A 57,671-nucleotide genomic window follows, 5' to 3' on the forward strand; every position below is an offset into this window, starting at 1 on the left:
AGGCGCGGATATTGGCGGCGCTGGGCGTATCCTTGGCCATGGTGGCCAAGTAGGCGAAGCCACCGGCATTTTCCAGCTCCCCGCGCTGTTTCAGCCAGTCCTGAACCGTCACCAGATCCAGCGGCTTGTCGTCTTCAGCCAGATCGGCGAGGGCGCGGAAAATCAGGCGATGATCTTGCCGGTAGAAATCATTTTCCACCACCTTGTCGGCAATGGTATCCCATGCCGTGCTATCGTTTGCCAGGCCACTCAGCAACAGGCCACCCAGCACAGACTGCTCGGCCTCGATGGAATGCGGGGGAATTTTGAGTGATTCGTATGATTCTGCCATGCCGCAAGTTTAACGAAAGTCGGGGTGAAAAGTCAGGGGACAGATCAGCGGGCAAGCTGTGAAAAAGGTGTGAATATCTTGGGTATAAAATACAAATGTCCCATAATGCCTTGCAGCACTATGGGACATCAGCCAGGCAGGTTGTCAGCAGTAATTATTCTGCTTCAACGATAACCTTGATAGTAGCATCGACTTCGGTATGCAGATGCAGGCCAACCTCGAATTCGCCCAAGTGGCGGATCGGGCCTTCCGGCATACGGATTTCGCGGCGTTCCACTTCCACGCCAGCAGCATTGATGGCTTCCGCGATTTCAATGTTGGAAACGGAACCGAACAGCTTGCCTTCATTACCGGCAACAGCCTTGATGGTCAGTACCATTTCAGCCAATTGGTCACGGCGCGCCTGGGCGGCGGCCAACGCGGCTTCAGCTTCGGCTTCCAGTTCGGCGCGGCGTGCTTCAAACGCTTCCAGATTAGCCTTGGTGGCCATTTTGGCTTTACCCTGAGGGATCAGGTAGTTGCGGGCATAACCAGGGCGCACGGAAACAACATGACCGAGAGCACCCAGGTTTTCAACTTTTTTCAGAAGAATAACTTCCATCGTAATCACCTTGTCTGCGCACAAAAAGAATGCATTTGTGCGTGAGTTAAGCTTTTACAGCACCTTACTTGTGCTGATCCGAGTATGGCAACAACGCCAGGAAACGCGCGCGCTTGATCGCGGTTGCCAGTTGGCGCTGATAGTTGGCCTTGGTGCCGGTAATGCGGCTGGGCACAATCTTGCCGGTTTCGGTAATGAAGCTCTTGAGGATGTCGAGATCCTTGTAATCAATCTCGGTAATGCCTTCAGCCGTGAAACGGCAGTATTTTTTGCGGCGGAATTGACGTGACATATTGTTTCTCCAGGTCAGCCGTAATTATTCGTCGTCGGATGAATCATCGTCATCAGACACTTCTTCACGCACCCGACGGGCAGGCTTGCCTTCGCTTTCCTTCTTCAGCGGGGAAGGGTCAGTGACTGGCTTATCCATCTTGAGGGTAACGTTACGGATGACGGCATCATTGAAGCGGAAAATACTTTCCAGCTCAGCCACGGTTTCCGCGCCGCATTCGATATTCATCAGTACATAGTGCGCTTTGTGCAGCTTGTTGATGGGGTATGCCAGCTGGCGGCGACCCCAGTCTTCCAGGCGATGGACAGCACCACCACTTTCCTGCACCATGCTACGGTAGCGTTCTACCATGGCAGGCACCTGCTCGCTCTGGTCCGGGTGAACCAGAAAGACAATTTCATAATGTCTCATTGACGGTCTTCCTTTCGGTTTAACAGCCTCCCGCTAACGGTGAGGCAAGGATTACGGGGCAGCAGCCCCATGGAAAAGCGCGAAATTATCTGCGACCTTAAGGGTGCTTGTCAATTCATTCATGCCAAGGCAATTTCCGGAACAATTCAATGGAATCACACGCCTTTGCTTATCCTGTCCTACACTCCCCCTATTCGTGATGCCAAATAGAAAGGGCAAGTTATGAAAAAAACAGGAGCATCCCGGTGTTGCAACAGGCGCTAGCACGATACCCCTTTGACCTTCCTGGCTATTACCTCCTGAAGGTATTGCACGAGAGTGATAACGCTATCATTTTTCTTGCCAACAACCCGGCTGGCTTACCAGTCGCCATCAAACGCTTCAAATTTGACACCAGCAAACTGGGCAAAAGTCTGGTGGAGGAATTCCTGATGGAAACCCGGGCACTGGAATTACTCAACCATCGGGGGCTGGTAAAGCCACTTGCAGCCGGCATCGCCTCACACGCACTGTATATGGCCATGGAATACGTACCCGGCACTACTCTCAGGCGCGCCCTGACTACCACCCCCATACCACCACTGGAGCAAGCATTACGCTGGTTAGAGGAAATCGCGCTGGCATTGGCTGCCATCCACGGCATTGGCTTGCTGCATCAGGATTTGAAAACCTCCAATATCCTGGTCAGGCAGGACAACTCCCTGGCGTTGCTGGACTTTGGGCTGGAAACCCGCTTGCTGGTGGCCTCGGGTTTCATGCGCATGGATGAAATATATTGCACACCCTATTACGTCAGCCCTGAGCGGATTATGGGGGATGCGCCGGACGAACGTGCCGACCTGTACGCCCTAGGGATAATCCTGTATGAATTACTGGCTGGCCACAAGCCCTACGAATCCACTTCACTGGGAGAACTCTTGAAAAAACATGCAATTGCCCCCATCCCGCGCTTGCCTGACACGCTGTCAGGCTATCAGCCACTGGTTAGCGGGTTACTGGCAAAATTCCCGGAAAATAGGGTACAGTCGGCAACCGAAGTGGTACGATTGTTGCACGAGATACGGGCGCAGCAGGCAGTATAGTTGCAGCTTGTGAGATCGGGAGGATAGAGTCATGAAAAATCAAACCAAATGTATCGGTTCACAAACCATACATTGTGAACAATCGCTGGTATTCCAGTTCATGCGGGTCGCAAAATGGGTAGCCCTGTTCCTGCTGACCGGCATCGGGGCAGGCAGCAGCTATCTCCAGCTCCAGCGTAATCAGGAAGTCAATTGGGTGTTCTTTGGTATTTGCCTTGCCTGCGGCGTCATCCTGTTCTGGATTGGCCATACCATCATGAAAAGTGAGTGCGCCACCAAGCGGCGCTGTGGAACCTGTAACAAGGAACCCAATGTGGGGGGTATACCTGTGCGGCAACTTTAAAGGCATTCAACGTTTTACGGCTGGCAAGACTATCTTTTTGTCGATACATCAAATAAAATAATTATCTCATAAAAATAAAAGAATAGGGGTTATGTTACGTTTCCTGCTTGTTTTTCTGCTGGTTCAAGGCGTCTTGTTTGGGACTGAGATGCTACAGCCAGTGCAATCCGCCCTGATTTTACCCTGGACAAGCCTGTTGGCTGATACCAGCGGTTGGTTGATGTCTGCCTTTGACCCCAATGTTGCCGCCAGCGGTAAGGTTGTCCGCAGTACCCTGAACGGTTTCGCCGTTTCCATTGAGCCGGGCTGCAATGGCGTGGAGGCGATGATTGTCCTGCTCTCCGCCATTATTGCGTTCCCTGCCCCATTAGCCTACAAAGCCAAGGGGTTGTGGTGGGGGTTCCTGGCTATCCAGGCCATGAACCTGTTGCGGATCATCAGCCTGTTCTATCTTGGGCAATGGAGCCGGGAATTGTTCGACTGGGCACACCTGTATATATGGCAAGCACTTATCATGCTGGACGCGCTGGTTGTTTTCCTGATCTGGATCCGCTACCTGCCGGGCGAAACGCGCCCCCCCAAACCACAGGATCCGCCAAACGCCAGTGATGGCCACTTACCCGCAGGAGAAGCAGCATGACCCAACGGCCCTTGCACCGCTTCATGCTGGGCGTGCTGTTATTTTTCCCATTGACATTTTTCATCTGGTATCTGACAGCTACTTATCACCTTGCGCCGATTACCCTGATCACTGGCAAGCTGGTGGACTGGCAATTTGCCGATGCCCTGATGTGGCTGCGGCTGGATGGGCATACACTGGTGCTAGCTTCCAATTTCGGGCATGACGCCAGTGGCGTGGTTACCTCCCCCCCGTCGGGTGAAGATGTGCTGGGTTTCCACCTGAACCCGCTGATCTACAGCTACAGCCTGCCGTTGCTGGCAGCCCTGATGCTAGCTACCCCAGGCAACAACAAGTGGGGCAATCTGTTGTGGGGGATCATCCTGATCCTGCCTACGGAAATATTCAGTATGTATTTCAGTGTACTGAAAACCCTGACGTTTGATGTCGGGGAAGCCTTCCAGCGCCAGCAGCACCTCTCCCAAACCAGCGCCGACCTGATTGCCCTGGGCTACCAGACCGGCACGTTACTATTGCCCATGATTGCACCATTGATCATCTGGGTTGCATTGAACAAACGTTTCCTCACCAGCCTAGCTCCCCAACTGGAGGGGGCATTTGCCCGGCAAGACTGAAACCGGCAGTCTCAGCTTATATCCCCAAAAGAACGGAATTTACCCGTAAGACTTGGATTCATTAGGGAAAACCCGAGCACGCCGCCGCCTTCTTCAGCTTGAGCAAAACGCTAAAATGGCGTCTACTTGCCCGCGAAATTTTATGGCCTGATTTTTAGGAAAACGACAATGGACAATACCCTTAAACATTTGTACGTAGCGATCGCCATCATGGCTGGTCTTGTACTGCTGAATGTCATTTTGACCCTGGGAGGGCTGTCGCCGTTTACCTTGTAAGGGTGTCTTCCCTCACGTAGACAACGCTCCCCAACACCTGTGGCTCCTATCTACACTCGAAAATTCATCCTCTTATCTGATTGTGTAGCCAACAATAAAAAAAATATCACTTAATCGATGAAATTTTATTAAAGTATCCTACACTAAGCTGACATCTAGAACATACATGAGGACACCCCCCTCAATTGGGCTATTCAGGAGATATTTAGAATGATGTTTGACACTACCCTCGCGTGCATGGCGTTGAAGCCAAGCAAAGTATTGCCGCGCACCCTCATGGCAATCGCCGCCTTTATGGCGTCTTCCAACGCTTTTGCCTTGCCTTGTGATTTCAAGAATGGGGATGTATTTTCCGACATATGCGCTTATTTCGAGGTCGGCACTGCAACAATTGGCGGCCAGCTGAAAGCCCATGTTTCCACTACCTCCCCTGATTTCAAGGTATCCATCAGACGGGCGGGCAGCACTGATGTTTTGTCTGAACAATCATTCAGCAGTGGTAAACAATATATTACAGGCACAACCAACTATAATGGATTGAACTGGGGTTCTGCTTATAATATAAACATACCTAGCAATTGGAACAGCGGCATTTATCAACTTGTGTTCCAAAATGCGTCAGGTTTCTACTCTGAATATGTCGCCGTCAGGGCTTCCAGCCCAGGCAGCCACTCAAAAATTCTGGTACTGGACAGTCTACCAACCAAGATTGCCTACAGCCCAATTGGCGGGAAGTCAATGTACGGGTTCAACTCAACTAATGGTCAGGGTGCTGTAGAAGTTTCCATGGAACGCCCCACAGGGCGTGGCCAATGGACTGAACACAGGATGTTCGCCACGTGGCTGGATGCGAAAGGCATTGCTTACGAAGCGGCATCCATGATAGACATCCATCGCGACCCCAACCTGCTGAAAAACTATGATTTAGTCATCCAGGTTGGGCACAACGAATATTGGTCAAAGGAAATGCGGGACGCCTGGGACAGTTATCTGGCCTCCGGTGGGAACGGTGCTATTTTCAGTGGCAACACCATGTGGTGGCAAGTTCGTTTCAGCGCAGATTACAAAAACATGGTCTGCTACAAAAATGCTGATGCTGACCGGGCGGCAAACCCTGGTATTAGCGATGACAGGCTAACGGTCAACTGGTACAACACGCCACTCAACAAACCGGAAAACCTTTCCACAGGCGTCAGCTTCCGCAATGCTGGCTACCATGACTATACGGAAAATGGCGTTCCCTACTACGTCAAAGGGGGAGTAGGCGATGATGGTACTAATGGCGGATTCAAGGTTACTGATGCATCCCATTGGGCGTTTGCCGGTACTGGTCTTTCAAACGGAAGCGTATTCGGGCGCGACAGCACGATTGCTGGTTATGAAGTAGATGGCGCATTGTTCAGGATGGAAGGAACCACGCCGGTCGTAACAGGTGAAGATGGCACGCCGACCAATTTCCAGATTCTGGCGATTACCCCAGCTTATGCTGTTAACTCCCCGTCCGGCGTCCCCGGCATTGTATCGAATAACTACAATGGACAAGGCTGGGGAACAGTTGGTGTATTCAAACCCAGTAACAACAGCGGAACCGTATTTGTCGGCCCATCCATTGACTGGGCAGAAGGATTGGAGGACCCACAAGTCAGCCGCATAACCGAGAATGTCATCAACCATCTGAAAAACCGCTCAAATAGCAGCTCCAGCAATACCGGTAGCAGCAGCGGGAGCACTACTACGGGCAGCTCCAGCAATACCGGCAGCAGCAGCGGGAGCACTACTACGGGCAGCTCCAGTAATACCGGCAGCACTACTACAGGCAGCTCCAGCAGTACCGGCAGCACTACTACGGGCAGCTCCAGCAGTACCGGCAGCACGACCACCCCAACTGATACATCCAGTAACACCACCCAAAGCAGCGGCGGTGGCGGCGGCAGCATCCCGTTACCTGCCCTGTTGCTGGGGCTGCTAACCCTTATTGGCTTAAAGGTACGCAAACCATAAGATCACCCCACCAAAACTGCCCGGATTCGGGCAGTTTTTCTATCTGCTTGGCATGATGATTATGCTATGCTCTGCCGCATTTGATCAGCTGTGGGTAAGTGAATGGAATTTGGCCTGCTTTCAGTATTGCCGCCGCTGCTGGCTATTGCTTTGGCGATCGTGTCGCGTGATGTTGTCATCTCATTGCTGACCGGTATTTTCGCCGGGTTTCTGATCCTCAACAATTTCAACCCGCTGGATGCAGTCATTGCTTTGCTTGACAACATCATCAGCCTGTTTGCCGAAGGCTGGATCGCCAAAACCCTGTTATTTTCGCTGATGGTTGGCGCAGTTATGCGCCTGGTAGTCGATAGCGGGGGTGTGGCTGGCCTGGTGCATTTCCTGACCCAGAAAAGCCGCACTATCCGTTCCGGCAAGGGCGCTTTGATCCTCGCTTACATCATTGGGCTACTGATTTTCATTGAATCGTCTATCACTTCACTGGTAGCAGGCACCGTAACCCGCCCTCTGTGTGACAAGTTTGGCGTTTCCCGACAGAAACTGGCCTATGTCTGCGATGCTACCTCGGCACCGGTTTGTTCCCTGATCGCCCTGAACGGTTGGGGCGCGCTGCTGATCGGGTTAATAACCGCCCAAGTTACGGACGGTATGTTGAGCGGCAGCCCCACCCGGATTTTCATTGAGTCAATTCCCTTCAACTTCTATGCATTAATCGCCATTGCCCTGGTCTTGGTGGTGATCCTGCGGGGTTGGGATGTAGGTTCAATGCGTCATTATGAGCGCCAGGTTACGCCGACAAAACTGCCCCTGCCAGCAGATGGTGGCCATATTAGCCGAATGCTGGTTCCCCTCGTGGTTTTAATTGGCATGATGCCGGTTTCCCTATACTACACCGGCAATGGCAACTTTCTGGAAGGCAGCGGCTCAACAGCGGTCTTTTACGCCGTGCTGGCCAGCCTGTTTGTGTCCTTTTTGCAGTATGTCCTCGGCGGCGTCATGAGCCGGGAAGCCTGGTTCAAGAGTTTTTACCACGGCCTTAGCGACATGCTGCCCATCGTGCTGATCCTGGTGTTGGCTTTCACCATCGGCAATGTCACCAAAAGCATGGGAACAGGCCAGTATCTTGCGTCACTTGCTGGCGATCTGGTTTCACCAAGCCTGATTCCGGTGATTGTCTTTTTGCTGTCCAGTGTGATTGCGTTTGCCACCGGTACCAGCTGGGGAACTTTTTCCATCATGCTGCCGATTGGCGTCAGCCTTGCGGTCTCTACCGGAGCCAACGTTGAGTTGGTGATCGGGGCGGTGGTTTCGGGCGGGGTGTTTGGCGACCATTGTTCACCGATTTCAGACACCACCATCATTTCCTCGATGGCAGCGGGCTGTAATCATATTGAACATGTCAATTCACAGCTGCCTTATGCATTGATGGGGGGAACGCTTGCGGCCGGATTATTCGTCCTGGCCGGATTGTTGCTGGCCTGAAATGGAATCCTTGTCTTTTTTCCATGACTCCAAACTGACCACTTTGTCTGGTTTGTCGCCGCTTTCACCCACGACATGGGCGTGACCCAACAGGACAGCAGGGTTCCCCGCCAGAAATTCACGCATTAGGCGCAATTTCAGACTATTGGGGAATTTGTGGTGAGCCTGGTCGTTTTCCAGTGCTTCAGCCTCTTCCTCGGTGAGGGAGTTGACCAGTTTTTCCCAGCGTTCATTCAGCGCTTTTTCAATGTTTTCGCTGTCGGCTTCCAGCTTTGCCAGCACTTCCTCTGGCAGGGAGTTGAGGTAATCGTCAATATTGCCCAGCATGTTCCCTAGCCGGGTTTCCAGCAAGGCGCGCAAGACTTCATCAGTCCATTGCTCTTCCGCCTGCTTGGCAAAAGCGTCGGTCTCGCTGACCAGGATACCATCCGTGCTGACCGCTCCCTGGGCTTCGCCATAACGCCGCCAGAGAATGTGCAGCTGGGGTAAAAACTGTTCCAGCCGCAAACTGTCATCCGCCGATTTTGGCTGGAAGGTCACTGGCCTGAACTGCGGGTACAACTGGCAAAACTGGTACAGGGCACTGACGTACTGGAAAGGGTCAAAACTCAGGGTTATGACGTTTTCATCATAATCATCCAACGGCTCTTCTTCGTCGTCCGCCAGCTCAATATCCAGGAAAGGTTCGTAGTGCTCGAAAACGATGTCCCAGAGGATTTTGCCGTCACGATGGCGCACAAAAATGGCGGACTCAACCTGAAATTCCGGCAAATCCGGCGTGGTATTCACAATCCAGTAATCGCCGGTAGCCTGGGCGCTACGCACGAGCGCGAGGAAATCCAGCAAGCCAAACGGAACTTCCATAATACGGTTTGGGTGGCTGTAACCTTCGAGCACCACCAATTGCACAGATGGTGCGCCACCTTCGAGCGTGACAACAAATGAGAGCGATTCTTCCACAAACCAACCTTAACCCATTGACATTAAAAGGGCCTTTTATTATTTCGCAACTTGTACCAACACAAGCGCCCACATAAACCAGCCTGTACCCACCCATGTTAGCACGATCTCCGTATTTTGTTGGCAATCGCCTGAATCCGTAATGTATTGCCTGCCCAGAAAGGAACCCATCACTCATGCCGCAATGCCTCGATCGGATCCAGCCGCGCCGCCCGCTTGGCAGGCATATACCCAAACAGGATACCAATCCCCGCCGAAAACACGAATGACAGCAGGTTAATGGTCGGGTCAAACACATACGGTACACTCATCACCTGTGACAGGATGACTGACGCCCCCGTTGCCAGCGCGATACCGATAATGCCACCCAGCGCCGCCAGCGCCACTGCTTCGATCAGGAACTGCATCAGCACCTCCCGCTCCAACGCCCCAATGGCCAGGCGGATGCCAATCTCGCGGGTACGCTCGGTAACGGAAACCAGCATGATATTCATGATCCCGATACCACCGACCAGCAGGCTTACCGATGCCACTGCCCCCAGCAGCATGGTCAGAATTTGCGTCGTGCCGGAAAGCGTTTCCGCAATCTGGCGGGTATCCTGTACATTGAAATTGTCGTCTTCATTCGGCTCCAGCCGCCGCCGCTCGCGTAACAGTTGCGTTAGCTCATTCTTCACCCGGTCGATGTCGCTTTCGTTCTGCACCGACACCTGGATGCTGGAAACCTCGCGGTTACCGGTCAGACGGCGCTGCACGGCACGGATCGGCATCACCACGATTTCATCCTGGTCACGCCCCATCGACGCCTGACCCTTGGAGGCCAGAATACCAATGATTTCGCAGGAAAAATTCTTAACACGCATGGTTTCGCCCAAGGGCTGGGCAGTGCCAAACAGCTCACGGCGAATGGTTTCGCCAATGATGCAAACCGTTTGCCCGCCTTCGACTTCGGCATTGGTGAATTCGCGCCCGGCAGCCAGCGTCCAGTTGCCCGCCTGCAAGAAGTCGTTGGTGGAACCGGTCACGCTGGTAGACCAGTTGTTGGCGGCAGAAACCACTGTGGCGGTACGGCTGATTTCGGGTGCAACCGCTGCCAGACCGGTGATACGCTCTTGAATCGCTTCCACATCAGCCATTTCAAAGGAAGGCGCACGCTGCCCACTGCCCGGCGGGCCGAACATGCGCTGGCCAGAGCGGATTTGCAGCAGGTTGCTGCCCAGGCTGGCAACCTGATCCTTGACCGCCTGGGTCGCGCCATTGCCCAGCGTCACCATGGTAATGACCGCCGACACGCCAATCACAATGCCGAGAATGGTGAGGAAAGAGCGCATCAGGTTGCGGCGTATTTCCCGCAACGCCAGCAGAAAACTGTTCCATAACATTACGCAGCCCTCCGGTTACGGACATCGCTTTCCACCCTACCATCGACGAAATGCACTACACGCTTGGCGTATTCGGCCATTTCCGGCTCGTGCGTAACCATCAGGATGGTGATGCCCTTTTGTTCGTTGAGTGACACCAGCAGTTCCATGATTTCATGGCTACGTTGGGTATCGAGGTTGCCGGTCGGCTCATCCGCCAGCAACAGGGTTGGGTTGGTGACGATGGCACGGGCAATGGCAACACGCTGCTGCTGACCACCGGACAGTTCCGCCGAGGTGTGATGCCCCCAGCCGGTTAGGCCAACCTGTTCCAGCGCCGCTGCCGCCATTTCCTGACGCAAGGCTGCCGGTTCTCCCCGGTATAACAGTGGCAGCTCAACATTTTCCTGCGCTGTAGTACGTGCCAACAGATTGAAACCCTGAAACACAAAGCCGAGGAAATGCCGCCGCAGCAAGGCACGCTCGTTGCGGTCGAGCTGTTCCACATGCGTGTCGCGGAACAGGTATTCACCCCCAGTCGGCACATCCAGACAACCGATAATGTTCATGGCGGTAGACTTGCCGGAACCGCTTGGCCCCATCACTGCGACAAAATCACCCTCATCCACCCTCAGGTCGACGCCGCGCAATGCCTGGAAAGCCGCGATGCCCTGCCCGAAGGTTTTGGTGATGCCTTTGAGTTCGATCAGGGCGCTCATCGGCTGCCTCCCCCATTGGCAGGCTCGCCAACAGAACTGCTGCCAATGATGACCGGCATGTCAGGCTGAAGTTCGCCGGACACAATCTCGGTCATCTTGCCGTCGGTAATGCCGGTTTTAACCTTGAGGGGGCGCGGATGGCCATTTTCCAGCACCCATACCCGCTGCTCACTGTTACCAACGGATACTTCCGGCTTGGAAGGCTGGGTACGCGGACGCCCCATGCCCGGCGGACGCGGCATTAACTTGGACAAAATACCACCGTCATTCTGCCCATTGGCCGCGCTGGTGGCACTGCCATTCGCGCCATTGCTGCGAAAACTGGGGGTAAACCGCAGTGCCGCGTTGGGAACCAGCAAGGCATTTTCCCGCGATTCGGTCGAGATGGTGGCTGTCGCGGTCATGCCGGGGCGCAAAGTCAGGTCAGCATTTTCCACCGCCAGCGTGGTCAGGTAAGACACCACATTATCCGCCTGGGTGGAACCCAGGCTCACGCGGGTAATCGTCGCCGGGTATTTGCGCCCTGGCCAAGCATCAACGGTAAATTCGGCTTGTTGGCCATCCTTGACCTGCCCGACATCGGCTTCATCCACGCCCACTTCCAGCTCCATCTTGGCCAGATCTTCCGCCAACGTGAACAGGGTTGGGGCTGAGAGGGATGCCGCTACCGTTTGCCCCGGCTCAACCGAACGGTTCAGCACCACACCGTCGATTGGCGAGGTGATGATGGCCTTGCCGAGATTGGTTTCAGCCGATCGCAGCTCGGCTTTTGCGGAAGTGACGCTGGTTTTGGCAACGGCTTCATCGGCCTGGGCGCGTTCCAGCGTTGCGGCGGCGGAATCCAGCTCGGACTTGGCGGGCAGTTTGCCCCCGGAACTCTGGTACAACTGGCGCAGGCGGTTGAGGTTGGTGCGCGCCTCCTTGACTGTGGCGGCTGACTGTTTCACCCTGGCGTCAGCGGATGCCAACGATGCCTTGCTCTTGGTGATGGTGTCATTCAGCTGGGTGGTGTTGAGGCGTGCCAGTTCCTGGCCTTTTTTCACCGGGTCATTGGTGTCGACCAGCACGGCATCGACTGTGCCGGAAAGCTCCGTACCGATGTCAACCTGGTTGAGCGGTTGCAGATTACCGGTAGCGGTCACAGTGACGCTCAGGTTGCCACGTTTGGCCACCTGCGTCTGGAAGGTCTGCTGGCTGCTGCTGGAGGAACTGTTCAGGTAATACCAGCCCGCGCCGCCTGCGACGGCCAACAGTACCAAGCTTGCCAGCCAGCCTTTCCAGGAGCGGCGCTTGCCTCGGGTTTGTTTCTGTTTCAGGACTTCTTCAACCGAAGGCGTTGTTGGATTCATCATGGTCATGTTGGGTTCTCCTTACCAAGCGCCGCCAACAGCCTTGTACAGGCTGATGATTGATTGGGTGTTGTCTGCCTGTGCCGCCAGCAGGCTTTCCTGCGCGCTCAGCACCGAACGCTGCGCATCCAGCACTGTCTGGAAATCGGCAGTACCGGCGTCATAGCTGAGTTGCGCCAGTTTTTCCGCGCTGCGCGCCAGTTCCACATTTTTCACCAGGATGGGCTGTTGCTGGCGCACGGCATACAGGCCCGCATAGGCGTTTGCCACATCCTTCAACGCCACCAGCAAGGTTTTCTGGTAGCTGGCAACGGCTTGCTCACGCGTAGCATCGCGGATTTCCACCTGCTGTTTCAGCTTACCCCCATCGAACAACGGGGTGCTGATGGATGCCAGCAGGGAACGCGCCACTGCCGAGGCATCAAACAAATCCGCCAGGTTCAATTCGCTGAGGTTAAGCGAGCCACCCAGGTTGAAACTGGGGCGCAGGTTGGCTTTAGCCTCCCCTACCCTCAGGTTGGCAGCTGTCACTTTGTATTCGGCAGCGCGGATGTCGGGGCGCTGGCGTAAAGCATTGGCAGGAATCCGGCTGGCCAGTTGCACGGAAGCGGACGGGATCGCCCCACCGCTTTTCAGGCGTACATCCAGCCCCTGGGGTTGCTTGCCGGTGAGGATCGCCAATGCGTGCCGCGACTGGGCAATGCTGCTTTCCAGCGCCGGTAGCTGTGCGCTGAGCTGGCCGAGGCTCAGGTTGGCCTGCTCCATATCCAGCCCGCTAGCCAGCCCGGCCTGCTGCTTGAGGCTGAGCAGGTGCACGGTTTCCCGACGGGAGGCCAAGCTCTGGCGGGAAACGCCCAGCCGCGCCTGTGCCAGCCGCAGGTTGACGTAGTTGCTGGCGACTTCGGCGGCCAGGGAGGCTTTTACATCTTCCAGGCTGGACTTGGCGGCCAGCAGGTCAGCTTCCGCCGCATGGGTGGCAAAATGGTTGGCTCCAAACAGGTCGGCTTCCCAGCTGGCGTCGATGCTGGCCCCGTAACTATCATTGCCATTGCTGCTACGGGCGGAACCGCCTGCTGATACCGATGGCAACAGGCTGGCTCCGGCGACTACCCGTTGCGCCCGCGCCGAACGCAGGCTGGCTTGCGCCGTGGTAATGTCGGGGTTGGCTTGCAGGGCTTCCTGGATCAGCGCCGCCATCAGCGGGTCATTGAACTTCTGCCACCAGGCTGCCTGTACTGGCGTGCGCGCCGCAATGCTGGCAGCAGCGGCATCCTTTGACGCCGCTGCCGACCCGCCGACAGTATCCCGCACACGGCTGGCCGGGGTGCAGGCAGCCAGCGCCACGCAGACGGCCAAGCTGGTTAGCAAGAGACGTGGTTTATAAGCCATTTAGCCAACTCCTTCGTGAAAAGTTTCCATGCTTCAAGTTTGTCTCAAGCTTCAGTTAAGGTGGGTAAACGCCATGTAAAGAAATGTAAAACTGCTTTGTGTATTGACCCGTGTCAGTAATGATTTCCCCGTCAACAACTGACTACGGGAGATTTGAACATGGACATGACTACCCTGCGCCGCTGGGCGACACCGATGACGATTGGCGCTTTCCTGCTAATGTCGGTTACCGGCATCCTGATGTTTTTCCACATAGAACTGGGTCTGATCAAGGTGGCGCACGAATGGCTGAGCTGGCTGATGGTGCTCGCGGTTGGCCTGCACATTACCCTCAACTGGAAAATGTTCAGCCGTTATTTTTCCCAGAAACCGGCGGTGGCGGTGATTGGCCTGTTCACGGTGGTGATGGTGGCATCGATGCTGGTTCCCGCCGAGGAACGTCGCGGCCCGCCGGGGCGTGGTGGCGCAATGGCGGCAACGCAAGTGCTGATGAATGCGCCACTGGACAAGCTGGCTGGCGTGACCGGCAATACGCTGGAAGGTTTGCAGGCGAGCTTGCAACAGCAAGGTTTGACAGTAGAAGCTACAACGGCTTCATTGGGTGACATCGCCCGTCAGAACGGGCAGAACCCGGTGGAATTGCTGAATAAAGTGATTGCCGCCAAATAACGGCGCAGCAAGGATTTTGCATCAAGGGCTTGGTCGGCAACAGCCAAACCCTTCGTCACATCATTGTTTACCCGGAAAACCACTCAGCAGCCTGACCAACTCATCCATATCCACCGGTTTCGGCATATGTTGGTTAAAACCGGCCTCCACTGATTTTTGCCTATCTTCTGCCCGGTTGTAGCCGGTCACGGCAATGATGGGAATATCGGCCAAACCCGCCGCCCGTATCGCCCGGCAGACTTCGTAACCATTCATTTTGGGCAAACCGATGTCGAGCAGGATGGCGGTGGGTCTTTCCTGCATAGCCGTTGCAACACCTTGCTCGCCATCGGATGCCAGCAACACTTCATGGCCAAACAGCTTCAGCAGCATGGCCGTGCTGTCGGCTACATCCGGGTTATCTTCCACCAACAAAATGCGGTGGCTGCCAGCCGATGGGGATGTATTACCTGAATCATCGCACGGGGAAGGCACAGACCCGACGCCTTGCTGCCGGGAATGATGATTAAACCACGTTGCCTTGGTATAACAGACGCGCTGAACATCCTCCTCGCCTTCGGGCATGTTTAGCATGACGCATGGGTGGGTACGAAATGCTTGTTGAACCAACCAGCTTGTATTCATTGGTAACGCTCTCTTCGGGATTGCGCCTCACGGGACTGAATGCAGTATCACACCCCCTGTGAGGTTACTAATAATTTTTCCAGCACATCAAGATCAACCGGCTTGGCCAAATGATGGTCAAACCCGGTTTTCAAGGCCATTTTCCTGTCTTCTTCCTGCCCGTAACCTGTCAAGGCTACGATCATGGTCTGGATAAGGCCACCATTGCGCATGGCTCGGCACGCTTCGTAGCCATTCATGCCCGGCAAACCAATATCCAGCAACACGATATCCGGCTTTTCTTTAAGGGCAATGCCCACCGCTTCCCGGCCATCATGCGCCATGATGACATCATGGCCAAACAAATTCAGCAGCATGGCCATGCTGTCGGCTACGTCGGGATTGTCGTCTACCAACAAAATGCGTTTGCGGTGAGCGGGTTTCGCTTTACTGCCTGCGTTTACCGCCTCTTCCGGCTGCGGCTCCTGAAAGTATGGCAGATGAATGACAAATTCGCTGCCTTTACCACGCCCTTCGCTGAAAGCCTGCACCTGACCACCGTGCATGGTGACCAGACTTTTGACCAGATACAAACCGATGCCGAGACCGCCATCGGCACGGTCGAGATTGCGGTCAGCCTGATAGAAAATATTGAACAGGTTTTCCAGCGCGGCTGGCTCCATGCCGCGACCATTATCCTTCACCCGGATAACGGCTAGTAGGGCAGAATCCGGGGAATTATCCAGCTGAAGCTCTAGCCCGAGGGTAATGGTTCCACCCGCATCGGTGTATTTGGCGGCATTATTGAGCAAATTACTGATCACCTGCGCCAATCGGGTGGCGTCGCCTTCAACACGCACAACCCCCGGCGGCAGGCAAACCTTGAGTGTATGACCGCGTGAGTCGATCAAGGGCTGGCTGGTTTCGATGGCCTGGCGGATAATGCCTGCCAGATTGACCGGCTCCATTTGCAGTTTGATTTTACCGCGCGATACCCGGGAAACATCCAGAAGATCATCCACCAAACGCACCAGATGCTTGACCTGGCGGCTGATCATGTCGGTGGTTTGCTCTATCGCCCGGTTACCCTGCTGCGTCATGCGCAGGATTTTGACGGCATTGCTGATCGGGGCCAGGGGATTGCGCAGTTCGTGCGCCAGCATGGCGAGGAATTCATCCTTACGGTGGCTGGCTTCATGCAGGGCCAGTTCCGCCAGTTTACGCTGGGTAATATCCTGGGTAATACCAAAAGCGCCCAGCAACTGGTCGCTTTCATCCGTTTCCAGATAGGCCCGTTCCCGTACCCATTTGACCTCCCCGTTGATCACGATGCGGTGTTCAATATCGTAGGGTTCACCAGTCAGCCCGGCTTGCCATTTACTGTTCACATATTCCCTGTCATCAGGGTGAACCAGGTTGATGAATAGCTCGAAACTCAACGCGGCGCCTTCCGGAACACCAAATATCCGGTGGTTTTCGGCAGACCAGATAACCTCACTCGTGCGTAGATTTATCCGCCAACTGCCAATCTGGCCGACTGCCTGGGCACGATCCAGGTCATTCTTGCTTTCGCGTAGCCGATCTTCGGTCTTTTTGCGCTCGGAAATATCGCGTAATACCGCCGTAAAGCATGGCCCACCGTCACCCCCCACCTGGGAAATGGAGGCTTCCAGCAGGAATTCCTCACCATTGGCCCGCCGCCCCGTGATGACGCCCAGACTACCCATCTTGCGGGTAGCTGTGCCGGAACGCGCGAAATTATCCACATACTGCTGGTGATGTTGATGGAAACGTTGTGGAATAAAGCGGTTTAACGGCTCACCCATAACTTCATCCGCCCGACAGCCAAACATTTTTTCCGCCGCCGCATTGAACAGGATGATGCGCTGATGCCTGTCTATCGAGATGATCGCGTCCATGGCGGATTCGACGATACCGGCATAGCGGTACTCACTTTCCCGCAAGTTCAGTTCAACCTTTTTCTGGGCGGTTATGTCGCGTGAAAACCCGATCAGGTAGGCGGGCTGGCCTTCGCTGTCGAATTCAACCAGCCCAGTCGCGCTCAGCCAGAGGAACTCGCCCGTTTCCGGGTCGATAATGCGGAATTCGTTGGTGTAATGGCCTTGCTCGTGCTTCAGCGCGGCCTGCACGTTGGCAATAAAGTTTGCCCGGTCTTTGTGGTAGATGTTTTCGCAGGCTTCCCGGAAGGTGATCGGCTTGTCTTCCGGGATGATGGGGAGGGCTGACGTCGTGGAGATGAAACGGCGAACCTCGTCACGCTTGATGTCCCATTCAACGGAGGTGAGGTAGCCCGCCTCAAAAGCCAGCCGGAGGCGCAACGCATCCCTGCGCCGACGGGTTTCCAGCAAAGTGTCTTCGGGAGTATTCGCGCTGTTTGTTTCCATGGCTGCCCTACCTGCTACAGAACAAGACCGCCACTGATACTAACACAAACTTGCCGCATACTCTGCACGCGAACAACCCCCGCCACACAATGCAGCGAGGGTCTTCGAGACCGAAAACGGGCAATCAGTTCTGGCGTTGGCGCTGGAAACGGTCGCTGCCAAAGCGTTGTGGGCGCATCTGGTCGAATTTCGCCGCTTGTTCCGCCGTCAGCACCTGGCGGATTTGCGCCTGGGTTTCGTTTTGCAGTGCCTGCATTTGCGCTCGGTCAGCCTGCTGGATGCTGGCGATTTCGCTGGCCTGTTGCGGGGTCAGGCCGAGTTCCTGCTGCAAGCGGTTTTCCATGCCGTTGCCGCGCCCATCCTGATGTTGCCACTGGCCATTTTGTTGCCTGTCAGCACGTGGGGGTTGCTGGCCGTCGCGACGCATTCCGCGTTGGCGTTGCTGGTTGAGCTGGTCATACTTCGCGGCTTGGTCGGGGGTCAGCAAGCCCTTGATGCGCGCTTGTGAGCTGTTGCGCAGGTAGTCCATCTTGTTACGTTGCGCCTGTTCGATTGCGCTGATCTGGCTGGCTTGCGCGGCTGATAGCCCCAGATCAGACTGCATCCGCGCCAGATAGTGGCCTGCTTGCGCTTGACCACCGGCCGCCCCCTCCGGTGAGGAAGGCGCTGCGCCACAAGCTGTCAGTGTCGCCGCCAGCAAGCCCATTACGAGTAATTGTTTCATGGATTATGTTCCGATCCTGTCAGTTGGAGCGCATAGTATCCAACAGTTACCAGTAAAGCGGTGTAAAGCCAGATGTAAAGAAATGTAAAACCCGGCTCATCTCACGCAATCTGGATCGTATGGTAAGCCAGCATTGTCCCATCCGCATTTTGCTGTGTCGCCAGCATGAAGCTTTCATACCCGCTCCTGGGGAAAACCGAATCCCGCCCACCTGCCAAGGTGGTATCCTGTTCACCCCGGCTGCTGTAATACTCGTGGGTAGTGCAGATCTCTTTGGTCAGCGTGTCAGCAAAACAGAATTGGGAAATGACCCGCGAGTTGCCCGCACTATCACTGACTGCGAAGTGAATGTGGATGGTACGCCCCCGATACCAACCCGGGAAACAGGTCTTGAAATTGACCCGCCCGCTGCTATCTGTGGTGAGCATCCCCCGATACCAGGTGCTTGCCAAAGAGGCACTATCATTATTGGTACAGAAAGAACCGGCAAACCGGCTGCTGTCAAAACTCTTGCTGGTGTCCCCGGAATAAATACCGCGATTATCGCAGTGCCAGACTTCGATCTGGTAACCCGCCAATGGCTGGCAATACATATCCACCAGTTTCAGACATAACTGCATGGGCAAACCAGACAATCCACTGGAAATATCCTCCCCGGTATTGACGCCAAAATAACAAGGGCCTTCGGTCGTCGTTTCCGTCAGGGAAATTGTGCAGGTATTACCACTCTCAAAAATGCTGTCGCCGGGGTAAGCAGCTGTAATCAGGCCGGTAGTACCAGCCGCCCATTTGGCAGCCGTCGTTGTACCAGAGCTGGTTGTAGTACTGGTAGTCGTCGTCGTGCTGGAATCAGTTGTAGTACTGGCAGCCGTCGTTGTGGTCGTGCCAGTGGTTGCGCTACTACTGTCAGTTCCGCTGCTGCTTACCGTCGTGCTAGCGGAACCGCCGCCACAAGCACTTAGCAGCAACGGGCTGCTCAAGAGCATTCCCCCTCCCAGCATTTTCAAAATCCGGCGGCGTTCCAACAAACCAGCTTGCTTTGTCATCGTTATTTCTCCAATGGTAGTAAACTTATGAATGGGAATTTATTCCCATTCATGAATAACGTCAAGGCTCTGACTATGTAAAGATATGTAAAGAAACCTGAGTTTTGCATAAACCTTATGCCGTGAGCATGACTTCTTCCATTGCCCATTTCAAGGACGGCTTTTTGGGTTGCCACGTATAGGCAATCAGGCCACAAATCAGATTGACCATGAAGTTGGCGATGCTGCGATGCCGGGTATGCTCAATCTGTGAGATATTTTCAGTTGGTCGTTGACTGTCTCAATCAGCGCCCGCTTACGCAATAGCAGCTTGTCTTCCAGGGGCAGCAGTTGGTTCTTCATGTTTTTGCGTACCCGTGTGATCAGTTGCAAACCTTGTTCCATCAGGGTTTCAAACAACTTTTTGGAAATGTAGCCCTTGTCACCGAACAGTTTGCCCACCAGTCCGCGCGCCAGTTTGGGGACGGGCGCGCGGTCATCGGTATTGGCGGGTGTTATCTGGAAAGCCAACAACTCCCCCGGTCGTTGATGACCAGATGCAGTTTGAAACCGTAAAACCAGCCCGTTGAGGTTTTGCCGCGTTTCGCCACCTTTTGAACACTTTGTGGCTGTGGATACGGCGGTTGTGGCATACCGCAATGGAAGTGGCGTCCACAAAAACTGATCCCGGTTTGCTCGCCACGCCGCCCCATCAGGTAAGCACACAACGGGATCAAGGCGGTCGGTGTCAGGTAAACAAACCGGGAGTAGCTGACCAGTTCCGGGAAGGCCGAATGCAGCTTGTCCCGCTGGTACAGGTAGTAATGCTTGAAACAGCGGTAGCTGGAGCGGTGGAAATACACCAGGATCGTCATGATTTCACTTAGCGCCAGCTGCTGTGTACGCTGGCGCTGGCGTTCACCGCTGGCCAGTTGGCGGCGGTTCCACTCCGGCACGAACTGCTGGCAAAAATCGTCTATGTCGCAGAATAATTCCAGTAAGCTGTCTTCCATGGCTTCCGTTCCTTTGGCTGTTTGGTGGTGTGGTTATCTCAAACATACCATGGGGACGGAAGCCTGCCCCGCTTAAGCAAAACTCAGGTTAAAGAAAGATTTCAGCGTGAACGCCGTGCATGATGGTGAGTCAGCGGCACTCGCTGCGCTCAACAGCAATTACGCGCTGTGGTAGTGCTGGGTGTATGATGCCGGGAATGAGCGGGATCAAAGCTCGTAGCCCCATTCACACCTTGGCTGCCCGCTTCGGAGTGCTTGCCCAAGTGTTCGTGTAACCCTCCCTGATCACAAACGAGACTGGAAGTAGTTTCAATCCACTCCCGACTAAAAAAGCCGGGAGAATCCAGATGCGGGCGCTGGCGGCGGGGGCAAACATCAGGTTTCAATCCACTCCCGACCAAATAAGCCGGGAGAATCTGGTGCAGGTTCAACCGCGCCCCAGCGGTGATGTTTCAATCCACTCCCGACCAAATAAGCCGGGAGAATGGTTTCTACAAGCCGCGCTCTTTGTCATGTTGCCCGTGTTTCAATCCACTCCCGACCAAATAAGCCGGGAGAATATCGTCCGAGGTAAGTCTTGCCCGGGTCGTATTTGTTTCAATCCACTCCCGACCAAATAAGCCGGGAGAATTCGGTCACCGCGAAGGGAATGTTGAATACGTGGCTGTTTCAATCCACTCCCGACCAAATAAGCCGGGAGAATCAGACGTTTCTCGACACCATCCGACTTCATGCCGTTTCAATCCACTCCCGACCAAATAAGCCGGGAGAATTCCAGCAATAATTTCTTGCCTGCCGTGCTGGGGTTGTTTCAATCCACTCCCGACCAAATAAGCCGGGAGAATGTCTGGGACTGTTGCAACAATGTCGCCGTTAAGGTTGTTTCAATCCACTCCCGACCAAATAAGCCGGGAGAATCAGTCAGCAGGCCCTGAAACGCCTGATAGCCTTCGGTTTCAATCCACTCCCGACCAAATAAGCCGGGAGAATAACCGGGTTCATACTATCTGCCAGAATACCTTAACGTTTCAATCCACTCCCGACCAAATAAGCCGGGAGAATATAAAGAAGCGCGCATTAGCTGGCAAAACATCAAGTTTCAATCCACTCCCGACCAAATAAGCCGGGAGAATCATCTTCCAGATGCGCCTCAATATCAGGCGTTGTGAGGTTTCAATCCACTCCCGACCAAATAAGCCGGGAGAATACAGATGAAACAACCAAGGTTGAAACCACAAACGGTTTCAATCCACTCCCGACCAAATAAGCCGGGAGAATTGTTTCTGTCGGCGTTCGTTTCTGAGTCATTTGCGGTTTCAATCCACTCCCGACCAAATAAGCCGGGAGAATGCTGGCCTTCCTGGTTTATTCAGTGGGCATCCTGTTTCAATCCACTCCCGACCAAATAAGCCGGGAGAATGGCGTACTGAACTGATGCGCTTTTTCTATTTTTTCTGTTTCAATCCACTCCCGACCAAATAAGCCGGGAGAATGCTAGTCGGTTTTTGGATATTGCCCTGGCGTTTGAGTTTCAATCCACTCCCGACCAAATAAGCCGGGAGAATCAAATTTTATTTTATTTTTTGAGATGGCAGGCAGGTTTCAATCCACTCCCGACCAAATAAGCCGGGAGAATCGCCCTTGTGTAAGGGCATAAAAATTAAAAGATATTTTGCAAGATTGCGCGAACCTTGGAGGCACGGGAAGAAAAACAAGTTCACGCACAAAACTCATGAAAAATACCCTCATAAAATCAATCATTTAAATTTTCGCGAACTACTCCGCAAATTTGCCATCGCTAAGGGTTCGCGGCTAGCTAGAGCAAGGAAATTATACCACAACAATATTAATAAAGCATTGTTATTTAGCCTGAATATAGATGGAGAGAATAATGCCATTCAGTGATTCTGTTAATTGATATTTATCATCGGTTTGACTGGATATATTAACTACCATAATAACAAAGGAGGTGTGGATAAAAAATAAAAATTCCAAAGCTACATATGTCGTCTCTTTCTTAAGGAGCAAATGTCATGAAGATTAGACTCAAACTTTTGATGTATTCCATCGTGGTAGCAGCCAGCCTTTGTTCATCAACATTTACTTACGCTGCCGATGAAACTCAGGGTGTATTAGCGCTGGTGACAAGCCCTGAACCACAAACCCAAATGATGGCCATGGTATTAGCCACCCAATCTCTGACAAAAGGTAAAAAGGTGCAAATCGTACTATGCAGCGGCGGTGGCGATCTGGTATTGAAAAACTCCGAAGAAGTTCTTTTTGAACCACTGAAAAAGTCACCGCAAATGTTGCTGAAAAATCTGATCAAAGAGGGTGCAAACGTGCAGGTTTGCCCTCTGTACCTACCGAGCAAAGGCGCAACACAAAACGACATGATTGAGGGTGTGACTATGGCAAAACCGTCAGAAGTAACAGATACTTTGTTACAACCTGACATCAAGGTGCTTAATTTCTAAAAATCCTGAAAGCTCCCATCCACACAGGGCGGGGGCTTAAAGAATCAGCGGCGCATCAAAATCCGTCGCCCGGAATTTGCCGAACTCCTTCACGTTTCTGGTCAGTGGCTCGGTCAGGCGGTAAATCCGCAGGTTATCCTCATCCAGATCAATTTCTTTCAGCAAAGCATCTTCCAGAATCTCCAGCGTAGCGGGATCAACCTTGCACTCAAACACCGACTTCTGCACCCGCTGCCCGTAGTTCTGACAGACTTTCGCCACCCGCCGTAAACGCTTGCGCCCAGCCGCCTCCAGTGTCGACACGTCATAACTCACCAATATCAACATACCTCACTCTCCAATTAATAGCCCCTGCCCCCCCCCTTGCGGGGGAAGGGGTTGGGGAAGGGGAGGAACTCTTTTCACTCATTTGTTAAGGAACGGGACGTATGCCTCTACATCCCCGCGCAGATACCTCGCCAGCATCCGCGCCTGCAACAGTGGCAGCAAACCGATCTCGACCTGCGCTTCCAGCACCGGGTGCTGCAAGGTTTCCTTCTTGCGCTCCTGATACGCCACGATCACCGTCTTGCGCCCACCATCGTTTAACATCACCGCGCCACCGGGGCGGAAATCAAAATCCTTCGACCGCAACTGCCCGCGATTGATCAGGGTCAGCGCCAGCCGGTCGCCCAGCACCGCGCGGAATTCCTCCAGCAAATCCAGCGCCAGCGCAGGCCGACCGGGCCGCACCACATGGAAAAACCCCAGTTGCGGATCAAGCCCCACCGTTTCCAACGCACTACGGCAGTCATTCAGTAACAACGAATACAGGAATGAGATCAACGCATTGACCGCATCCAGCGGCGGACGGCGGCTGCGCCCCTTGTACTCGAATTCCTCACGCATCTGCGGCTTGATCATGGTGTTGAACTGCTCGAAATACACCCGCGCCGCGTCGCCTTCCAGCCCGCGCACCGAATCCGCCGACTCCGCATGACCCACATTGCGCAAGTTGACCGCCAGCGACTTGGCCGCGCGCACCAGTTGCGCCTTTTCCGCCTCATCCTTGCTATCGCGGGCGCTGCGCAGCAACACATTGCGGCTGTTGCGCAACTTGCCCGCCGTGAACGCCTTGCTCAGCTCCAGCGCCGTTTCCACCCGGTCAGCCGCGCGGAATTGCGCCTGCCGCAGCAGGATATTGCCGTTCACCGGGCCTTCCACCCGCGCCTGAAAACGCCCGTGCTCATTCAGCCACACGATGCTGCGCCCGTCCGCCATATTGCGTGCCATCAGCGCTGGGCTCATGTTCACCCGCCCCAGGCACACGATTGATCCCAGATGGTGCAGCGGAACCTGCGCTTTTTTGCTCTGGTCCACCATCATCACCAGCGTTTCGCCCTCCAGCCGCAGGTAGGCTCCGTCGGTGGACACATACAGGGTATTGAGTAAACTTTTCACGCTGCCTCGTCATCCGTTTCAAATAGCGTATCGTGCAAACGGCGAATGCGTACCCGGTTACCGCTCAAATCCGGCTGGCAGGTATCCAGCAGCGAACACGCCTGACACAGGGAACGGTCATCCACCGGTGGTGGCAGCTTCCCCGACTCCAGCAGGGCGCGTACTTCGCCAATGATGCGCAGGGTGTATTCACGCAATGCCGGCGTGATCGCCACCACCCGGCGACGACGGCTTTTGTGGTGGAAAATCGCGCCTTCGGGCACTGCCTTGCCGGTCATATCCTCCAGGCACAGCGCTTGCCCGACCAGTTGGGTTTCATCGTGGATTTTCTGCTGGCGCTTGCCCTGCTTGTATTCGACGGGGAACGGCGTGCCGTCCGCCAGAAACTCGACCACATCCGCCCTGCCCGTCAGCCCGTAGCGCGCGCTGAACAACGGCAGGGAACGCTCCACCCGCACACCGTACTCCATGCCGCTTTCGCCGCTATCCACCCGTTCGTGCGCCAGATGACCACGCACCGTATGCACGTTGTCGTCGAAGGTCTGTTCCTGATGGATCAGGGCGCACTGGCGCGGGCAATAGCTGTAGTGTTGCAGCGCCGAAAGCATGATGGGGGTGGGGTCAGTCATCTGAATTTCTTATCAAGATAACGCTGCACATCTCGCTTGTAGTTCACCGAACCATTAGGCGAAATTGATATAATGCCGCCCAATTGCTGTAATAATCTCTGGTTTTTTGCCAACGCCACCTCATCAGGACAACCTTGCACCTGAGTGGCTTGCCAACGTTTGTTAACCTGCTGATTACTAATCACTTCCTAAACCTCAAAATTTCAACTTCAGCATTCTTTGCTGCTGAGACTTCGGCCTGCGTCAATACCTTATCAGCAATATCATCTGACAGATAATACTCACCACAGTTTGCACAGACTTCCGCAGGAACGTTCTTGATCAAAACGGACAGTTCCCCACGTTGCAAGGCAACGGTGATGTCGCTTGCTTTGGTTTCACCCATTTTGCAAATAGTGCATTCCACGAAATATCAGTCCACCAAAGTCAGCAGTTCAACGCCGTTTGGCAAATTATCCGCATCAACTGTTACGGTGTAATCACTGAAACTACGCGGTACGCTGTCTTTATCTTTCAACTCGGCTTTCACCCGCTCAAACAGGCTATAGGCCGGAGCATTACCCAACTTGCTATCGTGCTTAAACACATACAGGCCACGGGTAGCCATTTCGCCACGGGCAGCGGAACGGTCGTGCTCGAACATATTGCTCAAGGCTTGCCACAGCAATTCCAGATCACTGTCAGAGAACCCGGTTTGGTCAGCAAGGTGAGCGGAAACGAAACCGTGGGCGACGTACAGGCCATAAGGCACTGTGAATTTGCGCCCCATCGTGCGGTTGTCACCATCCTGCTTTTCAGCTTCCTTTTCTGTCGCTACCGCCATCCGGGTAATCGAATGCTCGCTGGCAATAACGGGGTCAACCGAACGCGCAAACGTCATTTGCACTGGGCCACGTACCTGCCCACAGTTCACACCGGTAGACATGACAGCACCAAAAGTCCGTACATCGTAGAAGTTGTGGCACATCCACTGACGGGCTTCCTCCACCTTATCGCCTCCTTTACGTTTTTTGTCATCGCCAGCCAACAATTCCGTACCACCGGGAATCGCCTGATATGCACGCTCATGCTGTTTGTTGAGAATGGCTTTTTCCTTCACGTAAATTTCGTAAGGCGGTTGCTCCTCTTTCAGCAGACCAATGAAATTGCGGACTTTGCGTTTCAGGCTGACATCCGTCACCAAGCCTTGCCCGGTTTCGGCATCCACACGCGGCAAGTTGCCTGCATCCGGATCGCCGTTAGGGTTGCCGTCTTTTACATCAAACAGCAGTACGAAGTCATAACGATGTTGCAGGCTCATAGCAGTTCTCCTTGTGCCCCGGTTTCAATTTCAGTTTGGGTGGTTTCAGTTTCGGTGGCTTTTTCGCGTTTCTTGAAAAAATCCTGGCGCTGGTGGTAGTAGCCAATCGCAAAACGGCCTTGGTCAGGCAGGCTCAAATGTGCCGGAAAATCGGCAATGCCCGCCATGATTTCACCTAGCAATTTTTCAAGGTTATTAACACGGCCTTTGTTGTCCATTTTGCTCAGGTGATGGTTTTTCAGTTTCATCAGGGTTGAGAAAACGGTAACTGGCGTGGCGGAAGCAGCGCCGTAATAACGGTCACGGATGGTGGCATTGATGCCGGGTTGCGCTTCTTCCTGTATTTTTTCCAGTACCGCAAACAGGCGACCCAAACGATAGCCCACATTCATGTTTGCAAGATCAAGTGACACGGCAAGTTTCTCCGTTGGATTAAGTCGATTCAGATAGGCTTTGATCAAAGCCGCCCGTGGGTAAGTGACCTCCTGCTCAGCACGGATGCGCCGTACTGCCGAAGCCAGTAATGTTTGTGGATAAGGTAAACCCTCCAGAATGCAGCGGATAACCTCACCCGCCAGATTTGGCGGCACATTCTCCGACTTGCCCAACAGTGCAATTGACCTTAGCAGCAACCACAATGGCAGGAATTCTGCGTCACGTTCGCTGCGTTCAATCCTGAGCAATTCAAAATGCTCAACGATCCGCTGACTGACTTCGCGGACTGTTCCCGTGTGCCAAAAGCGGATGCTGATACGGGCCGCATTTGGCGCTAAACCCAAAATGAAAAAGCGGGTTTCTTCACCTAAAGCAGGGGTGCGCCCATATTCTTCAACCGCTTTATACAAAGCCTTAACAGCATTGGTATTACGGTCAGGATCATCTTTGTTGTTGTCCGCAGCACCCCACAAAGCTGTGAAATCATCTTCCAATGGATGCTCTTTCTCAGCCCAGAAAACGGTGGACGCATCCCCAACCTGCATTCGTTGCGTTGAGTCCTTACCCAGCAGGTGATTGAGCGCGGTGGTGTAGGCAAAAGCAGCTTCCTTGCTGACTGGGGCATTGAAACTCTGGCTTTTGCCGTAAGAGGTAAATGCATCCAGATTGAAAGAAATGATGTTTGCCCCTGCTGTTTGTGCTCCCCAAACCCCTTTGATAGAAGGATGCAAACGTTCAATTTCTGCCTGATCCCCAGTCAGCAGGCACGTCGCTTTCGCACCTTCGTCACTGACTGTATTCATCAACGCAGTCTGTACTTGGCGGCTTTGACAAACCAGATGTGGCTGCCCTTGTAATCGGAAGGTCAGATTTGGATTGGTGGCAGCGATTTCCTCCCATTGCGGCTGCCGTTGTAAAACCTCTGCGTCGGGATTACCTAAAAAGGCCAATACAGCAGCAATCCCTTCATCCTGGTCTGCAATATTCAATTGGCGGATACGTTCAGCAAAAGCAGCTTGTTGCTCCTTCACCCGCTCCGGTTTGCCTTTGGTGTCAACTCCCAAAACATATTCGGCGTTATCCCATAACAGATTGGCAGCTACACCTGATGTCTTTTTAACACCTTGGGGGACACGCTCGGACTTGGCGCGTTTCTTTTTGCCATCACCCGTGCGTGTATCTTCAATCTGCACCAGCTTGCCATCGGCGCTAATTTCCAGAATAAAGGGAATTTCCTTGTATTCAAAACCTGCCGGAGCCAATGCAGAATCAGGGCTGGCAGACTTACGCTGGTAATAATCGTAGAGCGCTTGCAGGATCATCCGCGCACCTCCTCACTGTCCCATGCAGGAACCTGGATCACACCATCGTCCATGCTGGCCTGGAAGAATCGTGGCATTGGGTTATTGGCATCGGTAAAATCCATGTCATACAACATCCAGCCCAACTCACGCCTGCCTTGCAATTCCGCTGGAATCTCTATGTTTTCGGCATCTTCAACCAAACGGAAATCACAGGAAAACTCACGAGTACCCAGGTACGGCTGATTGAAGCATTGTCCCTTGCTGGCACGGCGTTTAAACATTTCGGCAAACTTGACCGGGTTGTTCGCCGAGTTGTTATCCAGCATTTCAAAATCAGCATGGAGACGGTAACGCACATCCCGCAGAAACAAGCCTGCCCGTTGCTGGCGCTCTTCTTCCACATACAAACTCAACTGGCCTTTGCCGTGTTTCATCGCAGACTTGACCGCACCTGCTGGCACCACTCCGCCAACCTCATTACGCCGCAAGTTGATCCAGCGAATCGGTTTTAAAACCTCAATGCGACGCACCTGCCAACGAATGGCGGGTTTCCACAAAATGGCCTCAAACACGGCACGGGCAGCAGAAGGCGTGATGACATCGTAAGACACGCGCTCCACCTTCATTTCCGGTCGGGTGAAGCAGGCAAAATCACCTGAAACTTCCAAACAAAATGTTTGCATACTGACATCACCTCAGATGTATAAGGATTCGGCAGACAATGACACACCATCCACCAATAAACCAAGTTTCAAATCGTATATTCCCGGCGTAGTTTGCTCATAAACGCCCGGCAAATTGGGCAGTTCACGGATGTCACCAGCCTGCACCAGCCGGTTTTTATCCCGTTCGCGCACCGTCACGGTATAGCGTTGCAACTTGCGCATCAGGTCGCGTTTCGGGCCAATCGCTTTCAGTTGGGCAATCAGCTTTGTCCCTTCGCCGTATGTCACCAACACTGCAAACCCTGCATCATCAATCAGCCGGAAACGCTGGGCAGCGGTGCGAAACTGGATTTTCAATTCCCGCGCGTTCCGGGCAAGCAAATCGACAATGCCGTGTTTATCCCGTGATTCTGCCCGCGCGTAAAAATGCTCAAAGTAGGTTTTGAAGTGGGAATGATGCAATGGAGCTTGGGTAAACGTCTGAAGCAATGAACGGCAAACAGTGACTGAACGCCCTAAATGCCCTGGCAATTTGGCGTTTAAGGGAGGCACAAACACGACAACCCGCCCTTTCCCAGCCTGCTTACCCTCACGGTTACAACGCCCTGCCGCCTGAGCAATCGAATCCAGCCCAGCCAATGCCCGATAAACCACTGGAAAATCCACATCAACCCCGGCCTCAATCAGTTGCGTACTGACTACCCGCACCGCTTCGCCATTTTGCAGGTGTTGCCGGATCTCTTGCAGCTTTTCAGAGCGATGTTCCCCACACAAATTGGTAGACAGATAGTAAGTATCGGGAGGCAATAGACGGCACAGCTCCGCCGCCTGCTTTTTGGTGTTGACGATAACCAGCACTGAATCCAGTTCGGCAATTTCCACCGCTAAATCTTCCCAGGAACGTTCAGCCACCCAATCCGTCGGCAATTCGACCTTGACCCGCTCCAATGCAGCAAACAGCGCCGCCGGATCTGGCATGATTTCACTGATTTGGCCCGCCTCAAAGCCTTTAACCACCGTGCCCCCAAAGGCATCATGATAAATGTGTAGAGCTGGCTGGGTCGCCGTAGACAGTACGAAAGTCACGCCATAATGTTCAACCAGTGCTTTCATCACCCCCAAAATTGGATTCAGAAATTCGGGCGGCAATAACTGGGCTTCATCCAGCACAATCACACTATTCGCCAGGTTGTGCAGCTTGCGACAACGGCTGGTACGGCTGGCAAACAGCGATTCAAACAACTGCACGTTGGTTGTGACGATAATGGGAGCATCCCAGTTTTCTGCCGCCAAACGGCTTTGGTAGTCCTCTTTATCGGGGTCAAGGTTGCTGTGATGTTCAATCACGCAATTGCCGAAAATATTTCGGTAGATATTGGCTGTTTGCTCAATGATGCTGGTATACGGGATGGCATAAATGATGCGCTGCTTGCCATGCCGGATGGCGTGTTCCAATGCGAAGGCCATGCCTGATAAGGTCTTGCCGCCTCCCGTTGGCACGGTCAGGGAAAACATACCTGCCGGTTTCGCCGCCGCCTCCCGGCAATCTTGCAGGATTTGCGCCCGCAAACGGTTGACTGGGGTAGCTGCCGCTTTGGCCGCAAACGCTGCCATGTGCTGGTTGAAACGAATCAACAGTTCATTCAGTTCGGGATATTGCCCACGCTGCGCAAACTTGTCTTCCTGCATGAATCGCTCGGTATCCAAAAAGTCTGCATCGACCAGACTGGAAAACAACATCCGTATCCACAATGCAGCGTTATCAATGCCCCCAACAGGAGCCGATGCAGGCATTCCAGCTTGCAGAATGTCGTCGGGGATTTTAGCTTGCAGGGCTTTACTAAGATGAATGCCGTCTTGCAGGATTTCTTCCAGTGAACGCCCGTCTGCATCGTCCTTTACCCAATCGGGCAAACCTGCGTGATGGCCTGCAATCAGGTAGGCAAGTATTTTACCGAATAGTTTTTTGGGGTTTTTATCTTTACTTACAGCATACAAAGCACCAGCAGCAGAGTGATTGACTTTGCCGGGTACGTTGTCGGTTTCGATATGGGCATTGCTTGCAGCATAACCTGTTTTGTCACTGATGTAGCGCTGAAACTCAGGGTTGTATTTGCCGAGGTCATGCCAGATACCCGCAGTACGCGCCCAGTCCGCGCCAAACAACTCAGCATATTCTGCCGCCAGTTCTGCGACATCGCGCAAGTGATCATCCAGCCAATGTTCAACTGGCTGATTGCTGGCATCAAACCGCACATGCGCAAGCGGACGTAATTCCTTCATGACAACAAGCCCTATTTCATTCAGACGGCAAACCACACAACCCAATGGCGCTTTTGCGCAGCAAAAATGGATCAATATCACCCCCGCTTGAGATTATTGACCTTTATTGTTTACATTTCAACAAAATTTCATCAGTAAAGCCGCTTTGTCCCCTCCAGTCAAGCCGCCCCCCATACAGCGCCAATTCCGGGTCTGAGAACACCTCCCCAGTAAAAGCTTCAACAGAATGTAACAATACTGTCATATAAGCAGCCTACAATTCCGAAGCGCTTCGACCCCGGTTGAAAGCCCTAAACCTGAGCGATGTCATTCTCCACAGGAGTTTTCATGAGTCTTCCAGCCATCCTGCTGACGCTACTGGCGCTTGCTGCTTTCAGCTATTACATAGGCCGCAAGCGGTCGCTGGCCATTGCCAGCCCGGTCAAGCGTGGCGGTAACAATTTGCATTCCCTGCCCAGCTACTATGGCTATCTGGTGCTGGTCTGGTGCGCCATTCCTGCCTTGCTGGTGCTGGCGTTGTGGTCTATGTTTGACAACACAATGCTGACCCACCAGATGGTTACCCACCTGCCTGCGGAATTGCAGAGCCAGCCTGCCGACCAGTTGAGCCTGACCACCAACCGCATCCTCAACCTGGTGCAGAATGGCCCGGAAACAGCCACCGACCCCGCCATGCAAGCCGCCGCCGAAGATTACCTGCGGATGCAGTCCATCAGCCAGATGGCGAAAACGGTGGTGGTATTGCTGCTGGCGATTGGCGGCATTTTCATCGGGATGCGCATGATCAAACCCAAAACCCGCGCCCGTAATCAGGTCGAAAGGGTGGTCAGTTACGTGATGGTGGCGTGCGCTTCCATCGCTATCCTCACCACGCTGGGGATTGTCCTGTCGGTATTGTTTGAGTCGATCCGTTTCTTCCAGGCCGTGCCGATCACTGAATTCCTGTTCGGAACGAAATGGAGTCCACAAATCGCCATCCGCGCCGATCAAGTGGGCGGTTCTGGCGCATTCGGCGCGATTCCGCTGTTCGCCGGTACGCTGCTGATTTCCTTTATCGCGCTGCTGGTCGCGGTTCCGCTCGGTTTAATGTCAGCCATTTACCTGTCGGAATACGCTACCCCCAGAATCCGCGCGCTGGCCAAACCGGCACTGGAAGTCCTCGCCGGTATTCCAACCGTGGTCTACGGCTTCTTCGCTGCGCTGACGGTCGCGCCCTTCCTGCGCGATGTGGGTGAAAGCCTGGGCATGAATGTAGCGTCAGAAAGCGCGCTGGCCGCCGGGTTGGTGATGGGCGTGATGATCATCCCCTTCATGTCGTCCCTCTCCGATGACGTCATCAATGCCGTGCCACAATCCATGCGCGACGGCTCCTACGGCATGGGCGCTACCAAGTCCGAAACCATCAAACAAGTGATCCTGCCTGCCGCCCTGCCCGGCATTGTCGGCGCATTCCTGCTGGCGGCTTCCCGCGCCATTGGTGAAACCATGATCGTGGTGATGGCCGCAGGTCTGGCCGCCAACCTGACCGCCAATCCGCTGGAAGCTGTCACCACCGTGACCGTACAGATTGTTACCCTGCTGACCGGCGACCAGGAATTCGACAGCCCGAAAACGCTGGCAGCCTTTGCCCTGGGCCTGACACTGTTCATCGTCACCCTGATCCTGAACGTGATTGCGCTGCATGTGGTGCGCAAATACCGTGAACAATACGAGTAAAACGAGGCATCCATGAGCAAGACAACGGAAATAGTCAAAGCCGGGCTGGCGAAGCGTTACGCCCGCGAGAAGCGCTTCCGCTTTTACGGCATGATGTCGATTGTGATCAGCATCCTGTTCCTGGCGATCCTGATGGTGAACATTTTCAGCAAGGGTCTGCCAGCCTTTTCCAGCACTTACATCAAGCTGGATGTGAAGCTGGATGCGGAAACCCTCGGCGTTACTGCTGATGCAACACCACAGACGTTACGCAACGCCAACTACAGCAAGGTGGTGCAGGACAGCCTGCAAACCCTGTTCCCGGACGTGACCGAGCGCCAGCAGAAACGCGCCCTGAAAGCACTGGTCAGTTCCAACGCGCCGTTCCGCCTGCAAGAAATGGTCATGGCAGAGCCATCCCTGATCGGCAGCCAGCAGGCGGTGAAGTTCCTGGCGGACGATGACATTGATGTCTTCTACAAAAACGACGCTGGCCGCAATCTGCCGGAAGCCGACCGCCGCATCAAGGATTACCAGATTGCCTGGCTGGACAAGCTGCAAGCGGATGGCCGCATCAGCACCGGTTTCAACACCACCTTCTTCACCAGCGGCGATTCACGCGAGCCGGAACAGGCGGGTATCCTCAGCGCACTGATGGGTTCCTTCTACACCATGCTGGTGACGCTGTTCCTGTCCTTCCCGATTGGGGTGGCGGCGGCGATTTATCTGGAAGAATTCGCGCCGAAAAACAATTTCTGGGTTGACCTGATCGAGGTCAATATCAACAACCTGGCTGCGGTACCTTCCATCGTATTCGGTTTGCTGGGGCTGGCAATTTTCATCCAGTTCTTTGGCGTACCACGTTCCGCGCCATTGGCGGGCGGCCTGGTGCTGACGCTGATGACCCTGCCGACCATTATTATTGCCACCCGCGCGGCGCTGAAAGCGGTTCCACCCTCCATCCGCGAAGGCGCGTTGGGGCTGGGGGCTTCCCGTACCCAAACCGTATTCCAGAATGTCGTGCCGCTGGCGATGCCCGGCATCCTCACCGGCACCATTATCGGCATGGCACAAGCACTGGGCGAAACTGCTCCACTCCTGATGATCGGCATGGTAGCCTTCATCATCGACGTACCGGGCGGCATTACCGACCCTGCCGCCGCCCTGCCGGTACAAATTTATTTGTGGGCGGACAGCCCCGAACGCGCCTTCACCGAGCGCACATCCGCAGCCATTATTGTACTGCTTGCCTTCCTGATTCTGATGAATCTGCTGGCAGTCCTGTTACGCAAGAAATTTGAGAGACGTTGGTAAGACCATGACAGAAGCAACCGCAATCCTGAACCATTCAGCCACAGCACCCGTTGCCCACAAGGCTGTCGACAACACAACCATCGTCGACATCGAAAAGGTTGTTGAGGAACTCAAGCACACCAAAACTGTGGGCAAACCCCTGGTCAATGACCCCAAGTTTGCCTGCCGTAACGTGGATGTTTTCTACAACGACACCAAACAGGCCATTTTCGGCGTCGATATTGACATCGGCAAGAATGAAGTCGTTTCCATGATCGGCCCCTCCGGTTGCGGCAAATCCACTTTCCTGCGCTGCCTGAACCGCATGAACGACACCATCCCGTCCTGCCGCGTCACCGGCAGCTTGGTGCTGGATGGCGAAGACGTTTACGCCAAGGAGCAAGACCCGGTACTGCTGCGCGCCCGCGTCGGCATGGTGTTCCAGAAGCCGAACCCGTTCCCCAAATCCATCTACGACAACGTAGCCTATGGCCCGCGCCTGCATGGGTTGGCAGCCAACCGCGCCGAACTGGATGACATTGTGGAATCCAGCCTGCAAAAAGCTGGTCTGTTCAAGGAAGTAAAAGATCGTCTGCAATCCCCTGGCACTGGCCTGTCCGGCGGCCAACAGCAGCGCCTGTGCATCGCCCGCACCATCGCCGTCAGCCCGGAAGTGATCCTGATGGATGAACCCACTTCTGCGCTTGACCCGATTGCGACCGCGACCATCGAAGAACTGATTGACGAATTGCGCCAAAGCTTTACCATTTGCATTGTCACCCACTCGATGCAACAGGCCGCGCGTATTTCACAACGCACCGCCTATTTCCATCTGGGTTATCTGGTTGAAGTGAATGACACCAAAACGGTCTTTACCAATCCGCAGCATCAATTAACTGAAAATTACATCACAGGCCGCTTCGGCTAAGGCGGCACGGGGTATGGAAATGAACACAACACAGCACACTTCCCACCAATACAATCAAGAATTAGATGATGCCCGCAGCAAACTCATGACCATGGGCGGGCTGGTGGAAACGCAAGTCACCAACGCCATCAAGGCACTGCTGGAACGTGACAGCGACCTGGGTGAGAAAGTCGCGTTTTCCGACTACGAAATCAACACGCTGGAAGTACAGATCGACGAGCAATGCGCTGAAATCATCGCCCGCCGCCAACCTGCTGCCAGTGACCTGCGCCTGCTCATCACCATCATCAAGGTCATTACCGACCTCGAACGCATTGGCGATGAAGCGGAAAAAATTGGCCGTTACGCAGTGGAAGTCAGTGAAAGCGCCACTTCCGGCGAATTGCACAAATCCCTGCGCCATCTGGGCGATCACGTCAAAAACATGCTGCACGACACCCTGGACGCCCTGGCGCGGCTGGATGTCAAACTGGCCATGCAGGTTGTCAGCGACGACCAGAATGTGGATGCGGAATTTGACGCCATTTCCCGCCAGCTGTTCACCCGGATGCTGGAAGACTCGCGCAATATCAAAGACAGCCTCAATGTCACTTGGTGCGCCCGCTCGCTGGAACGTGTCGGCGACCACTGCAAAAACATTTGTGAGTACGTGGTTTACCTGGTCAAAGGCAAGGATGTGCGCCACACCAACCTGGACAAAATGCGTGAGGAAGTTCTCGGCACCAACGGCTAACCGGGTGGTTGTATGAAAAAACTGATCCTGTGCGTAGAGGATGAAGCCGCCATCCGCTCCATGATCCGCTTTTCCCTGGAACGGGAAGGCTATGCCGTGCAGGAAGCGGAAGATGCCCGTATCGCCCGCAATCTGGCTGCGGAACAAACACCGGACTTGATCCTGGTCGACTGGATGCTGCCCGATGTATCCGGCCCCGAACTGATCCGCCGCTTCCGCCGCGATGAACTCACCCGCGACATCCCCATCATCATGCTGACCGCCAAAAGCGAGGAAGACGACATGATCCAGGGGCTGGATGCTGGCGCAGATGATTACCTCTCCAAACCGGTGTCACTGAAAGCACTCAGCGCCCGCATCAAGGCGCTGTTGCGGCGCTCGGAAGGTTTCAGTTCGCAACGCATCGTCAATGCAGGCCGCCTGCAACTCAATCAGGATGCCCACCAGTTGCGCATTGATGGCGCGCCCGTGCACCTCGGCACTACCGAATACCGGCTGCTGGAATTTTTCATGCTGCATCCGGAAAAGGTTTATTCCCGTTCCCAGCTGCTCGATTTTGTCTGGGGGCAAAACACCTATATCGAGGAACGCACCGTTGACGTGCATGTACTGCGCCTGCGCAAAACCCTGAAAGCCCATGACGCCGACAACGTAATCCAGACCGTGCGCGGCGCTGGCTACCTGTTCAATGCGGAGATGCCGGATGCTGATTGATTACTGGGGGGTAGAACGCTACCGCTTCGGGCTGGTGGTGGGTTGCGGGGCGCTGGTGGCATGGTTTACCCCGTTTCCCCTGGAAGTCATGCTGGCGGTTTTGTTGGGGTATATCAGCTGGATGTTGTACAAGCTGTACCAACTGCAACGCTGGCTGACGGGTGGGCACAAACCGGAAGACATGCCCGACAGTGATGGCGCATGGGAACAGATTGCCTACCTGTTCCATAAATCCCAGCAAAAAAGCGACAACCGCAAGCTCAAGCAACAGGAAGCCCTGCTGCGTTTCAACCAGATACTGTCCGTCTTGCCAGATGCGGCCATCCTGCTGGATGCTGATAACCACATCGAATGGGCCAACAAATCGGCGGCCAAAATGCTGGGGATACACAGCGCCAACGACAAGGGGCAACGTATCGAAGCCCTGTTGCGGAACCCCGACCTACGCAAATTGCTGGAAGAAAACAGCAACCGCAAAGTCACCTTCCCTTCCCCGCTCAACGACAACCTGACCCTGCGCGCGCGCGCCCTTCCCTTGCAAGGCGGCTCGCGGGTCTTGAGCGTGCGTGACATCAGCGAAGGGATGCAATTGCAGAAAACCCGCAAGGCTTTCATTGCCAACGCCTCCCATGAACTGCGCACCCCGTTGACCGTGCTGACCGGTTACATGGAACTGTTTGAAAACGACCCGGAACTGCCTGCCCATCTGCTTCCGCCCCTACAACAGTCGCGTGAACAGGCCGCACGGATGCAGCAAATCATCAGCGACATGCTGGCGCTGTCACGGCTGGAAAGCCAGGAAACCACCCCCATCAAGGGCAACCGCATCGATGTTCCCGCCCTGCTGGAAAGCAGCATCCAGGCCATCCGCGATACCCTGGCCAGCGAAACCCATCTATTGGAGGCCGACATCGAACCGGGCTTATGCGTGTGTGGTTCCGAAAAGGACATTGCCAGCATCATTACCAACCTGCTGGCCAATGCAGTCAAACATACCCCGGCAGGTACGCACATCCATATCCGTTGGCAAGGTTCTGGCGATGGGGAGGTTTGTCTGAGCGTGGAAGACAACGGCCCCGGCATTCCGCAAGAACATATTCCACACCTGACGGAACGTTTCTACCGGGTAGACGCCGGGCGCTCACGCGCCAGCGGCGGGACAGGCTTAGGCTTGGCGATCGTGAAGCACGTCATGCAATGGCATAATGGCTCGCTGACTATCGAAAGCAAGCCCGGCAGAACGGTCTTCCGGGCCTGCTTCCCGTCAGAGCGGGTGCTGGATTAGACGAAGATCCCCCGCAACAGATAGAAGAACATCACGGAAAGGAGCGCACCAGCAGGCAGCGTCACGACCCACGACATAAGGGGATTTCCCTGAAAGATTCCCCCGCAATGGCTACACTTGTCTTATCGACAAGCGGAGTCCCTATCCCCATGCCCCCCGAACCCCAAACAGCTAACCCGATCCTGAGTGAATCCCAGATAGCCGACCTGAAACTGGCGGCCTCGAAAATGTCTGGCAGCACCCGCCGTGCGTTCCAGGCGGACATGAGCCGGAAATATTGTGCAGGCAACGCCCGCCAGACTGAAAGGTGTTTTGGCTGGGGTCGGGAGGGGGTGCAGTTGGGTTTGGAGGAACAGCGCAGCGGCATGGTTTGCGTGGGTGCGCAGGCGGCGTATTGTGGCCAGAAGCGCTGGGAGGAAACCCAGCCGGAAGCGGCAGCCGCCTTGCTGGCGCTGGCGGAAGCACATAGCCAGCAAGACCCGACATTCCGCAGCAGCATCGCCTACACCCGCCTGACGGCGGCGGAAGCCATCCGGCAGTTACAGGCCATGGGTTTCAGCGGTGGACAAGTGCCCGCCCCCAGCACCATGGCGCGGATACTCAACCGGAATGGCTACCGCCTGCGCAAGGTGGAGAAAGCCAAGCCGCAAAAAAAATTCCAGAAACCGACGCCATCTTCGCCAATATCCAGGCCAACGATGGGCAGTTTGCCGATGGGGCGGTCAAACGCCTGAGCATGGACTGCAAGGCGACCGTCAACATCGGTGACTACTCACGGGGCGGGAAAACACGGGGTGACAATAAAGCCGCTGACCATGAGATGGGCTGCAAAGAGAAATACATCCCTTTTGGCGTACTGGATGAGGACAGTGGGCAGGTTTACCTGACCTTCGGCAGTTCCAGCAAAACCAGTGACTTCATCGTGGATTCCCTGTGCCGGGTATGGGAACAGATGCCTTCTGCTGACAAGGACGCCTGCCAGTGCATCCAGATCAAAGCGGACAATGGCCCGGAAAGCAGCGGGATCAGGACGCAATTCCTCAAGCGCATGGTGGAATTCGCCAACCATACCGGTAAGACAGTCCACCTGCTGTACTACCCGCCTTACCACAGCAAGTACAACCCGATTGAACGCTGCTGGGGGATTCTGGAACAACACTGGAACGGCACCCAGCTCAAGGATGCCGAAACCCTGCTGGAATGGGCAAAAACCATGACCTGGAAAGGCATCAACCCCATGGTCGAATTCAGTCGCAAGGTTTATGAGAAGGGTGTGACCCTCAGCAAAAAAGCTATGGAGGCTGTTGAGGCGAGGCTGGAAAGAAATGCTGCTTTACCAAAATGGGACATTCTGATTCGCCCTGTTTTTGGGTAATGTCTTTGAGGTAAATCACCTAAAGATACCGCCGACGACCCGCAGGTCAATCGCCGCAATGCCGCGCGCAAAACCAACCCCGAGCACCGCGCCCACCAGCGTATGGGTGGTGGAAACCGGAATTCCGGTATACGATGCCATCACCACCGTCATGGCCGTGGCAATTTCCGCAGAAAAGCCACGGGTTGGCGTCAATTCGGTAATGTTATGCCCAACCGTCTGAATAACCTTGTAACCCAGAGTCGCCAGACCGATAACGATGCCAATCGCCCCCACCAGCAACACCCATGGCGGCACGCTGGCCTTCGCCGCCATCACGCCACTTTGCGCCACGTCAATGACTGCCGCCATCGGCCCAACTGCATTGGCCACGTCATTGGAACCGTGCGCAAACGCCATGGATGACGCAGTAAACACCATCAAAACAGCGAAGATTTTTTCCACATTGGCGTAATGGAAACGCTTTGACTCTGCTTGATCGGCCAGTTTCACACGGCTGATCAGGACACGCCCGATAAGGGCAATAATCACGCCGATCACCACCGACATGATCAAATCCATCCCACCATCCAGATGCAAACCGACGTGTTTCAAGCCCTTCTTGATGGTCAGCAGGGAAAGCACGAAACCCACCATGAACAGGTAGAACGGCCCATACTTGATCGCGTTTTGCAGTGGGTTTTTGGTGTTCAGCACCAGCTTCTGGATGCTCATGAATATCATGAACGCCACCACGCCCGAGATCACCGGGGAAAACACCCAACTGGTCGCGGTCGTGGCGACGGTATCCCAGTTGACCGCATCCACGCCCACGCCAACAGCCGCGAAACCGACCACTGCGCCAACGATGCTATGGGTAGTGGAAACCGGCCAGCCGCGCTGGGTCGCAATCAGCAACCACAAACCCGCCGCCAGCAACGACCCCAGCATCCCCCATACCAGCAACACCGGCTGGGCGCTGAAGGCATCCATGTCCACCAGCCCTTTGCGGATGGTATCTGTCACCTGCCCACCCGCCAGATAAGCACCGGCAAATTCAAAAATAGCCGCCAAGATCAGCGCCTGCTTGATGGTAATGGCCTTGGAACCTACCGAAGTCGCCATGGCATTGGCAACGTCATTCGCCCCGATCCCCCACGCCATGAAAATGCCGAATACGGCGGCCAGCAGGATGTAAATGCCCGTGGCATCTGTGAACAATTCCATGTTTCCCCCCTATCTCGCCAGCATCAGTTGCAAACGGCTACCCACGCGCTGTGCGTCATCGGCCACCCGCCCCATCCACTCGATCAGGCGATAGGTAAACATGACATCGGTAGGCCGCAGGGTATCTTCCAGGGTAAACAGGATTTTGCGCAGCTCAACCTGGCACTCATCGGTCTGGCGCTCGATCCGGCTCAGTTCCTTGAGCATTTCTTCCACATGCTCAACTTCCATGCCACGGAAACCGGTTTCCACCAGTTCGTCCAGCTCGTTGATGACTTCCAGCGCCTGCTTGACCGCTGCCACGCAGCGCTGGGTGTATTGCAGGAACAGGGTTTGCATACTGTCGTGCAGGCGCATGTTACGCCCTACCACCATTCCGGCAATATCCTTGGCCTGGTTGATGATCTGGTCCTGCATCCACAGCACGTCCAGCAAATCGCGGCGGTCTACCGGCATGAAAAAGCCGCGCGGCAGGTTGTGGCGCAAATCCTTTTTCATGTCATCCGCAAGGTGTTCGCTTTCCACGATGGCCTGATGCGCGGCTGCAATCTGTTGCTCATCGTCGCTGTTCATGCCCTCGACGAGCATGACCAAATGCTTGATTCCCTTATAAACACAGTACATGTGCTCCTGCAACGGACGTATCGGCGACTTGCCGAATAATCCTGCAATATGGCTTTTGGGCATAGCACTCACCTTTCCAAAACTGTCAAAACGCGGATAGTATGAATACCCCGCCAGTAGAGTCAAAGCGAAATGTTAAGTTTGCGTTAAAATTCCAGCCTTGTTTTCCTGTCTTCAGGCACAGGGATTGGAGTCAGACATTTGTTGCCCCTGCATTTCCTGCCAGCGATGCAACCACAATGTGCACCCCAAGGTCAGGCTATAAACCAGTAGCGAACCCGCCACGATGCCCAACCACCCCTGCCAAGCCCAGAACGGGGCCAGCAAAAACCCGCCCGCACTCGCCCCCATGTAATAAAACACCAAATACAGCGAAGAAGCGCTCGCCCGCGCCTTCAGCGCATGATGGCTTACCCAGCTGCTCGCCAGCGAATGGGTAAAAAAGAAGCCGAAACTGCTGACCATGAAACCCAGCACAATCGTCAGCAGGTTAGGAATCAGCGTCAGCAAACTTCCGCACATCAGCAACAGAACCCCCAGTGCCATCCCCACCGGAGGTGAAAGGAACTGCGCTACCCGCCCCGATACCGCCGCCGCAAACGAACCGGTCAGATACGTCAGGAACAACATCCCCAGCGCATGTGGCGACAAATGATAGGGCGCATCCGCCAGCACAAAGGTGATGTAGCTGTACTGATTCAGGAACACCATGAAATTACCAAACGCAATGCAATATGCCATCAACAACACCGGATTGCGCAAGTGCCCGCCCATATCCTGCATGACATGTACCGGGTGCAACGGCTTGGCATGAAAATTCCGCGATTTTGGCAACAGCAACACGAATGCCACCACCACCAGCGCACTCACCACGCCCATTACCCCAAACGCCGCTGCCCAGCCGTAATGCTCCCCGACAAAACCGCCCAGCATCCGCCCGGTAACACCCCCAAGGCTGTTGGCACTGATGTAAACACCCACCGCCAGCACCACCGCTTTGCGGGTGAACTCATCGCCCATGTAGGCAATCGCAATCGCAGGCAAGCCGCCGAGGAAAAAGCCCTGCAAACCGCGTAACAGCAGCAACATCGGGTAACTTTCCACCTGTGACAAAGCCAGCGTGACCAGCACGGAACCGGCCATCGTCACCACCATGATCGGCTTGCGCCCAATCGCATCCGACAGCGGCCCATACACCAGCAAGGACAAGCCCAGCGTCAGCACGGTAATGGTCAGGCTCCAGCTTGCCTGCAACTCGCTCAACTGAAACTGCTGCGCCAGCGTTGGCAACAATGCCTGAACCACATGCAGATTGGCGAAAATCATCGCCGAACCCAGGCACAAAGCCCAGGTGGCAAAGCGGAAATCGCGGCTGTTGGTTTCAATCATAACGTTATCCTCTGTACGAACCCTTCCAGAATAGTTGCACCGCAGCAATTGATAAAATATATAGTTAATATCGTTTCGATAACGTTTGTTTACTGACAGGTGGCTACATGGATTTCAAACAACTGCGTTACTTCCACGAAATTGCCCGCCTCGGCAGCTTCACCCGCGCGGCGGAGACACTCTACGTCGCCCAGCCCGCCGTCAGTGTAGCCATCCGCAAACTGGAAGCCGAACTGGAATTGACCCTGTTCCACCGCCACGACCGCAAGGTGACGCTGACTGACGAAGGCGCACGCCTGCTTCCCCACGCCCAACGCATCCTGCAAGCCGTCAGTGATGCACAGCTGGAAATGCAGGAGCTGAAAGGGCTGACACAAGGCAAGGTGCGTGTCGGCATCCCCGGCATGTTGGGTTCCTACTATTTCCCACCGATCCTGATGGCCTTCCGCCACCGCCACCCCAACCTGAGCCTGCAAGTCGTGGAAGGCGGCACCTGGCAATTGCAACAAATGCTGGAAAGCGGCGAACTTGATCTCGCCGTGATCGTGCGCGATTTCGTGCCACCGGAATTGGAAGCCAGAACCTTCCAACGCGAGGAAATGCGTGTGGTGGTGGCGCAGGATCACCGCTTCGCCCAACAGGCTTGCATCAGCCTGAGCGACTTTTTCAGCGAGGAACTGGTGATGTTCCGCCCCGGCTATTTCCACCGCAAAATCATTGACCGGCTGGCTGAAGAAGCAGGCGTCACCCCCAACATCGGCTTTGAAACCAATCTGTTGCCGCTGATCAAATCGATCATCAAGCAGGGTTTCGGCATTTCCACCCTGCTGAGCATGGTGGTAAAAGAAGACGCGGATTTGATCGACCTGCCGTTTGCACAGCCGGTGTGGCTGGATTTGTGCATTGCGTGGCGGCGCGAAGGTTATCTGTCACGCGCAAACCGTGCCTTCGTCGATTTCCTGCTGGAACAAAACCCGGCCTGATGCCACACTTACACCCACAACCCGAAGTCAGGAAGACCCCATGCCCGCGAACAAAGTTGTCCATATCAAAACCGAAGCCGCGCAGATACCGCTCTCCCCTGCGCAGAAAAAATTCAACAACCTAATCAAGAAGATCGACACCCAGAAGAAACTGCTGGCCGAGTGGCAGGACACTTTTGAAACCGTGCGTCAGGAAGCCGCCCAAAAACTCAACCCACTGCGCCAGACCATGCTCGAACGCCAAGCTGACATGGCGAACCTGCTAGACCAGCAATTCACCGGCCACAAATTCACCCTCAACCAGCAAGAAAAGCTCAGCCACCTGATCAGCGAACTCTGTGAAGAATTGTTGCGGACGGAAGATAACGACGCCATCAAAACCCTCTACAACAAATACAGTGGCGGCGACTACGACAGCGAAGCACAGGAAGAGCAGGAAATGGCCAGTGACTTTATCAAAACCATGCTCGAACGCGAATTTGGCATTTCACTGGAAGATAACGAGTTTGATGTAAACAACCCGCAGGCGACGGCGGAACGGCTGGCCGAAAAGGTCAAGCAACGCATGGATGAAACCGAAGCCGCCGAGGCTGCCCGTCCCAAACGCAAAAAAACCGCCAAACAAGAAGCCAAAGAAGCGCGCGAGGCCGAAGAAGCCGCCAACGTCAGCAAATCCATCCAGGCTGTTTATCGCCAACTGACCAGCGCCCTGCACCCCGACCGCGAGCAAGACCCGGCAGAACGCGAACGCAAGACCGAACTGATGCAGCAAGTCACCGTCGCTTACGGCAACCGCGACCTGCTCAAGCTGCTGGAACTGCAATTGTCGGTGGAACAAATCGACCAGGGCAAGCTCAACAACATTGCCGCCGACCGCCTCAAACACTACAACAAAATACTGTCTGACCAACTACGGGAAATACAGGATGAAGTTCTGTACAAGGAAGACGAAATCCGCGCCATCCTGCGGGTTGACCCGTTCGAACCGCTTTCCCCCAAACGCCTGGGCGTATTGCTCAAACAGGACATCCGCACCATGCAGGAAGAAACTGCCCGCATCGAACGTGATTTGCGACTATTCCGCGATGTGAAACAGCTCAAGGCGTGGCTGAAAGGCTACCGGATTCCAGCGCCTGAGTTTGACCCGTTTCTGGATGGGTTCCCACTGTTCCGTTAGCCACTACCCATCAAGGCTTCTATTTCCGGCAGCGCATCCCCCCCTTGCTGCTGGAACAGGCTTAACGCAGTGCTGCCCATTTCTGCCCAATGTACTTTACCCCATTCCGCCCAAGCCGCAATCTTTTGCGTATCACCGGTTTCATGCCAGTGCTGGTACGCCTCCAGCAGTTGCGGTGCCAGTTTCTTGCGCATGGCAGTGAGGTTACCGAAATAGAAATGCATGGAAGCCGGGTTATCCCGTGCCAGCAATTCGGGGATGGTATACAGCGCATCCGCCAGATGGTCACGCACTGCCCGCAGCATAATGTCGGCGTGGGAAGGCGGCAGCGCAAACAACATCTGTTGCCAGGCTGCGTCGCCCAGCACCTGCCCGGCTTTCACCTCACCGATTTCATGCGCCACGATCATATCGGCTTCGGCAGCGGCCATCACATCCAGAGCAGCCTCCACGTCGGCGTCGAAATCGTAGCAGGCAATCGCCCGGCCTAGCGGGCTGTCGATGCCATTCCAGCGCCATTCCTCAACTTTTTCCCACAACAGGCGGCGCAAGGATTCGCGGCGGATGAAAACGTGCTTGCCCTGGTTCATGGCGGGCGGTGCTTCCACATCACGCGCCAGTTCACGCCCGGCAACCAGTATGGTGTAGCCATCGTGCTCGATTTTCTGCTCCAGCTCGGCGAGGAAAAACAGCGGGCGGCAGCGGCGGCCATAGCCAGCGCTATAGACCAGCCCATGCCCGTTAAGCTGGGCATTGATGGCCTCATTGTCGAAAGGGTCATACTCACCACTGCCATTGATAGGCAAAGGCACGAACGCCTGCTCATCCAGCGCGTCCCAAACCGCTTCGCGCTGGGTGAGCCAGTCGCCCACATCATCGCTGGTCAGCACCTGCTGGAAACCGACGCCTTGTTCCCAGCGGTAAAACTCGCGCATTTTCAGCAGGTAGACGCACAGGGTGTAATCCCCCGCGTGACGCGCATCCGCAATGTGGCAATTGCGTTGCACAGCCTGGATCAGATCGTGGTGTTGGTGCATGGCCTTATCTCCCGGATTTGCTGGGATAGTAGCAAGCTTCCCGCCCGCCCGCGCATTTCCGCACAGAGTTTCCCTGAAATCCGCCGCAGCGGGCGGCAACACCGCGACGTCAGGCGCGTTCAGGCATCCGCCATAACAGCAATGCCCCCAGCGCGAACAAAACCAGCACCGCCAACAAGCCCAACCTCGGCGACCCTGTGAGCACACCCACCCAGCCGACCAGCAACGGCCCCAGCACGGCGGCGAACTTACCCAGCATATTGTAAAAACCAAAAAACTCCGTCGCCTGCTCCGCTGGAATCAGGCTAGCGTACAGTGAACGGCTCAGCGCCTGCACCCCGCCCTGCACCAGCCCAACCATACCCGCCAACAGGTAAAACTCCCACGCTGCCTGCATCCGCACCGCCAGCAGCGTGATCAGCACATAGCCCGCCAGCGCGATCAGGATACCGCGCTTCGCCCCCAGCCGGTTGCCCAACCAGCCAAACACCAACGCCGCCGGAAACGCGATGAACTGCGTCAGCAGTAACGCGGTGATTAGGCTATCGTCAGCAAACCCCAGTGCCTTGCCATAATCCACCGACATCAGGATCACTGTATCCACCCCGTCGATATAAAACCAGTAAGCCAGCAGGAACATCCCCACCACCCGCAACTGGCGGATATGCCGGAACGTATCCAGCAACTGGCGGAAAGACTGCCGCATCAGCATGGGCGGGCGTTGCGCTGCTTGCGCCACCCGGCGCCGTTCCTTCACCCACAACCATAGCGGAATGGAAAACACCGCCCACCAGACTGCGGTAATCCCAAAAGCCCAACGCACCGCCATGCTGTTATCCACCAGCCCGAACCATGCCGGTTTCAGCGTCAGCAGCACGCACAACACAAATAATAAACCACTGCCCAGATAACCGACGGCAAACCCCAGCGCCGACACCCGGTTGAAATCCTTTTCCTCCGCCACATCCACCAACAGCGAGTCATAAAAAATGTTCGCCCCCAGAAAACCGACGATCGCCAGGATGAAAGCCGCCATCGCCCACTGCCACTGGCCTTCTCCTACCTGCGACAAACCCAGGGTAGCGCCCACGCCGAGGGTGACGAAAGCCGCCATCATCGGCTTCTTGATCCCACCCTGATCGGCTATCGCCCCCAGAAACGGGGCCAGCAACATGATCGACAGGCTGGCGATGGCGTTGGCAGTCCCCAGGTGCAGGGTAATTTCGCCAGACGGCAACCCGCCCGCCCAGTATTTACGGAAAAAAATCGGGAAAAAAGCGGTCGCCACAATCAGGATAAAGGCCGAGTTGGCCCAGTCATAGAATGCCCATGCCCAACGCTGTCGGTTATGCGAAAAGTTAGTTGAATTGGGCATCACTCCCCCTGCTTAACAACCAGAATGACTCAAGACGCCCATCATATCCGATAAAGGGCACGACCACCGCCAGCGACCGACAAATAGCTGCCCAAAATTCGCACCGACCCTCGGGTTGACCTGCATTGTCAGGCCACCGTTGCTGGCGGTATATTCAGGGTAACAAGAATGTTAAATAGCTAGGAGAGTAATATGAGCCAATGGATGCCAAAATGGCACTCGCTGTTGTGTGTTTACCTGTTCGCTGGCGCTTCCGCACCTGCCGCCGCCTTCGACAGCGATGCTTACAGCGGCGTGTGGACAAACCAGACCCCAGCCCTCACGCTGAAAATCGACGGCGACCATGCCGATCTTGCCATAGGCGGCAAAACCCAGGCTAGTGCTACCTTGCAATACATGGAAAGCCAGCTCCCCACCGCCCCCTTCCTGTACTTCGATGCCCCTGATGAATCCGGCAAACAGATGCATCAGCTTTACCTGATGGTCAGCACCGATGTCCATAACCAGCCACGTCTCAACGGCTATTACGACCGGGTTGCGCTGGACAGTACCGGGGCAAAAGTAGCAGCTGAATCTTTCCCGCTAAGCCTTGAACAATTACACCAGCAAGCTTCCGCACACTAAACCCCTGGTGACAACAATCAACCGCCCCACCCGTTTAATGGTGAGGGCGGTTACTCCCCATAAATCTTTTATTTCCGTGCTTTCCATCACAAAAATACCCACTATAACCCCTCTGTATTTATACCTTATCTATATGGTATATGGTAATCTGTTTTATACATGCTGTGGCTTAAGATTAAGCGCACCAGTATACTATAGGGTACTATTATTGATGACAGATTTATCATGGCGAGGGATAGCATGAAGCTGGTAAACAACCCCATGGTCAGCATCGGGCTACCTGTATACAACAGGGAAACGCTGATTGCAGAGACACTGGATTGCCTATTGGCACAAACCTTTACAGATTTTGAAATTATTATTTCCGACAACCATTCGACGGATGGTACGGAAACCATTTGCCGCCAGTACGCCGAGCGGGATTCCCGTATCCGCTACATACGGCAGGAAAAAAACCTTGGCATTTTCGGCAACTTCCGCTTTGTCAAGGATGCCGCCCAGGACAAATATTTCATGTGGACTGCATCGGATGACCTGTGTGAGCCCGAGTTTATCGGTTCGATGGTGGAATGCCTCGAAGCCAACCCCGAGCTGGCGTTGGTCATGACGGATGTTAAAACCATTGCCAATACCGGGCAAGTCGTTCACGTTGACCGCATGGAAGCAATCCGCCTGCCTGAAGTGGTCGGCCACGCTGAGGCCAACCGCCTGTTGTTTTTCAACTATGGCGACCCTAACCACTTGTACCACTGTATTTTCGGGCTATGCCGTACCGATGTCGCCAAACAATGCTGGTTCCCAACCAAAACCTGGAAAAACATGGTGGCCGACCTGGAAGTTGCCTACCTGGCACAGGTTGCCGTGCGCGGCAGTATTGCCACGCTCCCTGCCCCACTGAAGACCTACCGTTCCCACACCGGTTCTACTTATGTCAAGGAAATGACTGGCCGCCGCTTGTTTGACAAGGTAATGCGCGGGCTGGAAATCCGCTTTTCCCTGCTCGGGACTGCGCTGACCAATGACCTGCCCTGGAATGTCAGGCTGAAACTGTTTTTCAGGGTATTCCTGTCATCCATGTGGTCAGTGCGCAATTTTCTCCGCGGCAGAAGCGTCACCGCCCTACCAAGTCCGTAAGCCGGGTTGCTTATAGCCCCTTACACGATCTTGCTTCCTTGCTGGCAGTAAGCCCATAACGGGCTTCTCCAGCAAGGCATAACTGCAACTTGCCAGCAGGACAATGCTGGCTGCTGTGGCAAAGGTTACCAGCCAATAACCAACCAAACCAAGCTGGCTTAGGATACCGGCCTTGGCCAGCATGTTCAGCACCAGCCACAAAACCAAACCATGCATCAGGTAAATGCCATAACTGATGTCCCCCAACCAGACCGCGCTTTTGTGTTTCAGCAAACCGAAAAGGGATGCCCCACCCACCACAGCAGCAAACAGGATGATATTGCCAATCACCGCGACAGCACTATAGGCATATTGCATGAAAAATAACGAGACTAACGCCCCTGCCGCCAACCAACGGATAATGTTGCCCTCAATCACCGCCTTCAACCGGTCGATCTTGAAAGCGTAGGCAACCATGACCCCACCAAGAAACTGCGCCGTATAAAGCGAGATGCCGCCCTCGCCCCCCCGTTGCCAGCGAAACAGCAATATCGCCCCCAGCATCGCCGCACACAAAACCAGTGCAGCCCGTAGCTGGACAAAACGGCTAAACACATGAATGGCCGGGACAGCAAACAGGTAGAACATTATTTCGTATTTCAGGCTCCAGTTGACATTAGCGATCAGTGTCCATGACATGGGGTAAGCATTGATGTCAGGCCGCCCAAAGCAGACGAAAGTCATCCACACCCAATATTCCTTGATAATTTCCCAAACGGGTTCGTTGAGCGCCCAATTGGAAAGGTAGAACACCAGCCCAAAAATACTGCTGACAATCAATGCATACAATGGCACCAGACGCAGTACACGTGAAGCATAAAGCCGCTTCCAGTCAATTGTTGGCGCAAGCGCCTTCAAGGTGAACAGGAAACCCGTAATCATGAAAAACAAAGATACCGTTGTCTGACCCAACTGGTTAAAGACAGGGCTGGTACTCCACTGCCACTCCCCCCCACTGAAATACACATACATGGCAAACGCATGATGGATAAAGACACCGGTCGCCAACACTCCCCTTAACCCGTCAAGTGAACCATAACGGCCAGAAGGCACGGTAAGCGACTTGGCAAAAGTATCTTGCCTGATGAAATAACTGGCAACAATAAACATGAAAACATAAATGGAAACTGCATAAACGGTTGCAGCAACGGGAGCAAACTCAAGCTGGGCAGGTGACATTGGAAATATTATCCATTCGCTAGGGAATGGCCGACAAAATTAAAGCCGACAACTATCCGTTGTTTAGATATAAACAAAGTATATATGAAAATAATTGTATACACTAGACAAAACCAGCTACAAACCGCCAGCCACAGCCTAACCGAAAACACCAGATAATTTCAACGATCAAAAATAAGCTTTATTTTTACAATTAGAAAACATCAACAGAGGCTATCTTCCATATATTATTGGTATATTCCTGAATCGAGCGGTCAGAAGAAAACTTGCCCATACGCGCCACGTTGAGGATAGACATACGCGTCCATTCCTGTCTGTCACGGTAAGCTTCGCTGATACGTGCCTGGCAATCCACGTAGGAGCGGTAATCAACCAATACCTTGTAAGGGTCACCGTTCAGCAGGTTATCCACCAGCGGGCGAAACAGTGTGGCGTCGCCGTGTGAAAAATAGCCACTAGCCAGAAAATCCAGTGCTGATTTCAACTCCGGGTCATTCTGGCAGTAATCCTGCGGGTGGTAACCCTGCTGCTGCAAGGCCGACACTTCCGCCTCGGTCATGCCAAACAGGAAAAAGTTTTCCTTACCCACTTCCTCGCGGATTTCAATATTCGCCCCATCCAACGTGCCAACGGTCAGCGCGCCATTCAGGGCAAATTTCATGTTGCCGGTGCCGGAGGCTTCCTTACCCGCCAGTGAAATCTGTTCAGACACATCGGCCCCCGGGTAGATGCAATGAGCTGTCTTAACGTTGAAATTGGGGAAAAACACCACCCGCAAACGCCCATCCATGTCCGGGTCGCGGTTGATCACCTCCGCCACTGAATTGATTGCCTTGATGATCAGTTTGGCCATGAAGTAACCGGGAGCAGCCTTGCCGCCAAACACGAAAGTACGCGGTGGAATATCCAGCCCCGGATTGTCTTTCAAACGGTTGTACAGGGTAATGATATGCAGCAGGTTCAAATGCTGGCGCTTGTATTCGTGGACACGCTTGACCTGCACATCGAACAAGGAATCCGGGTCAATCTTCTGCCCGGTAGCCGCCAGCGCATGACGCGCCAACCGTTCCTTGTTACGGCGTTTGACCTTCTGCCACTGCTGCTGAAAATCAGGGTCATCCGCCAGGGCTTCCAGCTTGTGCAGACTATCCAGATCAGTTACCCAACCACAACCGATGCGCTCACGTAACAGATGCGCCAACGGCTGATTGGATAGCAGCATGAAACGCCGCGGCGTTACCCCATTGGTCACGTTGGTGATCTTGTCCGGCCATAGTGCGTGGAAATCCGGCAATACGTTCTGCCGCAACAGTTCACTGTGCAGTTCCGCCACTCCATTGACTTTGTAACTACCCACCACGGCCAAGTGCGCCATCCGCACCTGCGGGCGTGCGCCTTCCTCAATGATCGACAGTTTTTCCAAATGGCCATTCAGGCCGTGGATTTTCATGCGCGCTTCGTCCAGAAAACGGCTGTTGATTTCGTAGATGATTTCCAGATGGCGCGGCAATACCTTCTTGAACAAATCCAACGGCCACTTTTCCAGCGCTTCCGGTAACAGGGTGTGGTTGGTGTAGGCAAACGTGTTACGGGTGACGTGCCAGGCAGTGTCCCAATCCATCTGGTTGCGGTCTACCAGCAGGCGCATCAGCTCGGGGATGGCAATGGCCGGGTGGGTGTCATTCAATTGTGCCGTATATTTATGGTGGAACTGATCCAGCGGGTCGCCGCTTTGCAGGTAAATACGCACCATGTCCTGCAAGGAGCAGGAAACAAAGAAATATTGCTGCTCCAGCCGCAAACGCTTGCCTGCTTCCGGCTCGTCATTCGGGTACAAGACTTTGGTGAGGTTTTCCGAAGTGACTTTTTCGTTGACCGCGCCATAATAATCGCCGGTATTGAATGCCTGGAAATTGAAGGATTCCGCCGCTTCCGAACTCCACAGGCGCAACAAATTGGTGTTTTTCACCCCGTAGCCCATCACGGGCGTGTCATGCGCCACACCGATCACGCGCCACTCCGGAATCCATTTCACCCGCAATATGCCGTCAATGTCCTTGAACTGTTCGGTATGCCCACCGAAATGCACGTTGAAACGCAAGCGTGGGCGGGGAATTTCCCACGGGTTGCCGTAACTCAGCCATTTGTCGGTTTTCTCAACTTGCCAGCCGTCCTCGATTTCCTGGCGGAAAATGCCGAATTCGTAGCGGATGCCATAACCGATGGCGGGAATCTTCAGGGTCGCCATCGAATCCATGTAACAAGCCGCCAACCGCCCCAAGCCACCGTTGCCTAGCCCCGGCTCGACTTCCTCCTCCAGCAGGCTCTCGAAATCCAGCCCCAGTTGGGCGACGGCTTCCTGCACTTCCTGCCAGATACCCAGCGCGAGGATGTTGTTGGCCAAATGCGGGCCGGGCAGGAATTCCGCCGACAAATAACAGACCGTGCGGCTTTTGTTCGCCTTGTAGGTTTTCGCCGTCACCATCATGCGCTCCAGCATCCGGTCGCGCACCGCATGCGCCAGCGCATTGTACCAGTCACTCTCGGAAGCGACATCGGGGAAACGGCTTTGGGTATGCACCAGGTGTTCAAGGATCGACTGTTTGATGGCGGCGGCATCCATGCCGACGCGGGTGGACTGGATTTTACTGCTGGTCACTTCACTCATGCTCACTTATCCGTTTTGTCATTTTGCCACCTGACGCAAAACATCTTTTTATTATTCGCGTTTCAGGCAGGGACATTTAACAATGGGCAATGGATTTTCCGCAACACCTGTTCCGAGGTACTTCCCCGTAAGGCGTCGAAGAAACCGTTGCGCCCCTCCGTCACCATCACAACCAGATCGCTGTGGGTTGACTGCGCGGTTTGCAGGATACCACCCACCACATCGCCTTTTCCGTATACCCATTCCCAACTCAACTGGCTGTCGGCAGGCAAACGCACGCTTGGCGCATTGCCTTCATCCCCAATATATAGCAGGGTTACACGGCCTGTTGGCAATTCCAGTAATTCAGACAATGCCTGCACCGCACCAATCGCCGCTTGTGGGCGTGGCTGGTTGGCGACAGGAACCAGAATATTGCCCAGCGACAAACTGCCATCGGCACGGTTGACGAACCCTTCAGTTCCTTCGGGGATCAGTAGGGCTTGCTCACCGCTATTCCTGACAATCAGGTCGCCCACTGAATGCCGTAGCCATTCAATACCAGCGCTGTGGCGGTGCACTGCCAACACCACCAGATTGGCGGCATATTCCTCAAGATAATCCTGGCAGGCTTGCACCGGGCTGCTGCGGTGGGAAATCACTTTGCGTACTGACAAGCCCAAGTCGCGGATGGCGTCCTGGCCACTATCGGGCGGAATGCATCCCCACTGCCCCAAAATGCCCCGCACACTCGGCAAATCCTCGCGGTGGACATGCTGTTTGCCCGCCACATGCATAACGGTAAACCCGCCCTTGGCCGCCAACGCCAACCTCAAGGCATGGACAAACGCAATATCACTGGCGGCAGATAGGTCAGTTGGATGAAAAATGTTGCTGATCGTTGGCATAGCTGGCTCCTCCTGTTGGGTTTGGCAGGCGTAATGATAACAACAAAGCCATGCCTATAAACCACGCTGACATCAACAAACAGCCTGTTAATCCCCACACTTGGTACGACCAGCCGGACAACACCGTACCCGCCAGCCGCCCACCCGCATTCGCCATGTAATAGAAACCAACCTTCAGCGCCACCTTATCATGGTCGGCATAAGCCAGAATCAGGTAGGAATGCAGCGCGGAATTGATAGCGAACACCACCCCGAACACCAGCAAACCCGTTACCAGCACGGTTCCCGCATCCCAGCCCTGCCCCAACGCCACCACAATACCTACCGGAACCAGTAACAGGATCAGCGCCCAAACTTGTACCGCCCTTGCCCCCGGCGCGTGTTGTTTCATCCCCAGCAATTTCGGCGCGCTAGCTTGTACTAACCCGTAGCCAATCACCCACGCCGCCATGAACGTGCCGACCTGCATGAAACTCCAACCCAGCACCCCCGCCATGAATACTGGAACGGCCACCACGAACCACACATCCCTCGCCCCGAACAGGAAAAACCGCGCCGCCGAAAGCCAATTGATGGCGGGCGTATTGGAAAACACCTGACTGAATTTCGGCTTGGCCTTGGACTTGCCCAAATCGTCTGGCAACAACAGCAAGGTCAGGATGGTGATAACAAACAGACCCAAAGCCAACACCAGCAAAGCCAACTGGAACCCAAATGCTTGCAGCAAGGCCGCGCCGAGAAAAAACCCGACGCCTTTCAACGCATTCTTCGAACCAGTCAACACCGCTACCCATTTGAACAGGCGAGCATCCGCCCCGGCAGGAACCAGCGTTTTCACGCTGGCTTTCGCCGACATTTTGTTCAAATCCTTGGCAATGCCGGACAGCGCCTGAGCAAACATCACATACGGCGCGGAAAGCCACTGCGTCGGCATCAGCATTGCCAGCGCCGCCACCTGCATCGCCATTCCCAGGTGCATGGTCACGTTCAACCCCAGCCGTGCCGCCAGCCAGCCACCGACCAAATTGGTGACAATGCCGAAAAACTCGTAGAATAGAAACAGCATCGCCACCTGAAACGGCGAGTAGCCAAGCTGGTGGAAATACAGCACCACCAACATGCGGATAGCACCATCGGTCAGGGTAAACGCCCAGTAACCGCCGGTAACGGCCAGGTAATTGCGCAGGTCGAGGTTCATCAGAGGCTGGCCACCACTTTCGCCGCCAGTTCCATCATACGGTTCATGTAACCCCACTCGTTGTCATACCACGCATAGATTTTCACCTGTGTACCATCAATGACCATGGTGGAAGGCGCATCGATGATGGAAGACAACGGGTTGCCCTTGTAATCCACCGACACCAGCGGGCGTTCTTCGTAACCGAGAATGCCTTTCAGGTAGGTTTCGGATGCTTCCCTGAAATGACCGTTCAGCTCTTCCGCCGTCACTTCACGCGCCGCTTCAAATACAAAATCGGTCAGGGAAGCATTCAGCAGCGGAATCCGCACCGCATGGCCATTGAGCTTGCCTTGCAGTTCCGGAAAGATTTTGGTGATAGCCTTGGCGGAACCGGTGGTAGTCGGGATCATCGACTCGCCGCAGGCGCGCGCCCGGCGCAAATCCTTGTGCCCCTTGTCGATGATGGTCTGGGTGTTGGTGATATTGTGCAGCGTGGTCATGCAGCCGTGCTTGATGCCGACCTTTTCGTGCATAACCTTAACCACGGGTGCTAGACAGTTGGTGGTGCAGGAAGCTGCCGTTAGCAAATGATGTTCTTCCGGCTTGTACCAGTCATCATTCACGCCGTAGACGATGTTCAGCGCACCTTCGACCGGTGCAGCCACGATAATCTTTTTCACGCCCTGATCGAAATACGCCTGTAACTGTTCAACTTTGCGGAACTTGCCGGTGCATTCCAGCACGATGTCACAACCCGACCAATCGGTATCTTCGATGGCTTTGTTGGAGGTGTAGGCAATCGGCGCGCCATCGACAAACATATTGGCATCATCCGCACCGCATTCCGGCTGCCAGATGCCCTGCACGGAATCGAATTTCAGCAGATGGGCAGAAGTGACCGCATTGCCCGCAATGTCATTGACCTGTCTGAAAGTGAACGCCGGGTTGCCCCAGGCCGCGCGGATACCCAGCCGCCCCATGCGCCCGAAGCCGTTGATGCCGATGTTTGCCATGATGTTATCCTGAAGTTATCAAATATGGGGAGGGATTATATTCGCCAAATCAGATATGATGAAAGCTTTCCTACCGTTGTCATATAATCTTCATAAATGATCCAGGAGTTACCCGTGTTAGCAAAACTGTTACAAGCTGTTACCTGCCTCATGTTGCTTGGCCAAGCCGCCCATGCGTTTGAACCGGCCACCGAAAAAGTCACCGATAATGTCTACGCCATCGTCGGCGAAATCGATCAGCGCAGCGCGGAAAACCAGGGCTTGAACAATACCACTGGCTTCATCATCACCAACGACGGCGTGGTGCTGGTCGGTTCTGGCGCAACCGTAGGCAGCGCGAAAATGCTGGAAGCTGCCGTCAAATCCGTCACCGACAAACCCATCAAGCAAGTGCTCAATATCGGCGTACAAGACCATCACTGGATGGGCAACAGCCATTTCCTTGCACAAAAAATCCCGGTCAGTGCCCTTGCCAAAACGATGGAAGGCCAGAAAGCGCAGGAAAGCATGAACCGGATGCGCCTCTCCAGTGGCATCGGCGGCAAGCCGGAAGACCTGACAGTGGAATACCCCAGTGAAACCTTCGACGGCGATGAAAAGACCCTGACCATCGGCGGCGTGGAAATGTCGCTACGCTACCTGGGTGACGCACACTTCCCCGGTGATGCCGTGCTGTGGCTGCCCAAGGAAAAAGTCGTGTTCACCGGCGACATCGTGTTCAACGACCGGATGCTGGGCATACTGCCGGAAATATCCAAAGTGAAAGACTGGCAGGCAACCTTCAACAAAGTGGCGGAACTGAAACCGGAGCATGTCATTCCAGGGCATGGCAACCCCAGCGACTGGGCGACCGCACAGAAAGACACCGGCGATTACCTCGACTGGCTGGTGACGGAAGTGGGCAAGTCACTGGACGAGATGGAAGACCTGGGCGATGCAGTCAAGCGCCTGTCAGCGGATGAGACATTCAACTTCCTGCACATGCATGAAGAACTGAATGGGCGCAATATCCATCAAAGCTATCTGCAACTGGAAACGGAATAAATTACCAACCCCCCAAACCCTGGCTAAGCTGGAATTCTACACCAGAGTGGCTGATACAGCCTTAATTTGTTCTTCCTCCCCGCATGCTGTAGACTCGTGCCCTTAGTCAATCAAGCAAACCTGATTTACATCAACAATCGGGTGCTTGTCGTTACAGGGAAACAGCCTTCTCTTCCCTGCTTTTTCGGGTTCGCAGAACCCTCACCTACGCTCCTACGAGCTTTCTTAAAATCCGGTAAATGCTTGCAGTCTCACGACTGGTTCGAGTTATTGTCTTGAAGTTACTTCAACGCGCCTGCTGCTGCCCGGAATTACTCAAAGTACAACGAGGTCGCCATGCATAACACAAACAGTCACATACAATCATTTGGGCAAAATCCAACCGCTATCCGGGATACCAACCATTACACTCAGGAATACATTACTTCGTTCGTTGAAAAATGGGATGAGCTCATAGACTGGGAAAAGCGCTGGGAAAGCGAAGGTGAGTTTTTTATCGAACAACTGCGTTCATATGGGGTTGAACGGGTGCTCGACGTGGCCACTGGCACAGGGTTCCACTCCGTGCGCCTGCTCAGTGCCGGTTTTGATGTTGTCAGCGCTGACGGCAGCCCGGAAATGCTGGCAAAAGCTTTCCAGAATGCTTATGAGCGCGGTTTTGTGTTACGCACCGTGCAGGCTGACTGGCGCTGGTTGAACCGCACTGTCCATGAACAATTCGACGCGGTGATTTGTTTGGGCAATTCATTCACGCATTTGTTTGCTGAACATGACCGGCGCAAGGCATTGGCTGAATATTACGCCACCCTGAACCATGACGGCATTCTTATACTAGACCAGCGTAACTACGACGCCATTCTGGATGAAGGTTTCAGCAGCAAACATAAATATTACTACTGTGGGGATCAGGTGGTCGCTGAACCGGAATACATCGACAACGGCCTGGCGCGGTTCCAATACCAGTTTCCCGATGGGGCAAAATACCATCTGAACATGTACCCACTACGCAAGCAGTACACCCGCAACCTGATGCATGAAGTTGGCTTCCAGCAGATTGAAACCTACGGTGATTTCCAGGAAACCTTCAAGGCCAACGAACCGGATTTCCTGGTGCACGTTGCAGAAAAAACCTACCAGCAGGATGATCAAACGGAGGCTGTTGCATGAGCGCCCACTATTCCCCAACCGTCGATACGGCGAGAAATTATTACAACAGTGAGGATGCCGACAACTTCTACGCCATGATATGGGGTGGCGAAGACATCC

Annotated in this window: 53 protein-coding genes, 2 pseudogenes and 1 CRISPR repeat array (2 of these 56 cut by a window edge); of the genes and pseudogenes, 22 read left to right on the forward strand and 33 right to left on the reverse strand. The window is 54.5% G+C overall.

What is annotated here, in order from left to right:
* The 4 genes from dnaB to rpsF all read right to left on the reverse strand — a co-directional run.
* Positions 1-331: the beginning of a replicative DNA helicase gene (gene dnaB / locus THINI_RS05645; protein WP_002707688.1), read on the reverse strand. Its footprint begins 3,365 nt before the window's first position; 331 of the gene's 3,696 nt are visible here — the first part of the coding sequence; it begins with the start codon at positions 329-331; its stop codon lies beyond the left edge, outside the window.
* Between the two features lie 154 nt (positions 332-485).
* Positions 486-932, reverse strand: coding sequence for a 50S ribosomal protein L9 (gene rplI / locus THINI_RS05650; protein ID WP_002707689.1), 447 nt, complete (start codon positions 930-932; stop codon positions 486-488).
* A 64-nt stretch (positions 933-996) separates the two neighbouring features.
* A complete protein-coding gene (gene rpsR, locus THINI_RS05655; RefSeq protein WP_002707690.1) occupies positions 997-1,224 on the reverse strand; it encodes a 30S ribosomal protein S18 in 228 nt (75 codons plus the stop codon).
* Positions 1,225-1,248: 24 nt separating this feature from the next.
* The gene (gene rpsF, locus THINI_RS05660) at positions 1,249-1,635 is read right to left on the reverse strand and encodes a 30S ribosomal protein S6 (RefSeq protein ID WP_002707691.1); all 387 of its coding nucleotides are present in this window, start codon (positions 1,633-1,635) and stop codon (positions 1,249-1,251) included.
* Positions 1,636-1,883: 248 nt separating this feature from the next.
* Here rpsF and THINI_RS05665 point away from each other — a divergent pair, with 248 nt between their 5' ends.
* From THINI_RS05665 to THINI_RS05690, 6 genes are all read left to right on the forward strand, one after another.
* Complete coding sequence (locus THINI_RS05665) at positions 1,884-2,717, forward strand: serine/threonine protein kinase (protein ID WP_169314587.1); 834 nt, start codon at positions 1,884-1,886, stop codon at positions 2,715-2,717.
* 31 nt (positions 2,718-2,748) lie between these two features.
* Complete coding sequence (locus THINI_RS05670) at positions 2,749-3,060, forward strand: hypothetical protein (protein ID WP_002707693.1); 312 nt, start codon at positions 2,749-2,751, stop codon at positions 3,058-3,060.
* Between the two features lie 91 nt (positions 3,061-3,151).
* A complete protein-coding gene (gene xrtH, locus THINI_RS05675) occupies positions 3,152-3,700 on the forward strand; it encodes an exosortase H (protein ID WP_002707694.1) in 549 nt (182 codons plus the stop codon).
* Entirely contained in the window at positions 3,697-4,314 is a 618-nt protein-coding gene (locus tag THINI_RS05680; RefSeq protein ID WP_002707695.1) for an exosortase H-associated membrane protein, read from the forward strand. The genes xrtH and THINI_RS05680 overlap by 4 nt, the downstream gene beginning before the upstream one ends.
* A 570-nt stretch (positions 4,315-4,884) precedes the next feature.
* Positions 4,885-6,591, forward strand: a complete 1,707-nt coding sequence (locus THINI_RS05685) for a N,N-dimethylformamidase beta subunit family domain-containing protein (protein ID WP_342610120.1) — start codon at positions 4,885-4,887, stop codon at positions 6,589-6,591.
* 102 nt (positions 6,592-6,693) lie between these two features.
* The gene (locus THINI_RS05690; protein WP_002707698.1) at positions 6,694-8,073 is read left to right on the forward strand and encodes a Na+/H+ antiporter NhaC family protein; all 1,380 of its coding nucleotides are present in this window, start codon (positions 6,694-6,696) and stop codon (positions 8,071-8,073) included.
* Here the strand turns inward: THINI_RS05690 and THINI_RS05695 are convergent.
* The 5 genes from THINI_RS05695 to THINI_RS05715 all read right to left on the reverse strand — a co-directional run bounded on the left by THINI_RS05695 (position 8,041) and on the right by THINI_RS05715 (position 13,851).
* The gene (locus THINI_RS05695) at positions 8,041-9,033 is read right to left on the reverse strand and encodes a hypothetical protein (protein WP_002707699.1); all 993 of its coding nucleotides are present in this window, start codon (positions 9,031-9,033) and stop codon (positions 8,041-8,043) included. The genes THINI_RS05690 and THINI_RS05695 overlap by 33 nt on opposite strands.
* A gap of 170 nt (positions 9,034-9,203) precedes the next feature.
* Positions 9,204-10,415 (reverse strand): ABC transporter permease, encoded by a 1,212-nt coding sequence (locus THINI_RS05700; RefSeq protein ID WP_002707700.1) that lies wholly within the window; start codon positions 10,413-10,415, stop codon positions 9,204-9,206.
* Positions 10,415-11,113 (reverse strand): ABC transporter ATP-binding protein, encoded by a 699-nt coding sequence (locus THINI_RS05705; RefSeq protein WP_002707701.1) that lies wholly within the window; start codon positions 11,111-11,113, stop codon positions 10,415-10,417. Before THINI_RS05705 ends, THINI_RS05700 begins: the two co-directional genes overlap by 1 nt.
* A complete protein-coding gene (locus THINI_RS05710) occupies positions 11,110-12,471 on the reverse strand; it encodes an efflux RND transporter periplasmic adaptor subunit (protein ID WP_002707702.1) in 1,362 nt (453 codons plus the stop codon). The genes THINI_RS05705 and THINI_RS05710 overlap by 4 nt, the downstream gene beginning before the upstream one ends.
* Positions 12,472-12,483: 12 nt before the next feature.
* Entirely contained in the window at positions 12,484-13,851 is a 1,368-nt protein-coding gene (locus THINI_RS05715) for an efflux transporter outer membrane subunit (RefSeq protein ID WP_002707703.1), read from the reverse strand.
* 159 nt (positions 13,852-14,010) lie between these two features.
* Between THINI_RS05715 and THINI_RS05720 the strand changes: the two genes are divergently transcribed.
* Positions 14,011-14,520: a DUF4405 domain-containing protein gene (locus THINI_RS05720; RefSeq protein WP_002707704.1), complete on the forward strand. Its 510-nt coding sequence runs from the start codon at positions 14,011-14,013 to the stop codon at positions 14,518-14,520.
* Between the two features lie 60 nt (positions 14,521-14,580).
* Here the strand turns inward: THINI_RS05720 and THINI_RS05725 are convergent, their stop codons facing one another.
* From THINI_RS05725 to THINI_RS27175, 5 genes and pseudogenes are all read right to left on the reverse strand, one after another.
* On the reverse strand, positions 14,581-15,084 hold the full coding sequence (locus THINI_RS05725; protein WP_040839141.1) for a response regulator: 504 nt from the start codon (positions 15,082-15,084) through the stop codon (positions 14,581-14,583).
* Between the two features lie 107 nt (positions 15,085-15,191).
* Positions 15,192-17,528: a hybrid sensor histidine kinase/response regulator gene (locus THINI_RS23210; RefSeq protein WP_002707706.1), complete on the reverse strand. Its 2,337-nt coding sequence runs from the start codon at positions 17,526-17,528 to the stop codon at positions 15,192-15,194.
* Positions 17,529-17,652: 124 nt separating this feature from the next.
* Positions 17,653-18,252, reverse strand: a complete 600-nt coding sequence (locus THINI_RS05735) for a hypothetical protein (protein ID WP_002707707.1) — start codon at positions 18,250-18,252, stop codon at positions 17,653-17,655.
* 101 nt (positions 18,253-18,353) lie between these two features.
* Positions 18,354-19,298: a dioxygenase family protein gene (locus THINI_RS05740; RefSeq protein ID WP_002707708.1), complete on the reverse strand. Its 945-nt coding sequence runs from the start codon at positions 19,296-19,298 to the stop codon at positions 18,354-18,356.
* A gap of 198 nt (positions 19,299-19,496) precedes the next feature.
* Positions 19,497-19,980 (reverse strand): annotated as a pseudogene (locus THINI_RS27175) (IS982 family transposase).
* Positions 19,981-20,596: 616 nt separating this feature from the next.
* Positions 20,597-21,926: a CRISPR direct-repeat array (repeat unit 37 nt; unit sequence GTTTCAATCCACTCCCGACCAAATAAGCCGGGAGAAT).
* Positions 21,927-22,323: 397 nt separating this feature from the next.
* Here THINI_RS27175 and THINI_RS05750 point away from each other — a divergent pair.
* The gene (locus THINI_RS05750) at positions 22,324-22,767 is read left to right on the forward strand and encodes a DsrE family protein (protein WP_002707709.1); all 444 of its coding nucleotides are present in this window, start codon (positions 22,324-22,326) and stop codon (positions 22,765-22,767) included.
* Positions 22,768-22,803: 36 nt separating this feature from the next.
* On the opposite strand, the gene cas2 is transcribed toward THINI_RS05750, so the two are convergent.
* The 9 genes from cas2 to THINI_RS05790 all read right to left on the reverse strand — a co-directional run bounded on the left by cas2 (position 22,804) and on the right by THINI_RS05790 (position 30,823).
* The gene (gene cas2, locus THINI_RS05755; RefSeq protein ID WP_002707710.1) at positions 22,804-23,094 is read right to left on the reverse strand and encodes a CRISPR-associated endonuclease Cas2; all 291 of its coding nucleotides are present in this window, start codon (positions 23,092-23,094) and stop codon (positions 22,804-22,806) included.
* A gap of 78 nt (positions 23,095-23,172) precedes the next feature.
* A complete protein-coding gene (cas1c, locus tag THINI_RS05760) occupies positions 23,173-24,207 on the reverse strand; it encodes a type I-C CRISPR-associated endonuclease Cas1c (protein ID WP_002707711.1) in 1,035 nt (344 codons plus the stop codon).
* Complete coding sequence (gene cas4 / locus THINI_RS05765) at positions 24,204-24,836, reverse strand: CRISPR-associated protein Cas4 (RefSeq protein ID WP_002707712.1); 633 nt, start codon at positions 24,834-24,836, stop codon at positions 24,204-24,206. The genes cas1c and cas4 overlap by 4 nt, the downstream gene beginning before the upstream one ends.
* Positions 24,833-25,021 carry a hypothetical protein gene (locus THINI_RS25055; RefSeq protein WP_002707713.1) on the reverse strand — a complete coding sequence of 63 codons (189 nt, stop codon included), beginning with the start codon at positions 25,019-25,021 and terminating at the stop codon, positions 24,833-24,835. Before THINI_RS25055 ends, cas4 begins: the two co-directional genes overlap by 4 nt.
* Entirely contained in the window at positions 25,018-25,242 is a 225-nt protein-coding gene (locus THINI_RS05770) for a type II toxin-antitoxin system MqsA family antitoxin (RefSeq protein WP_002707714.1), read from the reverse strand. The genes THINI_RS25055 and THINI_RS05770 overlap by 4 nt, the downstream gene beginning before the upstream one ends.
* Positions 25,243-25,248: 6 nt before the next feature.
* Positions 25,249-26,136 (reverse strand): type I-C CRISPR-associated protein Cas7/Csd2, encoded by an 888-nt coding sequence (cas7c, locus tag THINI_RS05775; RefSeq protein WP_002707715.1) that lies wholly within the window; start codon positions 26,134-26,136, stop codon positions 25,249-25,251.
* Positions 26,133-27,893: a type I-C CRISPR-associated protein Cas8c/Csd1 gene (gene cas8c, locus THINI_RS05780; protein WP_002707716.1), complete on the reverse strand. Its 1,761-nt coding sequence runs from the start codon at positions 27,891-27,893 to the stop codon at positions 26,133-26,135. The genes cas7c and cas8c overlap by 4 nt, the downstream gene beginning before the upstream one ends.
* Positions 27,890-28,558: a type I-C CRISPR-associated protein Cas5c gene (gene cas5c, locus THINI_RS05785; protein ID WP_002707717.1), complete on the reverse strand. Its 669-nt coding sequence runs from the start codon at positions 28,556-28,558 to the stop codon at positions 27,890-27,892. The genes cas8c and cas5c overlap by 4 nt, the downstream gene beginning before the upstream one ends.
* 12 nt (positions 28,559-28,570) lie before the next feature.
* Positions 28,571-30,823, reverse strand: a complete 2,253-nt coding sequence (locus THINI_RS05790; protein ID WP_002707718.1) for a CRISPR-associated helicase/endonuclease Cas3 — start codon at positions 30,821-30,823, stop codon at positions 28,571-28,573.
* 327 nt (positions 30,824-31,150) lie between these two features.
* Here THINI_RS05790 and pstC point away from each other — a divergent pair, with 327 nt between their 5' ends.
* The 7 genes and pseudogenes from pstC to THINI_RS24115 all read left to right on the forward strand — a co-directional run bounded on the left by pstC (position 31,151) and on the right by THINI_RS24115 (position 38,846).
* Positions 31,151-32,539, forward strand: a complete 1,389-nt coding sequence (gene pstC / locus THINI_RS05795; RefSeq protein WP_002707719.1) for a phosphate ABC transporter permease subunit PstC — start codon at positions 31,151-31,153, stop codon at positions 32,537-32,539.
* 12 nt (positions 32,540-32,551) lie between these two features.
* Positions 32,552-33,832, forward strand: coding sequence for a phosphate ABC transporter permease PstA (gene pstA, locus THINI_RS05800; RefSeq protein ID WP_002707720.1), 1,281 nt, complete (start codon positions 32,552-32,554; stop codon positions 33,830-33,832).
* A 4-nt stretch (positions 33,833-33,836) separates the two neighbouring features.
* Complete coding sequence (gene pstB, locus THINI_RS05805; RefSeq protein WP_002707721.1) at positions 33,837-34,739, forward strand: phosphate ABC transporter ATP-binding protein PstB; 903 nt, start codon at positions 33,837-33,839, stop codon at positions 34,737-34,739.
* Between the two features lie 19 nt (positions 34,740-34,758).
* Complete coding sequence (gene phoU / locus THINI_RS05810) at positions 34,759-35,472, forward strand: phosphate signaling complex protein PhoU (protein ID WP_154724362.1); 714 nt, start codon at positions 34,759-34,761, stop codon at positions 35,470-35,472.
* Positions 35,473-35,484: 12 nt separating this feature from the next.
* Positions 35,485-36,186, forward strand: a complete 702-nt coding sequence (gene phoB, locus THINI_RS05815; protein ID WP_002707723.1) for a phosphate regulon transcriptional regulator PhoB — start codon at positions 35,485-35,487, stop codon at positions 36,184-36,186.
* On the forward strand, positions 36,176-37,471 hold the full coding sequence (gene phoR / locus THINI_RS05820) for a phosphate regulon sensor histidine kinase PhoR (RefSeq protein ID WP_002707724.1): 1,296 nt from the start codon (positions 36,176-36,178) through the stop codon (positions 37,469-37,471). The genes phoB and phoR overlap by 11 nt, the downstream gene beginning before the upstream one ends.
* Positions 37,472-37,836: 365 nt before the next feature.
* Positions 37,837-38,846, forward strand: a pseudogene (locus THINI_RS24115) (ISAzo13 family transposase).
* A gap of 15 nt (positions 38,847-38,861) precedes the next feature.
* Here the strand turns inward: THINI_RS24115 and THINI_RS05835 are convergent.
* The 3 genes from THINI_RS05835 to THINI_RS05845 form a co-directional block, all read right to left on the reverse strand.
* Complete coding sequence (locus THINI_RS05835; protein ID WP_040840133.1) at positions 38,862-40,052, reverse strand: inorganic phosphate transporter; 1,191 nt, start codon at positions 40,050-40,052, stop codon at positions 38,862-38,864.
* Between the two features lie 9 nt (positions 40,053-40,061).
* Positions 40,062-40,739, reverse strand: coding sequence for a TIGR00153 family protein (locus THINI_RS05840; protein WP_002707725.1), 678 nt, complete (start codon positions 40,737-40,739; stop codon positions 40,062-40,064).
* A gap of 111 nt (positions 40,740-40,850) precedes the next feature.
* On the reverse strand, positions 40,851-42,065 hold the full coding sequence (locus THINI_RS05845; RefSeq protein WP_002707726.1) for an MFS transporter: 1,215 nt from the start codon (positions 42,063-42,065) through the stop codon (positions 40,851-40,853).
* Positions 42,066-42,172: 107 nt separating this feature from the next.
* Between THINI_RS05845 and THINI_RS05850 the strand changes: the two genes are divergently transcribed.
* A complete protein-coding gene (locus THINI_RS05850; protein WP_002707727.1) occupies positions 42,173-43,048 on the forward strand; it encodes a LysR family transcriptional regulator in 876 nt (291 codons plus the stop codon).
* A 40-nt stretch (positions 43,049-43,088) separates the two neighbouring features.
* Entirely contained in the window at positions 43,089-44,225 is a 1,137-nt protein-coding gene (locus tag THINI_RS05855) for a hypothetical protein (RefSeq protein ID WP_002707728.1), read from the forward strand.
* Here the strand turns inward: THINI_RS05855 and THINI_RS05860 are convergent.
* Both THINI_RS05860 and THINI_RS05865 read right to left on the reverse strand, forming a co-directional pair.
* Complete coding sequence (locus tag THINI_RS05860) at positions 44,222-45,262, reverse strand: Sfum_1244 family protein (protein WP_002707729.1); 1,041 nt, start codon at positions 45,260-45,262, stop codon at positions 44,222-44,224. The two genes, THINI_RS05855 and THINI_RS05860, sit on opposite strands and share 4 nt — an antisense overlap.
* A gap of 109 nt (positions 45,263-45,371) precedes the next feature.
* The gene (locus THINI_RS05865; RefSeq protein WP_002707730.1) at positions 45,372-46,637 is read right to left on the reverse strand and encodes an MFS transporter; all 1,266 of its coding nucleotides are present in this window, start codon (positions 46,635-46,637) and stop codon (positions 45,372-45,374) included.
* A 192-nt stretch (positions 46,638-46,829) separates the two neighbouring features.
* Between THINI_RS05865 and THINI_RS05870 the strand changes: the two genes are divergently transcribed.
* Both THINI_RS05870 and THINI_RS23215 read left to right on the forward strand, forming a co-directional pair.
* Positions 46,830-47,261 (forward strand): hypothetical protein, encoded by a 432-nt coding sequence (locus THINI_RS05870; protein ID WP_002707731.1) that lies wholly within the window; start codon positions 46,830-46,832, stop codon positions 47,259-47,261.
* 240 nt (positions 47,262-47,501) lie between these two features.
* Positions 47,502-48,395 carry a glycosyltransferase family 2 protein gene (locus THINI_RS23215; RefSeq protein ID WP_002707732.1) on the forward strand — a complete coding sequence of 298 codons (894 nt, stop codon included), beginning with the start codon at positions 47,502-47,504 and terminating at the stop codon, positions 48,393-48,395.
* Here the strand turns inward: THINI_RS23215 and THINI_RS05880 are convergent.
* From THINI_RS05880 to THINI_RS05900, 5 genes are all read right to left on the reverse strand, one after another.
* Positions 48,381-49,613, reverse strand: coding sequence for an acyltransferase family protein (locus THINI_RS05880; RefSeq protein WP_002707733.1), 1,233 nt, complete (start codon positions 49,611-49,613; stop codon positions 48,381-48,383). The two genes, THINI_RS23215 and THINI_RS05880, sit on opposite strands and share 15 nt — an antisense overlap.
* A gap of 193 nt (positions 49,614-49,806) precedes the next feature.
* Positions 49,807-52,281: a glycogen/starch/alpha-glucan phosphorylase gene (locus THINI_RS05885; RefSeq protein ID WP_002707734.1), complete on the reverse strand. Its 2,475-nt coding sequence runs from the start codon at positions 52,279-52,281 to the stop codon at positions 49,807-49,809.
* Positions 52,282-52,343: 62 nt separating this feature from the next.
* Complete coding sequence (locus THINI_RS05890; RefSeq protein ID WP_002707735.1) at positions 52,344-53,168, reverse strand: universal stress protein; 825 nt, start codon at positions 53,166-53,168, stop codon at positions 52,344-52,346.
* Complete coding sequence (gene arsJ / locus THINI_RS05895) at positions 53,134-54,366, reverse strand: organoarsenical effux MFS transporter ArsJ (protein ID WP_002707736.1); 1,233 nt, start codon at positions 54,364-54,366, stop codon at positions 53,134-53,136. Before arsJ ends, THINI_RS05890 begins: the two co-directional genes overlap by 35 nt.
* Positions 54,366-55,361: an ArsJ-associated glyceraldehyde-3-phosphate dehydrogenase gene (locus tag THINI_RS05900; protein WP_002707737.1), complete on the reverse strand. Its 996-nt coding sequence runs from the start codon at positions 55,359-55,361 to the stop codon at positions 54,366-54,368. The genes arsJ and THINI_RS05900 overlap by 1 nt, the downstream gene beginning before the upstream one ends.
* 114 nt (positions 55,362-55,475) lie before the next feature.
* Between THINI_RS05900 and THINI_RS05905 the strand changes: the two genes are divergently transcribed.
* From THINI_RS05905 to THINI_RS05915, 3 genes are all read left to right on the forward strand, one after another.
* Complete coding sequence (locus THINI_RS05905) at positions 55,476-56,405, forward strand: MBL fold metallo-hydrolase (protein WP_002707738.1); 930 nt, start codon at positions 55,476-55,478, stop codon at positions 56,403-56,405.
* Positions 56,406-56,741: 336 nt separating this feature from the next.
* Positions 56,742-57,572 (forward strand): glycine/sarcosine N-methyltransferase, encoded by an 831-nt coding sequence (locus THINI_RS05910; protein ID WP_002707739.1) that lies wholly within the window; start codon positions 56,742-56,744, stop codon positions 57,570-57,572.
* Positions 57,569-57,671 carry the start of an SAM-dependent methyltransferase gene (locus THINI_RS05915; RefSeq protein ID WP_002707740.1) on the forward strand. Its footprint extends 734 nt past the window's final position, so 103 of the gene's 837 nt are visible here — the first part of the coding sequence; its start codon is at positions 57,569-57,571; its stop codon lies beyond the right edge, outside the window. Before THINI_RS05910 ends, THINI_RS05915 begins: the two co-directional genes overlap by 4 nt.

The sequence above is a fragment of the Thiothrix nivea DSM 5205 genome (assembly GCF_000260135.1).
In the GTDB taxonomy this organism is placed as follows: domain Bacteria; phylum Pseudomonadota; class Gammaproteobacteria; order Thiotrichales; family Thiotrichaceae; genus Thiothrix; species Thiothrix nivea.

What these genes read in the sequence shown, in the direction of transcription:
- phoB (WP_002707723.1), top strand. Translation starts at nt 35,485, where the DNA reads ATGAAAAAACTGATCCTGTGCGTAGAGGATGAAGCCGCCATCCGCTCC.
- pstA (WP_002707720.1), top strand. Translation starts at nt 32,552, where the DNA reads ATGAGCAAGACAACGGAAATAGTCAAAGCCGGGCTGGCGAAGCGTTAC.
- THINI_RS05910 (WP_002707739.1), top strand. Translation starts at nt 56,742, where the DNA reads ATGCATAACACAAACAGTCACATACAATCATTTGGGCAAAATCCAACC.
- THINI_RS05735 (WP_002707707.1), bottom strand. Translation starts at nt 18,252, where the DNA reads ATGAAACAATTACTCGTAATGGGCTTGCTGGCGGCGACACTGACAGCT.
- THINI_RS05860 (WP_002707729.1), bottom strand. Translation starts at nt 45,262, where the DNA reads ATGCACCAACACCACGATCTGATCCAGGCTGTGCAACGCAATTGCCAC.
- xrtH (WP_002707694.1), top strand. Translation starts at nt 3,152, where the DNA reads ATGTTACGTTTCCTGCTTGTTTTTCTGCTGGTTCAAGGCGTCTTGTTT.
- THINI_RS05705 (WP_002707701.1), bottom strand. Translation starts at nt 11,113, where the DNA reads ATGAGCGCCCTGATCGAACTCAAAGGCATCACCAAAACCTTCGGGCAG.
- pstC (WP_002707719.1), top strand. Translation starts at nt 31,151, where the DNA reads ATGAGTCTTCCAGCCATCCTGCTGACGCTACTGGCGCTTGCTGCTTTC.
- THINI_RS05880 (WP_002707733.1), bottom strand. Translation starts at nt 49,613, where the DNA reads ATGTCACCTGCCCAGCTTGAGTTTGCTCCCGTTGCTGCAACCGTTTAT.
- THINI_RS05685 (WP_342610120.1), top strand. Translation starts at nt 4,885, where the DNA reads ATGGCGTCTTCCAACGCTTTTGCCTTGCCTTGTGATTTCAAGAATGGG.
- THINI_RS05835 (WP_040840133.1), bottom strand. Translation starts at nt 40,052, where the DNA reads ATGGAATTGTTCACAGATGCCACGGGCATTTACATCCTGCTGGCCGCC.
- THINI_RS05715 (WP_002707703.1), bottom strand. Translation starts at nt 13,851, where the DNA reads ATGGCTTATAAACCACGTCTCTTGCTAACCAGCTTGGCCGTCTGCGTG.
- THINI_RS05900 (WP_002707737.1), bottom strand. Translation starts at nt 55,361, where the DNA reads ATGGCAAACATCGGCATCAACGGCTTCGGGCGCATGGGGCGGCTGGGT.
- THINI_RS05845 (WP_002707726.1), bottom strand. Translation starts at nt 42,065, where the DNA reads ATGATTGAAACCAACAGCCGCGATTTCCGCTTTGCCACCTGGGCTTTG.
- THINI_RS05850 (WP_002707727.1), top strand. Translation starts at nt 42,173, where the DNA reads ATGGATTTCAAACAACTGCGTTACTTCCACGAAATTGCCCGCCTCGGC.
- cas8c (WP_002707716.1), bottom strand. Translation starts at nt 27,893, where the DNA reads ATGATCCTGCAAGCGCTCTACGATTATTACCAGCGTAAGTCTGCCAGC.
- rplI (WP_002707689.1), bottom strand. Translation starts at nt 932, where the DNA reads ATGGAAGTTATTCTTCTGAAAAAAGTTGAAAACCTGGGTGCTCTCGGT.
- THINI_RS05690 (WP_002707698.1), top strand. Translation starts at nt 6,694, where the DNA reads ATGGAATTTGGCCTGCTTTCAGTATTGCCGCCGCTGCTGGCTATTGCT.
- THINI_RS05740 (WP_002707708.1), bottom strand. Translation starts at nt 19,298, where the DNA reads ATGACAAAGCAAGCTGGTTTGTTGGAACGCCGCCGGATTTTGAAAATG.
- THINI_RS05790 (WP_002707718.1), bottom strand. Translation starts at nt 30,823, where the DNA reads ATGAAGGAATTACGTCCGCTTGCGCATGTGCGGTTTGATGCCAGCAAT.
- pstB (WP_002707721.1), top strand. Translation starts at nt 33,837, where the DNA reads ATGACAGAAGCAACCGCAATCCTGAACCATTCAGCCACAGCACCCGTT.
- THINI_RS05710 (WP_002707702.1), bottom strand. Translation starts at nt 12,471, where the DNA reads ATGACCATGATGAATCCAACAACGCCTTCGGTTGAAGAAGTCCTGAAA.
- THINI_RS05870 (WP_002707731.1), top strand. Translation starts at nt 46,830, where the DNA reads ATGAGCCAATGGATGCCAAAATGGCACTCGCTGTTGTGTGTTTACCTG.
- rpsR (WP_002707690.1), bottom strand. Translation starts at nt 1,224, where the DNA reads ATGTCACGTCAATTCCGCCGCAAAAAATACTGCCGTTTCACGGCTGAA.
- THINI_RS05700 (WP_002707700.1), bottom strand. Translation starts at nt 10,415, where the DNA reads ATGTTATGGAACAGTTTTCTGCTGGCGTTGCGGGAAATACGCCGCAAC.
- THINI_RS05720 (WP_002707704.1), top strand. Translation starts at nt 14,011, where the DNA reads ATGGACATGACTACCCTGCGCCGCTGGGCGACACCGATGACGATTGGC.
- THINI_RS05680 (WP_002707695.1), top strand. Translation starts at nt 3,697, where the DNA reads ATGACCCAACGGCCCTTGCACCGCTTCATGCTGGGCGTGCTGTTATTT.
- THINI_RS05855 (WP_002707728.1), top strand. Translation starts at nt 43,089, where the DNA reads ATGCCCGCGAACAAAGTTGTCCATATCAAAACCGAAGCCGCGCAGATA.
- cas4 (WP_002707712.1), bottom strand. Translation starts at nt 24,836, where the DNA reads ATGACTGACCCCACCCCCATCATGCTTTCGGCGCTGCAACACTACAGC.
- cas5c (WP_002707717.1), bottom strand. Translation starts at nt 28,558, where the DNA reads ATGCAAACATTTTGTTTGGAAGTTTCAGGTGATTTTGCCTGCTTCACC.
- THINI_RS05750 (WP_002707709.1), top strand. Translation starts at nt 22,324, where the DNA reads ATGAAGATTAGACTCAAACTTTTGATGTATTCCATCGTGGTAGCAGCC.
- THINI_RS05885 (WP_002707734.1), bottom strand. Translation starts at nt 52,281, where the DNA reads ATGAGTGAAGTGACCAGCAGTAAAATCCAGTCCACCCGCGTCGGCATG.
- THINI_RS05890 (WP_002707735.1), bottom strand. Translation starts at nt 53,168, where the DNA reads ATGCCAACGATCAGCAACATTTTTCATCCAACTGACCTATCTGCCGCC.
- THINI_RS23215 (WP_002707732.1), top strand. Translation starts at nt 47,502, where the DNA reads ATGAAGCTGGTAAACAACCCCATGGTCAGCATCGGGCTACCTGTATAC.
- arsJ (WP_002707736.1), bottom strand. Translation starts at nt 54,366, where the DNA reads ATGAACCTCGACCTGCGCAATTACCTGGCCGTTACCGGCGGTTACTGG.
- cas7c (WP_002707715.1), bottom strand. Translation starts at nt 26,136, where the DNA reads ATGAGCCTGCAACATCGTTATGACTTCGTACTGCTGTTTGATGTAAAA.
- phoR (WP_002707724.1), top strand. Translation starts at nt 36,176, where the DNA reads ATGCTGATTGATTACTGGGGGGTAGAACGCTACCGCTTCGGGCTGGTG.
- THINI_RS05865 (WP_002707730.1), bottom strand. Translation starts at nt 46,637, where the DNA reads ATGCCCAATTCAACTAACTTTTCGCATAACCGACAGCGTTGGGCATGG.
- THINI_RS05725 (WP_040839141.1), bottom strand. Translation starts at nt 15,084, where the DNA reads ATGCCCGAAGGCGAGGAGGATGTTCAGCGCGTCTGTTATACCAAGGCA.
- rpsF (WP_002707691.1), bottom strand. Translation starts at nt 1,635, where the DNA reads ATGAGACATTATGAAATTGTCTTTCTGGTTCACCCGGACCAGAGCGAG.
- THINI_RS05840 (WP_002707725.1), bottom strand. Translation starts at nt 40,739, where the DNA reads ATGCCCAAAAGCCATATTGCAGGATTATTCGGCAAGTCGCCGATACGT.
- THINI_RS05670 (WP_002707693.1), top strand. Translation starts at nt 2,749, where the DNA reads ATGAAAAATCAAACCAAATGTATCGGTTCACAAACCATACATTGTGAA.
- phoU (WP_154724362.1), top strand. Translation starts at nt 34,759, where the DNA reads ATGAACACAACACAGCACACTTCCCACCAATACAATCAAGAATTAGAT.
- cas2 (WP_002707710.1), bottom strand. Translation starts at nt 23,094, where the DNA reads ATGTTGATATTGGTGAGTTATGACGTGTCGACACTGGAGGCGGCTGGG.
- THINI_RS23210 (WP_002707706.1), bottom strand. Translation starts at nt 17,528, where the DNA reads ATGGAAACAAACAGCGCGAATACTCCCGAAGACACTTTGCTGGAAACC.